The following is a 54,707-nucleotide window of genomic DNA, read 5'->3' as shown; positions in this document are numbered from 1 at the left end:
CCCCGCCCACGCCCGCAACACCGGCCGAGCTCAAGGTGACAATCGCGACCAGCGTGGCGATCCACAACGGGTCCAGCGGGTTGATGCCCACGGTCGGCGCCACCATCACTGCCAACATCGCGGGGTAAAGCCCGGCGCAGCCGTTCTGGCCAATGGTTGCGCCAAACGAGGCGGCAAAGCCTGCGATGGACTGGGGGATGCCCAGGCGGCGGGTTTGCGCCTCGATGCTCAGCGGGATGCTGGCGGCGCTGGAGCGGCTGGTGAAGGCAAAGGTCAGCACCGGCCACACCTTGCGGAAAAACCGCAGCGGGTTGATCCCGGCCAGCGACAACAGCAGGCCATGCACCATGAACATCAGGCCCAGGGCGATGTAAGACACCACCACAAAACTGCCGAGCTTGATGATGTCTTGCAGGTTGGAGCTGGCGACCACCTTGGTCATCAACGCCAGCACGCCATACGGCGTCAGCTTCATCACCAGGCGCACCAGGCGCATCACCCAGGCTTGCAGGGTGTCGATGGCGTTGAGCACTTTCTGGCCTTTTTCCACATCGTCCTTGAGCAGTTGCAGTGCGGCCCCCCCCAGGAACGCGGCGAAGATCACCACGCTGATGATCGAGGTCGGTTTGGCCCGCGCCAGGTCGGCGAACGGGTTTTGCGGGATGAACGACAGCAGCAACTGCGGGATATTCAGGTCGGTGACCTTGCCCGCGTAATCACTCTGGATCACTTGCAGGCGCGCCATTTCCTGGCTGCCGGCTACCAGGCCTTCGGCGGTGAGGCCGAACAGGTTGGTGAGGCCGATGCCGATCAGCGCGGCGATGGCGGTGGTGAACAGCAGCGTGCCAATGGTCAGAAAGCTGATCTTGCCCAGGGACGAGGCATTGTGCAAGCGCGCCACGGCGCTGAGGATCGAGGCAAAGACCAGCGGGATCACGATCATTTGCAGCAACTGCACGTAACCGTTGCCGACCAGGTCGAACCAGCCGATGGAGGCCTTGAGTACCGGGTGACCGGCGCCGTAGACCGTGTGCAGCGCGACGCCGAATACCACGCCGAGCACCAGGGCGAACAACACCTTTTTGGCCAGGCTCCATGAGGTACGGCGGGTTTGTGCCAGGCCCAGCAGTAACGCGAGGAACACCAGCAGGTTGAGAACCAGGGGCAGATTCATTGAAGCTCCATGTCGAGGGCAGCCAATCGCGTGAGCCTGCGATTGCGAACCGGTAAGCCTAACAGCTTGAAATATATTGATTTAATACCTAAATGGAATGGCGACTGTCGTTTTTGGCATAAGCCGTTGACGCTCAGGCGCATGTCGGTGACGGGATTTGGACGAAAGCGGTCGTGCTCGGGCGGTATCTGTCACATGGATTTGTTAGCGTCGACGTCTTTCACTCAGGGAGAAAACGCCGATGAAGCTCGCACCGAGACTGTTTGCCGCCGCGCTGTGCCTGGGCCTTGCCAGCCAGGCCATGGCCGCTACCGAGTTGAAACACTGGCCGGCGCCTGCCGCCCAGCAATTGAATGCGATGATCGCCGCCAACGCCCACAAGGGTAACTTCGCGGTGTTCGACATGGACAACACCAGCTACCGCTATGACCTGGAAGAGTCGTTGCTGCCGTACCTGGAAAACAAAGGCCTGATTACCCGCGACACCATGGACCCGTCGCTCAAACTTATCCCGTTTAAAGACACGGCCGACCATAAGGAAAGTCTGTTCAGTTACTACTATCGCCTTTGCGAGGTGGACGACATGGTCTGCTACCCGTGGGTGGCGCAGATTTTTTCCGGCTTCACCCTCAAGGAACTCAAGGGCTACGTCGACGAGCTGATGGCCTCCGGCAAGCCAGTGCCGGTCACGTATTACGAAGGCGACGTGGTGAAAACGTCCGAGGTGCAGCCGCCCAAAGTCTTCACCGGCCAGGCCGAGCTGTACAACAAGTTGATGGAAAACGGCATCGAGGTGTACGTGATGACCGCGGCGTCCGAGGAGTTGGTGCGCATGGTCGCGGCCGATCCCAAGTACGGCTACAACGTCAAGCCCGAGAATGTCATCGGCGTGACGACCTTGCTCAAAGACCGCAAGACCGGCGAGCTGACCACCGCCCGCAAGCAGATTGCGGCGGGCAAGTATGACGAAAAAGCCAACCTGGGCCTGGAACTCACCCCCTACCTGTGGGCCCCGGCCACCTGGATGGCGGGCAAACACGCGGCGATCCTCACTTACATCGACGAATGGAAAAAACCGGTGATTGTGGGCGGCGACACCCCGACCAGTGATGGCTACATGCTGTTCCACGACGTGGACGTGGCCAAGGGCGGCATCCACCTGTGGGTCAACCGCAAGGACAAATACATGACGCAGTTGAACGGCATGATGGCCAAGCACGCGGCAGCCCAGGCCAAGGAAGGGCTGCCGGTGACGGCGGACAAGAACTGGGTGATCGTCAAGCCGGACGAGATCCAGTAACCACACCGCGGTCAGTGCGGGTGCTGCACTGTCTGCAAGGGGTGTGAACAGGCAAAAAAATGCCCCGCACTTGGCGGGGCATTTTTTATGGGAGCCGGTTACAGGCCGTCCAGCAACGCCTTGTCCCGCACCGCACCCTTGTCGGCACTGGTGGCCAGCAGGGCGTAGGCCTTCAACGCGGTGGTGACTTTGCGTGGGCGTTTCTCGACCGGTTTCCAGCCTTTCTTGTCTTGCTCGACGCGGCGGGCGGCCAGCTCTTGATCGCTGATCAACAGGTTGATCGAGCGGTTCGGAATGTCGATCAGTACCTTGTCGCCATCTTGTACCAAGCCAATCGCGCCGCCCGCTGCCGCTTCCGGCGAGGCGTGGCCGATGGACAGGCCCGAGGTGCCGCCGGAGAAGCGGCCGTCGGTGAGCAGGGCGCACGCTTTGCCCAGGCCTTTGGATTTGAGGTACGAGGTGGGGTAGAGCATCTCTTGCATACCCGGGCCGCCTTTGGGGCCTTCGTAGCGGATGATCACGATGTCGCCTGCCTGCACTTCGTCGGCGAGGATGCCGCGTACGGCGCTGTCCTGGCTTTCGAAGATCTTGGCGTTGCCTTCGAACACGTGGATGGACTCATCCACACCGGCGGTTTTCACCACGCAGCCGTCCAGCGCGATGTTGCCGTACAGCACGGCCAGGCCGCCTTCTTTGGAGTAGGCGTGCTCGACGCTGCGGATGCAGCCGTTTTCACGGTCGTCGTCCAGGGTTTCCCAACGGGTCGACTGGCTGAACGCGGTTTGCGTGGGGATGCCCGCCGGGCCTGCCTTGAAGAAGGTGTGCACGGCTTCGTCGCTGGTCTGGGTGATGTCCCACCGGGCGATGCCTTCGGCAATGCTCTTGCTGTGCACGGTCGGCAGGTCGGTGTGCAACAGGCCGCCACGGGCCAGGGAGCCCAGGATGGAGAAGATCCCGCCAGCGCGGTGCACGTCTTCCATGTGGTACTTCTGGATGTTCGGCGCGACCTTGCACAACTGCGGCACGTGACGGGACAGACGGTCGATGTCGCGCAGGTCGAAGTCGATCTCGGCCTCCTGGGCCGCGGCCAGCAAGTGCAGGATGGTGTTGGTGGAACCGCCCATGGCGATGTCCAGCGTCATGGCGTTCTCGAACGCCTTGAAGTTGGCGATGTTGCGCGGCAACACCGACTCGTCATTGTCGTGGTAGTAGCGCTTGCACAGCTCGACGATGGTGCGGCCAGCCTGCAGGAACAACTGCTCGCGGTCGCTGTGGGTGGCCAGGGTGGAACCGTTGCCCGGCAAGGCCAGACCCAGGGCTTCCACCAGGCAGTTCATCGAGTTGGCGGTGAACATGCCGGAGCACGAACCGCAGGTCGGGCAGGCGCTGCGCTCGTATTCCGCGACTTTCTCGTCAGACGCGCTGGAATCGGCGGCGATGACCATGGCATCCACCAGGTCCAGGCCGTGGCTGGCGAGCTTGGTCTTGCCCGCTTCCATCGGACCGCCAGAGACGAAGATCACCGGGATGTTCAGGCGCAAGGAGGCCATGAGCATGCCGGGGGTGATCTTGTCGCAGTTGGAAATGCACACAATGGCGTCGGCGCAGTGGGCGTTGACCATGTATTCGACGGAGTCGGCGATGATCTCGCGGCTCGGCAGGGAATACAGCATGCCGTCATGGCCCATGGCGATGCCATCGTCCACGGCGATGGTGTTGAACTCTTTGGCCACGCCGCCCGCGCGTTCGATTTCGCGGGCGACCAGTTGGCCCAGGTCCTTGAGGTGCACGTGACCGGGTACAAACTGGGTGAACGAGTTGGCAATCGCGATGATCGGCTTTTTGAAGTCGTCATCTTTCATCCCCGTGGCACGCCACAGTGCGCGGGCGCCGGCCATATTGCGGCCATGGGTGGATGTTTTCGAGCGGTAATCGGGCATGGAACACTCCGGGCGGCTAATCAGGTGCTAAAGGGGAAGTGAGCTTCTATTGACGGCTGGAGCACCCGAAAAATGGCCGTGTGTCCAAACGTTGCCTCAAACGTTGCGGGATCGCCGCACGCAGTGGCCTTGAGCTCATAAACCCGCCGGGGGATGACTGGCGATGAATAGGGCCGATTCTACACCGCTGGCGGCGCGAGGGAATGGCCGGGAGCGTGAAGTTAGCGGCTACGGGACGTGTGGCTGGCGCCTTAGCTGCGCGTTGAGCCCCATGCCGATGGCGCTCATGAGCAGAAAGCTGACCGCCAGCACGGTTGCCACCTGCTCGCCCGTTTGGCTGACGAGCCCGCTGATCACGCCGCCCGAGATAAAAATGATCATGTTCCCGGCCGACGCGCTGGCCCCGGCGTTTTCAGGAAACAGCCCCATGGCGCGTGACGAGGAGATGGGCCGGGAGATCGTCGTACCGGCGGTGCAGAGGATCATCGGTACGATCACGCTGGCGACGCTCAGGCCAAACAGCCCCTGAAGCAGCAGCATCAACAGCGCCGACACCACGATCAACCATTGCCCGGTGGCAATTTGCGTGTGGCCTTCCATCCAGCGGTTCATCCATCCCGCACCCATGCCCCCCAGCACATAGGCGGCGCCGTAGAGCAGCAGGACCAGGGAAAACTGATAGGGCGTGAGGGCCAGTTGCTCCATCAAAATGATGGGCGACACCACCATAAAGGCGAAATGGCAGGCGAAGGCCAGCGCTGAAATCAGCCAATAGCTGACAAAACGCCGGTCGGAGAACACCCGCCCGTAGGCCCGCACGATCGAGGTGTGGGCGGCCGTCGCCTTGCGGGGCGCGGTGTCCAGCAGGCGCCAGGCCATGACCATCAGCACCAGCCCGATGGCCACAAACACCTGGAAGCTGGCGCGCCAGCCCAGCCAGGTTTGCAGCCAACTGCCCACCAGCGGCGATACCGAGATACAGACCCCGCCCGCCGTGACAATCGCAATGCGCAGCCGCTCCTGTTCCTTGCCCACGAACAAGTCCTGCACCAGCGCCTGGGACAGCACAAAACTGCCGCAGCCCACCGCCTGGACCAGCCGGCAAAACAGAAAGCCTGCATAACTCTGCGCCACCGCACAGCCCACCGACCCCGCGACGGCGATGCCCATGCCGACGATCAACACCTTTTTTCGTCCCAGGTTGTCGGACAGCGGCCCCACAAACAGCAGGGAACAGGAAAAACCCACGGAGAACAGGCTGATGGACAAGGCAATATCGGCCACCGACGTGCCGAAATGCGCTGCCATGGCCGGGAACGCAGGCAGTACCACATCCAAGGGAAATACGCCGAGCACCGTCATGGTCATGAGCAACACGATGGCAGCGGTCTTGCGGGCGGGGGTGATGAGGGCGGGCATCAATCGGCAACCGATCCTTGAAGGAGTGGGGAGGATTGATTTGGTGCAGGAGAAAGTCAATCGATGGCGCAGCACAAAACCGGCAGGGGAGGGACAAGCCACTCCCCTGTTGGCGCTGCGTATCAGCTGTTAGGCAACAACCGGCAGGTAATGCTCTTGATGTAGCGCGTCTCGACAATCGCCGGGTGCACCGGGTGGTCCGGGCCCTGGCCGCCGCGCTCGAGTATCTGGATGTTGCGGTCCAGGTGGCGGGCGCTGGTCAGCAGGATGTTTTGCAGGTCGTCTTCGGGCAGGTGCATGGAGCACGAGGCGCTGACCAGGATGCCGTCTTTGCTGAGCAGGCGCATGGCTTGCTCGTTGAGGCGGCGGTAGGCGCCTTCGCCGTTTTTCATGTCTTTTTTGCGTTTGATGAAGGCGGGCGGGTCGGCGACGATCACGTCAAAACGTTCTTCGGCGGCCTTGAGCTCCTTGAGCGCCTCGAACACGTCGCCTTCGATGCAGGTCATTTTCTCGGCAAAGCCGTTGAGGCTGGCGTTGCGCTCCACGCCGTCGAGGGCGAAGCCTGAGGCGTCGACGCAGAACACTTCGCTGGCGCCAAAGGCCGCAGCCTGCACACCCCAGCCGCCGATGTAGCTGTACAGGTCCAGCACGCGCTTGCCCTTGGCATACGGGGCCAGGCGGGCGCGGTTCATGCGGTGGTCGTAGAACCAGCCGGTCTTCTGGCCTTCGATCACCGGGGCTTCGAATTTCACGCCGTTCTCTTCAAGGGCCACCCACTCCGGCACCAGGCCAAAGACGGTTTCGACATAACGGCCAAGGCCTTCGGCGTCACGGGCGGCGGAGTCGTTCTTGAACAGGATGCCGCTGGGTTTGAGCACCTGGGTCAGGGCGGCGATCACGTCGCTCTTGTGGGCTTCCATGGTCGCCGAGGCGATCTGCACCACCAGGATGTCGCCGAAACGGTCCACCACCAGGCCCGGCAGCAGGTCGGAGTCGCCGTACACCAGGCGGTAGAACGGCTTGTCGAACAAGCGCTCGCGCAGGGACAGGGCCACGTTGAGGCGGTGCACCAACAGGGACTTGTCCAACGGCAACTTAATGTCGCGCGACAGCACGCGGGCGCAGATCAGGTTGTTGGGGCTCATGGCCACGATGCCCAGCGGCTTACCGCCGGCCGCTTCCAGAATGGCCTGGTCGCCTGCCTGGAAGCCGTGGAGTGGGGTGGCGGCCACGTCGATTTCGTTGCTGTAGACCCACAGGTGGCCGTTGCGCAAACGACGATCGGCGTTGGCTTTGAGACGCAGGCTTGGCAGGGACATGACGTCGCTCCGGGAAAAAAGAGCGGGAGTATACCGTGTTGCGCAAGCATTGGCCGCGCCGCCGGACACGCGGGGCTTGGTCGTCGGTGCGCGTATCGGTCGGCGTTGGCGCTGTCGGCCCTGGCGGCATAAAGGGTAGAATCGCCGCCTAGTCCAGAGTGTGTCCTTATGCCCCAAGAGCTTTCACCCGAACAGATCCAGCAGGCCTTGCAAGGCATCAGCGTGCCGCCTCAACCGCAAATCATGGTGGATTTGCAGATGGAGCAGTACATGCCCGACCCGGACCTGGAAGTGATCGCCCGGCTGATCGCCCAGGACCCGGGCCTGTCCGGTGCGCTGTTGAAAATCGTCAACTCGCCGTATTACGGCCTGAGCAACAAAATCGCCTCGATCCAGCGAGCGGTGAACCTGCTGGGCAGCCGCTCCATCGTCAACCTGATCAACGCCCAGTCGATCAAGGGCGAAATGAGCGACGACACCATCGTCACCCTCAACCGTTTCTGGGACACCGCCCAGGATGTGGCGATGACCTGCCTGACCCTGGCCAAGCGCACCGGCACCCAGGCGGTGGATGAAGCCTACGCCCTGGGCCTGTTCCACGATTGCGGCGTGCCGTTGATGCTCAAGCGGTTCCCCAATTACATGGCGGTGCTCGAAGAAGCCTACGCCAGCGCCGGCCCCGGCTGCCGGGTGGTGGACACCGAAAACCGCGTGTTCAACACCAACCACGCGGTGGTGGGCTACTACACCGCCAAGTCCTGGCGCCTGCCCGAGCATGTGACCGACGCCATTGCCAACCACCACAACGCCCTGGCGATTTTCAGCGATGAGTCACCGCGCAACCCGCAGCTGAAAAACCTGCTGGCGATCCTGAAAATGGCCGAGCACATCTGTGCTTCCTACCGGGTGCTGGGCAACCAGGTGGACGACCACGAGTGGCAGGCCGTCGGCCCGCTGGTGCTGGACCACATCGGCCTGTCGGAGTACGACTTCGAGAGCCTGAAGTTGTCGATTCGCGAGCTGGGCGCGCACTAATCCTACATTTCAGAGGTAGACATGCCTGAGTTGCCTGAAGTCGAAACCACCCGGCGCGGGATCGCGCCGCACCTGGAAGGCCAGCGGGTCAGCCGCGTGATCGTGCGTGAGCGGCGCCTGCGCTGGCCGATCCCCGAAGACCTGGACGTGCGCCTGTCCGGGCAACGCATCGTGCAGGTGGAGCGGCGGGCCAAGTACCTGCTGATCAACGCCGAGGTCGGCACCTTGATCAGCCACCTGGGCATGTCGGGCAACCTGCGGCTGGTGGAGGCCGGGTTGCCGGCGGCCAAGCATGAGCACGTGGACATCGAGCTGGAGTCGGGCCTGGCCCTGCGCTATACCGACCCGCGGCGTTTTGGCGCGATGCTGTGGAGCACCGACGCGCTGAACCACGAGTTGCTGATTCGCCTGGGGCCCGAGCCGTTGACCGACCTGTTTGACGGCGAGCGCTTGTTTGCGCTGTCTCGCGGGCGGTCGATGGCGGTCAAGCCGTTCATCATGGACAACGCAGTGGTGGTGGGCGTGGGCAATATCTACGCGACCGAAGCGCTGTTTGCCGCCGGGATTGACCCCCGCCGCGAGGCCGGCGGGATTTCCCGGGCGCGTTACCTCAAGCTTGCGATCGAGATCAAGCGGGTGCTGGCGGCGGCGATCGAGCGCGGCGGGACCACGCTTCGCGACTTTATCGGCGGGGACGGGCAGCCGGGGTATTTCCAGCAGGAACTGTTCGTGTATGGCCGCGGCGGCGAGGGCTGCAAGGTGTGCGGGACCGAACTGCGCAATGTGGTGCTGGGGCAGCGGGCGAGTGTGTTTTGCCCCAAGTGTCAGCGCTGACGGCTGACCGCCTCACCCCTTCGGCAAGGCCTCAGGCCTTGCCGGTGATCTTGCGGTACTTGTCCATCAGCTGTTCTTCGGTTTCCGGGTGCGTTTCATCCAGTGGGATGCAATCCACCGGGCACACTTGCTGGCACTGAGGCTCGTCGTAGTGGCCCACGCACTGGGTGCACAGGTTCGGGTCGATCACGTAGATCTCTTCACCCTGGGAGATGGCAGCGTTCGGGCACTCGGGTTCGCAGACGTCGCAATTGATGCAATCGTCGGTGATGATCAAAGACATGGAAACTCCTGCCAGGGCCGTCAGCCAAGGCATTTTGAAAACGAATGCGCGCAATTGTGCCGCATTGGCGCCCGCAGTGCACGCGGGCGCAGGGTTCGCAGGTTTACTTCTTGAACCGCAGGGTCAGCGCTTCGGCGACGGCCGGGTGCACGAACTTGCTGATATCTCCGCCCAGCGCGGCGATTTCCCGCACCAACGTCGAGGAAATGAACGAATAACGTTCCGACGGCGTAAGAAACAGGCTTTCGACGTCCGGCGCCAGTTGGCGGTTCATGTTGGCCAGCTGGAATTCGTACTCGAAGTCCGACACCGCCCGCAGCCCACGCAGAAACACGTTGGCGTTCTGTTCCTTGGCGAAATGTGCCAGCAGCGTCGAGAAACCGACCACTTCCACATTCGGCAGGTGCCGGGTGACCTCACGGGCCAGCTCCACGCGTTGTTCCAGGGCAAACAAGGGGTTTTTCTTGGGGCTGGCTGCGACCGCAATGATGACGTGGTCGAACAGTCGCGAGGCACGTTCGACCAGATCGCCATGGCCTTTGGTAATCGGGTCGAAGGTCCCTGGGTACAACACTCGGTTCATCGCGTCGTCCTGGCGGAGTCCGTTGGGGAACCGGATGGTATCGCAGCCATCCCGGTCGGCCAAGTCAACTTATTCGCAACACGGCACGATAAACGTCGCCGATACGCGGTTTTTCAGGCGTTTTTCAGGCGTTCGGCCAACGCCGTGGCCAGTTGCGCGGTCAGCCCGTACACCGACAGTTGGGGGTTTGCGCCAATGCTGGTGGGAAACAGCGAGCCGTCGTGGATCGACAGGTTGCGCACCTGATGATGGCGCCCGAGGCTGTCGGTCACTGCGTTTGTGGGGTCTTCGCCCATGGCGCAACCGCCCATCACATGGGCACTGCCCAGGCGCGTGCGGTGCAGCTCGAGGTTGAGGCCGTCGATCAGTTGGCGGGCCTCGGCCAGGGTTTTCACCGGGCGCGCGTCGCTGTGCAATGGCATGACGGACCGTGCGCCGCCCGCGAACTGGATCTCGGCCATGCTGTGGAAGGCCCGGCGCAGGCCGTTCCAGGCGTAGGACGACACGGGGTAGTCGAGCACCGGCGTGCCGTCGCCGCGCAACGACACCTCGCCACCCGGGCTTTGCGGGTGAAAACCGTCGCGCAGCAGGGCGAGCATGGCGTGGGTGTGAGGCAGTTGGGCCATGTCCAGCGCATTCTGCGGGCCATAACCGCCCAGCAAGGTGCTGGCGAGCGCGGGGTGCAGGGGCGGCACTTCCAGCTTGTAGGACATTTTGCCGGTGATGCCGTCCTGCCACTGAAAATGGTCGGAATAGATCGACTGCGGGGCGCCGTAGAACGGGTTGATCACCTCGTCGAACAGCGCGGCAGAGAAGTTCACCAGGTGCAGGAACGTCCGTTTGCCCAGGCGCGAGTGCGGGTCGGGCGTGCCCGAGCGCATCAGCAGCGCGGGGCTATTGATACCGCCGCCCGCCAGCACGTAATGCCGGGCGTTGACCGTGATCGTGCGCCCGGTGGGGGCCACGCAGCGGGCGTCCATGGCCACGCATTCAAGGGTTGCGATGGCGTCGCCGCGGTAAGTGAAGCGCTCGGCGCGGGCCAGGTACAGCAACTCGCCGCCCTTATCCAGGGTGGCCGGCAGGGTGGTCACCAGCATCGATTGCTTGGCGTTGACCGGGCAACCCATGCCGCAATAGCCCAGGTTGAAACAGCCGCGCACGTTGCGCGGGATAACGTGCCAGCGGTAACCGAGCTTTTCGCAGCCCCTGCGCAGCACATCGTTATTGGCATTGGGCGGCACGGCCCAGGGTGCGATGCCCAGGCGCTGTTCCATCCTGTCGAACCAGGGCGCCATCTCGGCGCTGCTGTGGCCCTTCACCGCGTATTCGCTGGCCCAGTGGGAAAGCGTCTGGTCGGGTGTGCGAAAACTCGACGTCCAGTTGATTAACGTGGTGCCGCCCACCGCCCGGCCTTGCAGGATGGTGATGGCGCCGTCCTTGCTCATGCGGCCAATGCCCTCTTGGTAGAGGCTGGCGTAGGCCTCGTCTTCGAGCAGCTTGAAGTCGCTGCTGGTCTTGAGCGGGCCTTCTTCAATCAACAGCACCTTGTAGCCTGCGGCGCTGAGGATTTCGGCGGTGGTGCCGCCGCCCGCGCCGCTGCCGATGATCGCAACGTCGGCTTGCAGGCTCAGGTCCTGGTCCAGGGCGGCGCCGTTGTAGGTTTTCCAGCCACGGGCGAGGCCGTCGCGGAACAGGTCGGGTACGGGCATCAGCAGGCTCTCGGGTTTTAAGGGGCTGGCGTGTCGTCAGATGTTTGGTGGGCCGGGATAGCCGCAATGAGCCCAGGACGCAGGCCGGAAATACCAGGCCATCATCACCAGCTTGAGCAGCGAGCCCTGGCCCATGCGCAACAGGTTCAGGGCACTGTTTTCCCAGCGGTGCAGGAAGTGGCGGACCTGCTGGGGACTGGCGTTTTCCCAGCGGCCCCAGATACCGGTCAGCGGGCCGCGGGTGATGGCCATGCCCAGAACGTCGAACAACTGCCGGGTGAGCTTGAGCATTTCCGGCGACAGGTGCTTCAGGCTGTAATCCAGGGCGTGCAGCGTGTCGTCAACGCTGGCGGCTACCCCTTCGGCGGTGTCGGCACCTTCCATCAGCACCGGGATCAGCGCTCGCAAAAACGGCAGGTCGGTGCTGCGCAACAGCGCAAAGCCGCTGGCCGGGGCACTGCTGGAGCAGCCACTGAGGCTGGCGCCCAGCCCGGCGGTGGCCAGGAAGGCGCTGGCGCACAGGCCGATTTTCAGGACGCCGCGCCGCGACAGCGCGGTTGAGTCAGGCAGGCGGGTGGGCATTTTTGGTGTTATCCCAAGGTCGGTTGGTCAGCGCACGAACAACGCCTGGATCAGTTTCTGCAAGGGCTTGCCATACGGCGGGTAAATCAGCCGCGACGCGTTAAAGCGCTGCTTGACCAGCACGCCCTTGGCCTTGCTGAAGGTCAGGAAGCCTTCGTGGCCGTGGTAATGGCCCATGCCCGAGGGGCCGACGCCGCCAAACGGTAGGTCGTCCTGGGCCACGTGCAGCAGGGTGTCGTTCAGGCAAACGCCGCCGGAATGAGTGTGGTGGAGCACGCGATCCTGCTCGGCCTTGTTGTAGCCGAAGTAATACAGGGCCAGTGGGCGAGGGCGTGCGTTGATGTAGGCGAGGGCCTGGTCCAGGTCGCGGTACGGCACCACCGGCAGCACCGGGCCGAATATTTCGTCCTGCATCACGATCATCTCGTCGCTGACATTTAATAACAGGCTGTGGCCCATGCGCCGGTCCTGACCTTGTGCGTACAGCGGGATCAGGGTGGCGCCTTTGTCGGTGGCATCCTTGAGGTAATGGTTAAGGCGTGCCAGGTGTCGGTCGTTGATGATGGCGGTGTAGTCGGGGTTGTCGGCCAGTGTGGGATAAAACCTGCGGACTGCCTGGGTGTAGGCCTCCACGAACGCTTCGACGCGTTCTTGCGGCACCAGCACGTAGTCGGGGGCCACACAGGTTTGCCCCGCGTTGAGCGTCTTGCCAAAGGCGATGCGTTCGGCGGCGTGTTGCAACGGCACATCGGCAGACACAATGGCCGGTGACTTGCCGCCCAATTCCAGGGTGACCGGCGTGAGGTGCTCGGCCGCCGCGCGCATCACCTGCTTGCCGATGCTGGTGGCGCCGGTGAACAACACGTGATCAAAGGGCAACCCGGAGAAGGCGATGCCCACCTGCGCGTCGCCCAGCACCACGCACACCAGGTCTTCGGGGAAGATCTTCGCCAGCAGGGTCTTGAGCAATTGCCCGGTGGCGGGGGTGGACTCGCTGAGTTTGAGCATCACCCGATTGCCCGCCGCCAAGGCGCCCACCAGCGGGCCGATGGCCAGGTACAGCGGGTAGTTCCAGGGCACGATCACGCCAACCACCCCCAGCGGTTGGTAGATGACGTTGGCCGAGGCGGGCTGGAAGGCAATGCCGACCGTGCGGCGGGACGGTTTCATCCAGCGCTTGAGGTGTTTGCTGGCGTAGTGAATGCCGTGCAGGCTGGGCATCAATTCAGCGAACAGGGTTTCATCGGCGCTGCGATGGCTGAAATCACGGCTGATGGCGTCAATCAAGGCCTGGCGTTCCTGGCTGAGCAGGTCGTGCAAGGCCTTGAGCCAGGCCTGGCGTTGGGCCGCCGGTGGCATGGGGTTGGCGGCGTAGGCGCGGCGTTGCGTGTCGAGCAGCTGCGCAAGCGGGTTAGACACCGGGGAATCTTGCAGGTAGGCAACGTTGGCAGGCATGGCGAAGCTCCCTGTTTTTATAGGTCTTCCATCGTTTTAGAGTTGTTGCTCTATATTGTCAAACGACATTGCACGTTCGTGCAGGTTTCTCGGGGTCAGGATAGGCCGTAAGATGCGTGGACTTCTGGTAAGCGAAGCTGATTCCCCTATGGCCCCACGAGTAAAGACCAGCGAACGCATTGTGCAAACCAGCCTGGAGCTGTTTAACCAGCAGGGCGAGCGCAGTGTCAGCACCAACCACATCGCCGCCCACATGGAAATTTCCCCGGGCAATTTGTACTACCACTTCCCCAACAAGCAGGCGATCATCGCCGTGCTGTTTCGCGAGTACGAAGCCTTGGTCGACAGTTTTTTGCGCCCGCCCCAGGGGCGTGCTGTGACCGTTGAAGACAAGCGTTTCTACCTGCAGGCCGTGTTGGCCGGTATGTGGCGCTACCGTTTTTTGCACCGCGACCTTGAACACCTGCTGGAGAGCGACCCGGAGCTGGCCACCAGTTACCGGCGTTTTTCCCAGCGTTGCCTGATCCAGGGCGCGGCGATTTACCAGGGGTTTGTCGATGCTGGCATCCTCAACATGGACCCGGTGCAAACCGAGGCCCTGACCCTCAATGCCTGGATCATCCTGACCTCGTGGGTGCGTTTTTTGTGCACCACCAACGAGAAGTCCACCCACTTGAGCGCCGAGGCGATCAAGCGCGGGGTGTACCAGGTGCTGGTGCTGGAAGCCGGGTTTATCACCCCGCAGGCCAAGGACGCAGTAAACGCACTGTTCAAAGAGTTCTATGTGCCGTTGAATCAGGCGCTGGAAGAAGTGAAGTAGGTTATTTCCCGACTGTTGTCACAGGAGTCCGTCATGCCGCTTGCCCAACTGATCAGCCCCCCACAACTGGCCGAGCGCCTTGCGCTGGGTGGGCTGGTGGTCCTCGATTGCCGTTTTGCCCTGGAAGACCCGGATTACGGGCTGTGCAGCTATGCCGAAGGGCATATCGACGGCGCGCAGTACGCAGACCTGGAGCGGCATTTGAGCGGGCCGGTGACTAAAGGCGTGACCGGCCGCCACCCGCTGCCGGCGCCTGAGGTGTTGGCCGAGCAACTGCGCGCCTGGGGCATTAGTGCCAGCAGTGACATCGTGCTGTACGACGACGGTCCTGGCGCCTTTGCCGCGCGGGCCTGGTGGTTGCTGGCTTGGCTGGGCAAGCGCGACGGCGTGTTTATCCTCGATGGCGGCCTGAAAGCCTGGCACGCGGCCGGGTTCCCGCTGACCCTGGATACGCCGGTGGTGGCGCGCGGGCAGTTTGAGGGCGCGCCGGACGGCCGCTTGCTGGTGGATGCCGACCATTTGCAACAGCGCCTGGGTGAACCAGGGCTGACCTTGATCGACGCCCGCGCCTTGCCGCGTTTTCGCGGGGAGGTCGAGCCGATCGATCCGGTTGCCGGGCACATTCCCGGCGCGTCCTGCGCCGCGTTCAACGAAAACCTGGGCAGCGACGGGCGGTTTTTGCCGGTTGCTGCGCTTAAACAGCGCTTTGCGGCGGCACTGCAGGACCGTTCGCCGGATGACCTGGTGGCCTACTGTGGCTCGGGCGTGACGGCGTGCCATAACCTGTTCGCGCTGTGCCTGGCCGGGTATCCGTTGGGTAAGTTGTATGCGGGGTCGTGGAGTGAGTGGATCACCGACCCTCGGCGTACGATTGCTACCGGCGACTGATCGCCGCCCGCGGCGTCAGCCGTGTTGCGCCAGCAGCCACTGCGGGATGCGGCGCTCCAGGTAGTAGCCCGGTTGCTTCAGGCTGCCATCGACAAAACCTACGTGCCCACCCTTGGCCAGCAACTCGAACTCGGTGCAGTCCGACAGCTCGCTGGTCTCGGGCAGGCTGTGGGCAAACACAAAGGGGTCGTCCGCCGCTTGGATCATCAGCGTTGGCGTGCGGATGCCGCCCAGGTAGTAACGGCTTGAGGCCCGCCGGTAATAATCCTCGGCACTGAGAAACCCGTGCAGCGGCGCGGTGACGCGGCCATCGAAGTCCCAGAACGTACGCATTTTTTCCAGCGACCCCAGTGCAGTCAGGGTGTTCAAGGCGTCTTCACGCCCGTCCTTGAAAAACTGGCGCTGTTTGACCTGGATGTACGCGACCATTTCGCGCATGAAGTGCCGCTGATAAATGCGTGACAGGCCCAGCCCGATGCGGTCGGCGCACTGGTCCAGGCGAAACGGCACCGACACCGCCGCCGCCCCGTGCAAACCGCTGGCGTGCCCGGTTTCCCCCAGGTGCTTGAGCAGCACATTGCCCCCCAGTGAATACCCCACGGCGTACAGCGGTGCCAAAGGGCGCAGAGTGCGCAGGTGGGCAATGGCTTCGGCGAGGTCTTCGCTGGCCCCAGAGTGATAACTGCGCGCCAGCAGGTTCGGCTCGCCGGAACAGCCGCGCCAGTTCAACGCCACGCTGGCCCAACCTTGCGCCGCCAGGGCTTTTTGCAAACCGGCCACGTAAGGTGAGTTGGACGACCCGGTGAGCCCGTGCAACACCAGCACCAGCGGTGCGCGCGCATCGTGCGGGCCGTGCCAGTCGAGGTCGAGAAAATCGCCATCGGCCAGCCACAGTCGTTCGCGCTGGCGCTCCAGGTGCGTGGTGTTGCGCCACAGCGGCCCCCACAACGTTTGCAGGTGCGGGTTGCCAAGGCCAAAGGCGGGGGTGAAACGGTCGCAGGTCGTTGCCACGGGGGTTCTCGCAACGGGGGCCAGGCCCCCTTGCTACAGGGTTTGGCGCGATTTATTCGGCGTTCGCGGCGGTGCGCTGCCACAGCGCGTAGTACACCTGGCCAGACTTCTGTTCGCGGTGCAGGCGCCAGGTGCCCGGCAGGCCGAGGGTCGAAGGCGCGGTTTCGCTTTCGGTATACACCCAGGCGTCATCGGCCAGCCACTGGCGCTGCTCCAGCAGCGCACAGACTGCGGGCAGCAGGTTGTGGTTGAACGGCGGGTCGAGGAAGACCACGTCAAACGCCCGGGCTTCCTGGGTCTCCAGGTAGCGCAGGGCGTCGGCGGTCTGCACCTGGCCGGTGGTGCAGCGCAGCGTGCCCAGGTGTTCCTTGAGGCTGGAGACGGCCACATTGCTGGCGTCCAGTGCCTGGCCCATGGCGGCGCCACGGGACAGCGCTTCTAGAAACAGCGCGCCACTGCCGGTGAACGCATCCAGCACTTTGGCACCCGCGATGTAGGGGGCGAGCCAGTTGAACAGGGTTTCACGCACGCGGTCCGGCGTGGGGCGCAGGCCCACGACGTCGGGGAAACTCAGCTTACGGCTGCGCCACTCGCCACCGATGATGCGCAATTGGCCCACACCGTTATGGACGTTGTGCACAGGTTTTTTGGGACGCGATGGGCTGGCCATTAATGCTCCGGAACCCCGAGCGGCTGCTCGGTGGGTTTGTCTGTAGGGGGCGGCAACGGCTTTTGTGCAACGGTTGGGCCCGCTGTCACAATGACCAGTTTGTCGGCGCTCAGGTGTTTGTTCATGGCGGCCTTGACCTGCTCGACGGTCAGGGCCTGGGATTGTTTCATGAAGTCTTCAAGGTAGTTCAGCGGCAGGTTATAGAACCCCATGGCGCCCAACTGCCCGACGATATCGGCGTTGCTGGCGGTGGACAGCGGAAAGCTGCCCGCCAGTTCGCGCTTGGCGTCATCCAGCTCCTTTTGGGTCGGGCCGGCCTTGAGGTAGTCGCTGAGCACGTCCTGCACCAACTGCAGCGTGCCGGCGCTCATTTCGGCGCGGGTCTGCAGGTTGATCATGAACGGGCCGCGCACTTGCATCGGCGAGAAGCCTGAGTACACGCCGTAGGTCAGGCCGCGTTTTTCGCGTACTTCACTCATCAGGCGGGTGCCGAAACCACCGCCGCCGAGGATCTGGTTGCCCATCGACAGTGCGGCGTAGTCGGGGTCGGCACGGTCGATGCCCAGTTCTGCCACCAACAAATGGGTTTGCTTGGACGGGAACTCAATGTGGCTCAGCCCCGGCTTGGGCTCCACAGGTTGGGCGATTTTCGCCAGCGCCGGGCCCTTGGGCAGGGCGGCGGACACCTTGGCCGCCATGGCCTGGGCCTCGGCGCGGGACAGGTCGCCCACCATCGCGATCACCGCATTACCGGCGGCGTAGGCCTTGGCGTGGAACGCGCGCAGCTGTGCAAGCGTCAGGCCCGGAACGGTCTTGGCGGTGCCTTCGCTGGAATGGCCATAAGGGTGGTCGCCATACAAGCGCTTGAACAGCTCCAGGCTCGCCAGTTTGCCGGGGTTCTGCTTCTGGTACTCGAAGCCTGCCAGCAGTTGGTTCTTGGTGCGGGCCAGGGAGTCGGCGGGGAAGGTCGGTTTGCCGATCACCTGGTTGAACAGGGCCAGGGCCGCGTCGCGTTTATCGCTGGCACTCAGGGCGCGCAGGGACACCAGGGCCATGTCGCGATAGGCACCGTTGCCAAAATCTGCGCCCAAGCCCTCGAAACCGGCGGCAATCTGGCCGACATCCTTGCCCGGTACACCTTCATTGAGCATGGCGTTGGTCATCAGCGCCAGGCCCGGGGTGTTGCCGTCCTGGCTGCTGCCCGCGGCGAACAGGATGCGCAGGTCGAACATGGGCAGCTCATGGGCTTCAACGAACAGCACCTTGGCGCCTTCGGCGGTGGTCCAGGTTTGCACGTCCAGCGTGCGATTGGTGGGCGCCTTGCCGTCCAGCTCGGCCAGCGATTGCAGGGCGCTGTTGGGCTTGGCCTGTTCCGGCGCGGGGCTGGCGAGGGCATCGCCCGGGCGCAGGCAATAGGCGGCGCTGGCGACGGCCAGGGTCATGGCGATCAGGCCGGGCAATGCCAGGCGGGCGGGTTTACGGTCACTCATGAGCGTTCTCCTCAGGCAGGACATGGGCGACGCTGAGGCGTTCGCGGGTGAAATAGGTGCGCGCGGCCTTCTGGATGTCTTGCGGGGTCACGCTTTGCAGCTCGGCGAGTTCGCTGTCCATGAGTTTCCATGACAGCCCGACGGTTTCCAGGGAGCCGATGGCCGTGGCCTGGCTGGTGATGGAGTCGCGCTGGTAGACCACGCCTGCGATGACCTGGGCGCGGATGCGTTCCAGTTCGTCAGCGGTCGGCGGCTTGGCCTTGAGCTGGTCCAGCAAGCGCCACAGACCGGCTTCGGCCTGGGCGATGGTTTTCTTCTTTTGCTGGTTGGGCGTGGCGGTGAGGGTGAACAGGCTGTCGCCACGGGTGTAGGCGTCGTAGTTCGACGAGCCCCCCGACACCAGCTCTTCGCCGCGCTCCAGTTGCGTGGGGATGCGTGCGCTGTAGCCGCCGTCCAGCAGCGCCGAGATCAGGCGCAGCGCATTGACCGAGCGTTTGTCTTCAGCGGTGGCCAGGCCCGGCACGTTGAAACCCAGGATCACGCTGGGCAATTGGGTTTGCACATGCAGGGTGATCTGGCGTTCGCCAGGCTCGGCGAGCTCCATCGGGACTTTGGCAGGCGGCACGTCGCGTTTGGGGATCGGGCCGAAATAGCGCTGGGCCAGGGTTTTCACTTCGTCGGGGGTGACGTCGCCGACCACCACCAGGGTGGCGTTGTTGGGCACATACCAGGACTGATACCAGTGGCGCAGTTCCTCAACCTTCATGCGGTCCAGGTCCGCCATCCAGCCGATGGTCGGCGTGTGGTATCCGCTGGCCGGGTACGCCATGGCCTTGAAACGCTCAAAAGCCTTGGACATCGGGTTGTCGTCGGTGCGCAGGCGCCGCTCTTCCTTGATGACCTCGATCTCGCGGCTGAACTCGTCGGCCGGCAGGCGCAGGCTGGCCATGCGGTCGGCTTCCAGCTCAAAGGCCACGCCCAGGCGGTCGCGGGCCAGTACCTGGTAATAGGCGGTGTAGTCGTCGCTGGTGAAGGCGTTTTCCTCGGCGCCCAGGTCACGCAGGATCAGCGAGGCTTCGCCCGGGCCGACCTTGGCGCTGCCCTTGAACATCATGTGTTCCAGGGCGTGGGACAAACCGGTCTGGCCCGGGGTTTCGTAGCTGGAACCGACCTTGTACCAGACCTGCGACACCACCACCGGCGCGCGATGGTCTTCGCGCACGACCACTTTCAGGCCGTTGTCCAGGGTGAATTCGTGGGTGGGTTGCGGGTCGGCGGCCAAGGCCGAAAGGGGCAGACAAACTGTGCTGAGCAGCAGGCCAGCGGCGCGGCGGGCTAGAGCATTCATTCGTGTTTTAACCTGTTGGGCTGCCCGCGTGGTCTTAGCGTCGGCGGGCGAGGAGGTGCTAGGATACTGATCCGATTTAGCGGCGGCCACTGCGGCAGTCGTATCGTTTGGGCGGCAAGTGCACAAAGACCGCGTCTTGCTCGGGGTTTTCTCGACGATGTTGCGCTTTTCGCCGATTTTGTCGCTTCAGTCCTATATTGAATCGATTTGTTGAGGCTCACTTTTCGCCTTGCAAAATGTTGCGCATGAACAAGCTGGCTAAAAAACAGTCTGTTGTGCATCGAATTTATTCACCGATGCGCCCCCGGGCGCGTCGCTTTTTTGAGATAGCCGTCCTCCATGTTTGGTTCCAACGACGACAAGAAGAACCCAGCCGCGGCTGGCGAGAAGAAAGGCCTGTTCGGATGGCTGCGCAAAAAGCCGCAGGAAACCGTCGTCGAGCCGCCGCAGGTCGAGCCCGAGCCCACGCCCACGCCTGAGCCCGCCCCGGAAGCCCAGGCGCCTGCGCCCGTAGTGTTGCCGATTGCCGAGCCGGTGTTGCAGCCAGTGCTCGAACCTGAACCCGTTGTGGAGCACGCGCCCTGGCCGCCGTTGCCGGTGCCCGAAGAGCCGGTGGCGCTGGTCGAGGACGTACAGGCCGAGCACGTGACGCCGCCCATTCCGGTGATTGCGCCTGCGCCCGTTGCGCCCGTTGTGGCCCCGGCCCCTGCGCCGGTGGTTGCCGAGCCTGCGCCCGTGGTTGCTGAGCCTGTCGCCGCCGTTGTTGAGCCCATTGCGGAGCCTGCGCCCACCAAGACCGGCTTTTTCGCCCGCCTCAAGCAAGGCCTGAGCAAGACCAGCGCCAGCATTGGCGAAGGCATGGCCAGCCTGTTTCTCGGCAAGAAAGTCATCGACGACGAGTTGCTGGAAGACATCGAAACCCGCCTGCTCACCGCCGATGTGGGCGTTGAGGCCACCGGCGTGATCATTCAGAGCCTGACCCAGAAGGTCGCGCGCAAACAACTGACCGACGCGGACGCCCTTTATAAAGCCTTGCAGGCCGAGCTGGCTGCCATGCTCAAGCCGGTGGAAGCGCCGCTGGTGGTGACGCCGCAGAGCAAGCCGTTCGTGATTCTGGTGGTGGGCGTCAACGGCGCCGGCAAGACCACCACCATTGGCAAGCTGGCCAAGAAGCTGCAACTGGAAGGCAAAAAAGTCATGCTCGCCGCCGGTGACACTTTCCGCGCCGCGGCCGTTGAACAGCTGCAAGTGTGGGGCGAGCGCAACAGCATCCAGGTGATCGCCCAGCACACTGGCGCCGACTCTGCCTCGGTGATTTTCGATGCGGTGCAGGCTGCCAAGGCGCGCAACGTTGATGTGCTGATCGCCGATACCGCCGGTCGCCTGCACACCAAAGACAATTTGATGGAAGAGCTGAAGAAGGTCCGCCGCGTCATCGGCAAGCTCGATGCCGACGCGCCGCACGAGGTGCTGCTGGTGCTGGACGCCGGTACGGGCCAGAACGCCATCAACCAGGCCAAACAATTCAACCAGACGGTGCAGCTCACCGGCCTTGCGTTGACTAAGCTCGACGGCACGGCCAAAGGCGGGGTGATCTTCGCGCTGGCCAAACAGTTCGGGTTGCCGATTCGTTATATCGGGGTCGGTGAAGGCATCGACGACCTGCGCACTTTTGAAGCCGAACCCTTTGTACAGGCACTGTTTGCCGAGCGGGAGCGCTCATGATTCGATTTGAGCAGGTCGGTAAGCGCTATGCCAATGGGCATGTGGGCTTGCATGAGCTGAGTTTCCGGGTGCGTCGTGGCGAATTCCTGTTTGTCACCGGCCACTCGGGGGCGGGCAAAAGTACGCTGTTGCGCCTGCTGCTGGCCATGGAACGCCCGACCACCGGCAAACTGCTGCTGGCCGGGCAAGACCTGGCCACCATCAGCAATGCGCAGATTCCGTACCTGCGCCGCCAGATCGGCGTGGTGTTCCAGAACCACCAGTTGCTGTTTGATCGCACCGTCTTCAATAACGTCGCCTTGCCGTTGCAGATCCTCGGGCTGTCCAAAATGGAAATCGCCAAGCGCGTGGATTCGGCCCTGGAGCGCGTGGCGCTGTCGGACAAGACCGACCTGTACCCGGGTGATCTGTCCACCGGCCAGCAACAACGCGTCGGCATCGCCCGCGCTATCGTCCATCGCCCGGCCTTGCTGTTGGCGGACGAACCCACCGGTAACCTCGATCCGCGCCTGGCCGCAGAAATCATGGGGGTATTCGAGGACATCAACCGCCTGGGCACCAGCGTACTCATCGCCAGCCACGACCTGGCGCTGATCGCCCGCATGCGCCACCGCATGCTCACCTTGCAACGCGGCCGCTTGATCGGCGACGGGGAGGCTGGCGTATGAGTGCCACACGCAGCCCTAAAGTGTCCGAGCGCGTCGCGCCGAAACCGGCCGAGCCGCCGCCGCAGAAGAAAAAGCGCGATGAGGATGACGGCCCGGACTTCAGCACCCAACTGCATGCCTGGATCGAAAGCCACCGTGCCAGCCTGGTGGACAGCCTGCGCCGACTGGGCAAGCAGCCCATCGGCAGCTTTTTTACCTGCCTGGTGATGGCTGTGGCCTTGAGCCTGCCGATGGGCTTGTCGCTGCTGCTTAATAATGTGGAGCGCCTGGGCGGGTCCTGGCAGCGGGCGGCGCAGATCTCCTTGTACTTGAACCTGGAGGCCAGCGTTCAGGACGGCGAAGCCCTGAGTGAGCAGATCAAGGGCATGGCGGGTGTGGCGGACGCGGAGTACATCAGCCGCGATCAGGCGCTTGCAGAGTTCCAGCAACAGTCCGGCCTGGGCGAGGCGCTCAAAGAACTGCCGCAAAACCCGCTGCCGGGTGTGGTGCTGGTCACGCCCAATGAAGTCGACAAGCCCACCCTGGAAGCCCTGCGCCAGAAACTGGCCGAGCTGCCCAAAGTGCAACAGGCCCAGCTGGACCTGGTGTGGGTGGAGCGCCTGGCGGCGATTCTCAAGCTGGGCGACCGGTTTGTGTTCGGCCTGACGGTGTTGTTGGTGTCTGCATTACTTTTGGTGATAGGCAATACCATTCGTCTTCATATTGAAAACCGTCGCATCGAGATAGAAGTGATTAAACTCGTCGGCGGCACGGACAGCTATGTGCGTCGTCCGTTTCTGTACATGGGCGCGTTATATGGCCTGGGGGCAGGGGTTTTGTCTTGGGGCGTGCTGGCATTTGGCCTGAACTGGCTGAATGACGCGGTGGTGGGGCTCGCCGGCCTGTACGGCAGCGACTTTGCCCTGGCGGGCGTGCCGGTAGCCGATGGTCTGTCACTCTTGCTTGGCGCGGTGTTGTTGGGGTATATCGGTGCCTGGATTGCGGTCGCCCGACATTTACGTGAGCTGGCGCCCAAGTAGTTAATGCCAGATTAATGTGGTTCCGTTTGTATTGACCGTATCGGTGGTTTAGGGAACTTGTCCTACGGTTCCCGGTCAATTTTCGCAGTGCTTGACTGCACGAGTTATGTGAGTCGGAGGTTTTTTCGTATGACCACTTCTTTGCAACCTGCTTATGCCTTGGTCCCGGGTGCGAACCTGGAGGCCTACGTGCACACGGTGAACAGCATTCCTTTGCTGACGCCCGAGCAGGAGCGTGAACTGGCCGAGAGTCTCTACTATGAGCAGGATTTGGGGGCGGCTCGGCAGATGGTGCTCGCCCACCTGCGTTTTGTCGTACATATCGCCCGTAGCTACAGCGGCTACGGCTTGGCCCAGGCCGACCTGATCCAGGAAGGCAACGTAGGCCTGATGAAGGCTGTGAAGCGTTTCAACCCTGAGATGGGCGTGCGCCTGGTGTCGTTTGCCGTGCACTGGATCAAGGCGGAAATCCACGAGTTCATCCTGCGCAACTGGCGCATCGTGAAAGTGGCCACCACCAAGGCCCAGCGCAAGCTGTTCTTCAACCTGCGCAGCCAGAAAAAACGCCTGGCGTGGCTGAACAACGAAGAAGTACACCGCGTGGCCGAAAGCCTGGGTGTTGAGCCGCGCGAAGTGCGCGAGATGGAAAGTCGCCTGACCGGCCAGGACATGGCCTTTGACCCGGCCGCCGAAGCGGACGACGACAGCGCCTTCCAATCGCCGGCCAACTACCTGGAAGACCACCGCTACGACCCGGCGCGCCAGCTGGAGGATGCGGACTGGAGCGACAACTCCAACCACAACCTGCACGAAGCGCTGGAAGTGCTGGACGACCGCAGCCGCGACATCCTCTACCAGCGCTGGCTGGCGGAAGAGAAAGCCACGCTGCACGACCTGGCGCAGAAGTACAACGTGTCGGCCGAACGTATTCGTCAGCTTGAAAAAAGCGCGATGAACAAGCTAAAACTGTCGATTGCCGCGTAACCCCGGCAAACGTACAAAAATGTCCCGCTCCAAAGAGCGGGGCATTTTTTTTTGCGCCTCAGTCATCAGTCCGCCCAGGGTGCCTTGCGTGACTGGCCCAGCTCATTCAAATAACCGACGCCGCCCAACTGCCCCATCTGCTGGCGGATCCACGCCGCCCGCCGCGCCACATAAGCGGTCGGGTGACTGGCACTCCACACCCGCGGGTTCGGCAGCACCGCCGCGAGGTAACTGGCCTGCTGCCCCGTCAGCGCCTTGGCGCTCACTCCAAAGTGATGCCGCGCCGCCGCTTCGGCGCCAAACACGCCGTCGTCCCATTCCACGCTGTTGAGGTACACCTCGAGAATCCGCTGCTTGGGCCACAGGATCTCGATCAACCCGGTAAACCAGGCCTCCAGCCCCTTGCGCAAATAACTGCGCCCGGCCCACAGGAACAGGTTTTTCGACACCTGCTGGCTCAACGTACTCGCCCCGCGAATCGAACCGCCGCGCTCGTTGTGCAGGAACGCGGCCTGGATGGCGTCGAAGTCAAAGCCCCAATGCTGCGGAAAGCGCTGGTCTTCGCCCGCCATCACCGCCACTTTGAGCTCGTCGGAGATCTGCTCCCACGGCACCCAGGTGCGCTGCAGGTCGATGGGCTCGCCGTCGACCCAGGATTGCACCTTGCGTTCCACCATCAGCGCGGTGCCCGGCGGCGGCACGACACGAAACAGCAGCACCAGCAACACGCTGGCGATGGCAAACCATTTCAGGACCTTGAGAAACCGCTTGAAGAGAAAATGCAGCATAGAGATGGCTTGGCCCAAACCCGTTGAACGGGCCATTATACAGACCCCGCTCAACGAGACTGACTGGAGTTCCTCATGCTGCGTGGCTTTCTGATGCTGGCTGCCTTTTTCGGATTCACCGGCGTCGCCCTGGGCGCGTTCGCGGCCCACGGCCTGAAAAACCGCCTGAGCGCCGACTACCTGGCGATTTTCCACACTGGCGTGACCTACCAGTTGGTGCACGCCCTGGCGCTGTTCGGCGTCGCCCTGTTGGCCACGCACATCCCCGGGCGCCTGGTGACGTGGGCCGGGGTGTCGTTTGCCGTCGGCATCCTGCTGTTCTCCGGCAGCCTGTACGTGCTGACCCTCACCGGCATCAGCAAACTGGGCATCGTCACCCCGTTCGGCGGCCTGGCCTTCCTGCTCGGCTGGTTTTTCCTGGGGCTGGCGGCCTGGCGCCTGCAACTGACCGCTTGACGCTTGGAGCTGACCTTTAGGCCCCAAACGGGCTAGAATGCCGACCCCTAAAAACGATGGCGGCCCGTGGCATGCGCATTCAGTTGAACGGCGAATCCTTTGAACTGCCCCACGGTGAAACCGTGGCGGCCCTGCTGACCCGCCTGGACCTGACCGGGCGTCGCGTCGCAGTGGAGCTCAACCTGGAGATCGTGCCGCGTAGCCAGCATGCCGACACCGCGCTCAACGAGGGCGACCAGGTCGAAGTGGTCCACGCCATCGGCGGCGGCTAACCCGCCTGGCGCCTGCGGGCGCCCATTCGCATTCTGCAGAACCTCACCCCAACTCGAGGATTTCCCATGAGCATCGTTCGTAGCGACAAGCCCTTCGTCCTGGCCGGTCGTACCTACCAGTCCCGTCTGCTGGTCGGCACCGGCAAGTACCGCGACATGGAAGAAACCCGCCTGGCCATCGAGGCCTCGGGTGCCGAGATCGTCACCTTTGCCGTGCGCCGCACCAACCTGGGCCAGATCGAAGGCGAGCCGAACCTGCTCCAAGTGCTGTCGCCGGATCGCTACACCTTCCTGCCGAACACCGCCGGTTGCTACGACGCCATCGAAGCCGTGCGCACCTGCCGCCTGGCCCGCGAACTGCTCGACGGCCACAACCTGGTGAAGCTCGAAGTACTGGCCGACCAGAAAACCCTGTTCCCCAACGTGATCGAAACCCTCAAGGCCGCACAAACCCTGGTCAAGGAAGGTTTCGACGTGATGGTCTACACCAGCGACGACCCGATCATCGCCCGCCAACTGGCTGACATCGGCTGCATCGCGGTGATGCCGCTGGCCGGTCTGATCGGTTCCGGCCTGGGGATCTGCAACCCGTACAACCTGCAGATCATCCTGGAAGAAGCCACCATCCCGGTGCTGGTGGACGCAGGTGTAGGCACGGCCTCCGACGCCACCATCGCCATGGAACTGGGCTGCGACGCGGTGCTGATGAACTCGGCCATCGCCCATGCCCAGCAACCGATCATGATGGCCCAAGCCATGCAACACGCCATCGTTGCAGGCCGCCTGGCCTACCTCGCCGGCCGCATGCCGAAAAAACTCTACGCCAGCGCCTCTTCGCCGCTGGATGGTCTGATCAAGTAAGAGCTATTGATGACTGAATCAAACGAAACACCGGACACCCTGGACGCCACTGACGAGTCCAAGCACCGCCGTATCAAGAGTTTTGTGATGCGCGCCGGGCGCATGACCGAAGGCCAGCAAAAAGGCCTGGAGCAAGGCACGCCGCTGTTCGTACTGCCGCTGGCCGATGCGCCGGTGGATTATGACCAGGTGTTCGGTCGCTCGGCCCCGCGTTCGCTGGAGATCGGCTTTGGCATGGGCCACTCCCTGCTGGAAATGGCCGCCGCGGCGCCCGAGCAGGACTTCATCGGCGTGGAAGTGCACCGCCCGGGTGTGGGCGCGTTGCTCAACGGCGTGCTCACCCAAGGCCTGACCAACCTGCGCGTGTACGACTGCGACGCGATCGAAGTGCTCAACCGCTGCATCGCCGACAACAGCCTCGACCGCCTGATGCTGTTTTTCCCCGATCCCTGGCACAAAGCCCGCCACCACAAGCGCCGCATCGTCCAGGCCTCGTTTGCCGAACTGGTGCGCAGCAAGCTGAAAGTGGGCGGCATCCTGCACATGGCCACCGACTGGGAACCGTACGCCGAATACATGCTGGAAGTGATGAACGTGGCCCCGGGCTACCGCAACCTGGCCGAAGACGGCCAATGCGTGCCGCGCCCGGCCGAACGGCCGATCACCAAGTTCGAACGCCGTGGCGAGCGCCTGGGGCATGGTGTGTGGGACTTGAAGTTCGAAAAACTGGCGTAACCCGCTCAAACACTGTGGGAGCGCCGCTCCCACCGTCTGTTTTACCGTGTTAGCGGCGGTCGGCAACCACGCCAATCAACACCAGCACCACCAACAACACCGGCGCCAGGCTGTAGTTGTTGAACTGGCTCAGCCCGCGAACGATCCACGGGGTGGCGTAGATCAACGCTGCGCCGCTGCCGATCATGCACACCAGCGCCATCAGCGGCACGCGCAAGGCGCCTGCGATGCTGCCCAGGCGGGCTTCGACCCAGCCCTTGATGTCGGCGCCGAACAGCACCAGCAAGCAGCCCACAAGGGCCAGGGATATTTCCGACAGGTTGCTGCGGCTCCAGCGGGACACGGTGGCGAGCAGGTCGAGTACCAGATCCATTTGATTTCCTTAAGAGCGATCAGCTCAAAAATTTCTGCAACAGGTCATTGAGAAAGAGTTGGCCGCGGGCGGTGGCCGCCAAGCGTGACGGTTCGACCTGCATCAGGCCGCTTTGTTCGGCGTCCCGGCGGGCTTCGTCCAGGCTTTGCAGTTCAAGGCCGGTGCGCCCGGCGTACAGCGTGGCGTCGACGCCGTCGGTGAGGCGCAGGGCGTTCATCAGGAACTCGAAAGGCAGTTCTTCGCAGGTCAGCGTTTTGGCGCCTGCCTGGAAGTTTTTGGCCGGGTTGAGGTAGTCCTTTGGCAGGCGGGTTTTCCAGGTGCGTACGATACGCCCGTCCGGGTGGCTGAGCTTGCCGTGGGCGCCTGCGCCGATGCCGATGAAGTCGCCAAAACTCCAGTAATTGAGGTTATGCCGCGCCGGGCGACCCGGTTGGGCGTAGGCCGAGACTTCGTACTGGGCGTAGCCGTGTTCGGCGAGCAGCGCCTGCCCGGCTTCCTGGATGTCCCACAGGGTGTCGTCTTCCGGCAGCTCCGGTGGCTGGTTCCAGAACACGGTGTTGGGCTCCAGGGTGAGCTGATACCAGGACAGGTGCGTCGGCTTGAGGGCGATGGCCTGGCGCAGGTCGTCCAGGGCGTCTTCCAGGGACTGGTCGGGCAGGCCGTGCATCAGGTCCAGGTTGAAATTATCAAACCCGGCCTGGCGTGCCATGCCCGCTGCCCGCACGGCCTCGTCACCGTTGTGGATGCGCCCCAGCGCCTCGAGTTTTTCCTGCTGGAAGCTCTGGATACCAATGGACAACCGGTTGATCCCCAGCTTGCGGTACGCCACGAACTTCTCTTGCTCGAACGTGCCGGGGTTGGCTTCCAGGGTGATCTCGATGTCGTCGGCAAACGGGATGCGTGCTTGCACACCGTCCAGCAAGCGGCCCAAGGCCTGCGCACTGAAGAGGCTCGGGGTGCCGCCGCCAAAGAAGATCGAACTCAAGCGGCGCCCGTAGACCGCATGCAGGTCCTGGTCCAGGTCGGCGAGCAGCGCGTCCACGTAGTCCTGTTCGGGCAGCACGGCGCTGGCCGAATGGGAGTTGAAGTCGCAATAAGGGCATTTGCGCACGCACCACGGGATGTGGATGTACAGCGCCAGGGGCGGCAGGTGGGGCAGGGCCGCCCGGGGTGTTTGCGCGCCACCGTGGATCAGTGGCTGCGCAGAGGTGTTCTGGGTCATTGCAGGCCCAGGCGCTGGCGCAGCAGGGTCATGGCGCGGGCGCGATGGCTGATCTGGTTTTTGTCGGCCGGGCTCAGCTCGGCGCTGGACACGTTGCGCTCGGGCACCCAGAACAACGGGTCGTAGCCAAAGCCATGCTCGCCACTGGCGGCGTGCAGGATGCGCCCGTGCCACAGGCCTTCGCACAGAATAGGCAACGGGTCGTCGGCGTGACGCACCAGGGCCAGCACGCACACAAACTGCGCGCCGCGCTCGGCGTCCGGCACGTCTTTGAGCGCCTCCAGCAGCTTGGCGTTGTTGGCCGCATCGCCTTTGCCGTCGGCATAGCGCGCCGAGTAGATGCCCGGCGCGCCGCCGAGAAAGTCCACGGCCAGGCCCGAGTCGTCCGCCAGCGCCGGCAGGCCGCAAATGCGCGAGGCATTGCGGGCCTTGAGGATGGCGTTCTCGACAAACGACAGCCCGGTTTCGTCCGGTTCCACCTGGCTGAACTCGCCGATGGAGCGCAGTTGCACCGAGTCGCCAAGCATGGCCTGGAGTTCTTTGAGCTTGCCGGCGTTATGGCTGGCCAGCACCAGTTGGGTCAGGTTCATCATGGGGCCGGGAACAGTTCCTGGTTAAAGCTGAAGCCGTGGGCCTTGCCGCCGGTTTCAACGTTGATGGTGAAAATCTTCACTTCCCGCTGCGGCACCGGGTATTGGGCCACGTAATTGGTGGTGCCCTTCTCGGTGATTTTCTTGAAGGTCAGTATCTGGCTCTTGCCGCCCAGGTCCTTGATGGAACCGGTGACGGTCGCCTCGATGGGCGCGATGCCCTTGTTGACGAAGACGTTGAGCATGCCCACGTTCTTGTCGCGCACGATACCGGCGGCCTGGGCCGTCTCTTCGGGCAAAAAGCTGGTGGTGAGGGTGTTGTAGTGCACGGTGATATCACCGAAGGCCCGCTGGCGATTGCTGTCGATGGCATCGGCGGCAACGGCGCTGACGCTCAGGCATGCAGTCAGTAGAAATGTGGCAAGGCGACTCATGATCGTCCTCCTTGTAAATGATTAGACGGCAACGTGATGGTCCGTCAGGCCCGGACTGCTGACCCGGTAGATACCGATTTCGCCCAACAGGTTGGGCCATAGCTTACTCGCCCAGCCATGGCGGTGTTGTTGATCGACGGCCAGGCGGTTGATGACTTTGGCTTCACGCTCGCGCACCAGCTCTTCGAAGTCTTCAAAGGTGCAAAAGTGAATGTTCGGCGTGTTGTACCAGGTGTACGGCAAGAATTCCGACACCGGCATGCGGCCTTTGCTCGCCAAGTACCAGCGGCAGCGCCAGTGGCCGAAGTTGGGAAAGGTGATGATGCACTGGCGGCCCACGCGCAGCATTTCGTCGAGGATCTTGTCCGGGTAGTGCACCGCTTGCAGCGCCTGGGTCATGACCACGATGTCAAAGCTGTTGCTGGCAAAGTTGCCCAGGCCCTTGTCCAGGTCCTGCTCGATCACGTTCACGCCCTTGGCCACGCATTGGGCGATGTTGTCCGCGTCGTTTTCCAGGCCGTAGCCGGTCACTTGTTTGTTGGCCGCCAGCCAGCTCAGCAGTTCGCCATCGCCGCAACCGAGGTCGAGTACGCGGCTACCGGCGGGGATCCAGTGTTGGATGATTTCCAGGTCGGCTCTCATGGCGTTCTCACAGTTCGATGCGGTTCATGTAATGGCTGAAAGCCTGCAAGTAGCGCGGGATCGGGATCAGAAAGGCGTCGTGGCCTTGCGGGGCGTCGATCTCCAGGTAGCTGACGTCCTTGCGCGCCGCCATCAGGGCGTCCACCAGCTCACGGGAGCGGGCTGGCGAGAAGCGCCAGTCGGTGGTGAACGACATCACACAGAACTTGGCCGTGGCGGCCTCGAAGGTTTTCGCCAGGTCGTCGTCGAAGTTGGCCGCCGGGTCGAAGTAGTCCAGGGCCTTGGTCATCAGCAGGTAGGTGTTGGCGTCAAAGCGCCCGGAAAACTCCTCGCCCTGATAACGCAGGTAGCTTTCCACCTGGAACTCGACGCTGTGGAAGTCGTAGTTGAGCTTTTCGCTCTTGAGGCCGCGGCCGAATTTCTCGCCCATGGAGTCATCCGACAGGTAGGTGATGTGCCCGACCATGCGGGCCAGCATCAGGCCACGCTTGGGGATCACGCCTTGTTCCTGGAACGAGCCGCCGTGGAACTCGGGGTCGGTGAGGATCGCCTGGCGCGCCACTTCGTTGAAGGCGATGTTTTGCGCCGACAACTTGGGGGCCGAGGCGATGGCCAGGCAGTGACGCACGCGGTCCGGGTAGCTGATGGTCCATTGCAGCGCCTGCATGCCGCCCAGGCTGCCGCCGATCACCGCCGCCCATTGGCGGACGCCCAGCACGTCGGCCAGGCGGGCCTGGCTGTGTACCCAGTCTTCCACCGTGACCACCGGGAACTCGGCGCCGAACGGCTTGCCGGTGTCCGGGTTGAGGCTGCTGGGGCCGGTGGAGCCGTTGCAACCGCCGAGGTTGTTGAGGCTGACCACAAAGAACCGGCGGGTATCGATCGGCTTGCCCGGGCCGATGCAGCTGTCCCACCAGCCGGGCTTGCGCTCCTCGGGGCTGTGGAAACCGGCGGCATGGTGATGGCCCGACAGCGCGTGACAGATCAGCACGGCATTGCTGCCGGTGGCGTTCAGTTGGCCGTAGGTTTCATAGACCAGGTCGTAGGCGGGCAGCGACCGGCCGCAGGCCAGGGCCAGCGGTTCGCTGAAGTGCGCCACTTGGGGCACGACCAGTCCAACAGAATCGGGGGGAAAGGCAGCTGACATCGACCCTGCTCTCGTTTAAATGAGGCGTAAGTCTAAAGAGCGCGGCACGTAGCGGCAAGCAAAGGCAGGCGGGGATTTGCATCCAGGGGGCGGGACAAAAAATGCGGGAGCGGGCGCGCCGCTCCCACAGGGGGGCAGGTTAGATCAGCAGTCGCAGGATTTCCGGCATCCCGGTCATGGCGGCCAGGTTGTTGATCACCAACATGTCCAGCAACTTGAGCACCATAAACGCCAGGATCGGCGAAATATCCAGGCCGCCCAGGTTGGGCAGCAGGCGGCGGAACGGCGCCAGGGCCGGTTCGCAGATCTGGTTGACCAGCTCCGCACCCGGGTTACGGCTGCCCGGCGCGACCCACGAGAGAATCACGCTGATGATCAGGGCAAAGAAGAAGATCTTCAGGAACAGCGCGGTCACGCCGATGATCGCCCAGACCAACAGCTGTACGAAGTTGCCGGTGGTGCCGTAGGTCAGCAGTAAGGTCAACGCCATCAACACCAACTGCACCAGAATCGCCAGCACCAGCGAGGACATGTCCAGGCCGAACAGGCTCGGGATAATCCGGCGCAGCGGCTTGAGCAGCGGCTGGGTGGCCTTGACCACGAACTGGCAGAGCGGGTTGTAGAAGTTGGCACGCACCAGTTGCAGCACGAAGCGCATCAGCACGACCAGCAGGTACAGGCTGCCCAGTGTTTGCAGGACGTAAACGGCGGCGGTGTTCAAACCAATCATATTGGCTCCTTATTTACCCAATTGTTCGGCCATTTCGGCCGAGCGGTGCGCGGCAGCGCCCAATGCGGTTTGCACCAACGCCTCAAAACCACCCGCCTGGAACGACTCGATGGCGGCCTGCGTGGTGCCGCCTGGCGAGGTGACGCGGCGGCGCAGTTCGGCAGCGTCCACGTCACTGCTCACGGCCATGTGCGCGGCGCCCAGGGCGGTTTGCAGGGTCAGTTGCGCGGCGGTTTCCGGCGGCAGGCCCAGTTTCACGCCTGCGGCGGTCATGGCTTCGATCAGCAGGAAAAAGTACGCAGGTCCGCTGCCCGACACCGCGGTGACGGCGTCCAGTTGCTGCTCCTGCTCCAGCCACAGTGCGATGCCCACGGCAGACAGCAGCGTTTGCGCCTGATCGCGTTGGGCCGCGCTCACCTGGGCGGTGGCGTACAGGCCGCTCACGCCCTGGCGCAGCAGCGACGGGGTGTTGGGCATGCAGCGCACGATCGGCTGCTCGCCCAGCCACGCCTTCATGCTGGCGCAGGTGATACCCGCGGCGATCGACACCACCAGTTGCGTGGGCGCAAGGTGTGGGCGCAGGCCTTCGCACACGGCTTTCATGGCCTGCGGCTTGACCGCCAGCACGATCACATCCACACCCTGGATGGCCTCGCCGTTGTCGGCAAAGGTTTCAATCCCCAGCTCGGCGCTGAGGCGGGCGCGGGTGTCGGCGCCCGGGTCGCTGGCGCGGATCTGCTCGGCTTCGAGGCCCTTGGCCCGCAGGCCGCCGATCAGGCTGGCCGCCATGTTCCCGGCGCCGATAAAGGCAATACGCGTGTTGCTCATGACAGGTCCTTACTCAGTTGGAGGTCAGCCATTTGATGGCTGGCTGTAGTCGCGGGCGCCAAACAGGGCAGTACCGATCCGCACCCAGGTAGCGCCTTGGGCAATGGCCGACTCAAGGTCGTGGCTCATGCCCATGGAAAGTGTGTCCAGCCCCAGGTTCAGGCGGTGTTGCAGGTCGCGCACACGGGCGAATGCGGCGTCTTGTGCGGCGCGGTCGTCGGTCGGCTCGGGAATGGCCATCAGGCCACGCAGCGCCAGACGCGGCAGGGCGCTGATGGCATGGGCCAGGGCGGGCAGGTCGGCCGGGGTGCAGCCGGACTTGCTGGCTTCGCCGCTGACGTTGACCTGAATGCAGATGTTCAGCGGCGGCAGGTCAGCCGGGCGTTGTTCGGACAAGCGTTGTGCAATTTTCAGGCGGTCCACGGAATGCACCCAGGCGAAGTGCTCGGCGATCGCGCGAGTCTTGTTCGATTGAATGGGGCCGATGAAGTGCCAACTCAAGGGTAAGTCGCACAATTGCGCCTGCTTGCTCAGGGCTTCTTGCAGGTAGTTCTCGCCAAAGTCCCGCATCCCGGCGGCGTAGGCCTCGCGCACGGCTTGCGCGGGTTTGGTCTTGCTGACGGCCAGCAAGTGCACGCTGCTTTCGTCGCGCTGAGCGGCGAGGGCGGCGGCGCGGATCCGCTCGCTAACCTGGCCGATGTTGTCTGCTATGGTCGACATTCAAGTTGCGCCCGTGGATATGGAGTCCGCGGCATTCTACTGGAAATGGAAAGCCCTATGGATATCACTGAATTACTGGTGCAAAGCGTGCGCCGGGGCGCTTCAGACCTGCACCTGTCGGCTGGGTTGGCGCCGATGTTGCGGATCGATGGTGAGGTGTGGCCCCTGGACTGGCCGGTGCTGGCACCGGCGCAAATACACGACTTGCTCAGCCCTTTGCTGACCCTGCACCAGCAAAACGATTTCGAAACATCTCTGGAAACGGATTTTTCGTTTGAACTGGCGGACGTTGCGCGCTTTCGCGTGAACGTGTTCCAGCATCACCGGGGCATGGGGGCGGTATTTCGTACCGTGCCGACTGCGGTACAGAGCCTGGAAAGCCTGGGCTTGGGCGAGGTGTTCCGACGTATCGCCGAGCTGCCCCGGGGCCTGGTGCTGGTGACCGGGCCCACCGGCTCCGGCAAGTCCACCACGCTGGCGGCCATGATCGATTACCTCAATACCCACCGCCGCCAGCACATCCTCACGCTGGAAGACCCCATCGAGTTTATCCACCACCCCAAGAACGCCCTGATCAACCAACGCCAGGTGCACCGTGACACCCACAGCTTTTCAAACGCCCTGCGCTCGGCCCTGCGCGAAGACCCGGACGTGATTCTGGTGGGCGAACTGCGTGACCTGGAAACCATCCGCCTGGCGCTCACGGCGGCAGAAACCGGGCACCTGGTGTTTGGCACCTTGCACACCGCCTCGGCGGTAAAAACCGTGGACCGCCTGGTGGACGTGTTCCCTGCGGGCGAAAAATCCGTGGTGCGCTCGATGCTCGCCGAGTCGTTGCAGGCGGTGGTGTCCCAGGTGCTGGTGAAAAAAATCGGCGGTGGCCGGGCGGCCGCGCACGAAATCATGCTGGGCACGCCAGCCATTCGTAACCTGATCCGCGAGGACAAGGTGGCGCAAATGATGTCGGCGATTCAAACGGGCGGGGCGTTGGGGATGAAGACGTTGGACATGAGCTTGCGGGCGCTGGTCAACCAGAGGGTGGTCAGCCGTGAGCAGGCGCGGGAGAAGGCGAGGGTTCCGGAGGCGATCTAGGGCGTAGCCAACGGTGGGCGCTGGTTAACCAGCCCCCACCTTCTATACGGAATCAGCGTTGCACGACCCGCAGGTTGTTCTGGTCTTTAGGCAGAACCCGCTTGGCGATCACGTAGTTCTTGTCCCAGAACGGCTTTTTCAGCGTGTCGATGGTCACCGACTTGCCACGCCGTGGTGCGTGTATGAACCGGTCGTTGCCCAGGTAGATGGCAACGTGGTTCACCTGGCGGCTCTTGAGCTTGAAGAACAACAGGTCACCCGGCTTCAGGTCCTTGCGCTCCACTTTCAAGCCGTGGCCAGCGGCCATGGCGTTGGACGTGCGCGGCAAATCCACCGCTTTCACGTCGTTGAACGCATATTTCACCAAACCGCTGCAGTCGAACCCTTTACTTGGGCTGCTACCGCCCCAACGATAAGGTGTACCCAGCACATTAACGGCGCGGCTCAACACGTTGCTGCTCTGTTTAGCGTTGACCGCCAATTGTGTGTGGCTGGCTTTACCGTGGGCCTTGCTCACTTGAGTCGGGCGCTGGACGGTCAGCTTGACCGACTTGGCCGTGCTGGTGGCCGCATGCACTTTAGGGGTGAAGCCGTTAACGTTTGGAAGTCTTTGCTCACGATTGGTGGCGTGGGCGGCCAATGGCATTAAAAGGCAAATGGTTAGCCATGTCTTAAAAAATGATCGCATCAGGCGTGGCTCATATAGGTTTGCGCGCAACTTTATAACAGCTTTTTGGGTCTTTCTCAGGCCGTTTATCGACTTGACTTCGGGGTCAAGGGCAGGAAAATCAGGCTGCATTGGTGCGATTGTCCTACACACGTCAAGCGGTACAAGGCTTTGAGGGAAGGGAAGATACCATTTACCGCTCGTCGGGCGCCCGTAAAAAAGTCACAAAGAAACCAGAAATATTTATCTATCGAGGCAAAAGGGGTCGTTAATGAACACCTATCAACAGGCAGACTACCCGCAAGACACCCACAGCAAACTGATCGGCTACCTGTTGTGGATCTTCGGTTTTACCGGCGCTCACCGGTTTTACTACGGCAAGCCGATCACCGGCACGCTGTGGTTTTTCACCTTCGGGTTGTTCGGGATCGGCTGGCTGATCGACCTGTTCCTGATCCCCGCCATGGACCGCGAAGCCGACCTGCGTTTTACTGCAGGCCCCATCGAATACAGCGTGGCGTGGATCCTGCTGACCTTCCTGGGCACCCTTGGCCTGCACCGTATGTACCAGGGCAAGTGGATCTCGGGGATCCTCTACCTGCTCACCGGTGGCCTGTTCCTGCTGGGCGTGCTGTATGACTTCTGGACACTCAACACGCAGGTGTCAGAGGGCAATGCCAACCGGCGCTAGGGCCGGGCACGGTCAATGGGTGAGGCTCGCCCGCCCATTGACCGCCTGACGCCTCAGGCCTGGTAGCTGATCCGGCCGTCCATCAAGGTGTAGCGCACGCTCGCCGGCAGGCTGTGGCCGATGAACGGGCAGTTTTCACCTTTGGACAGCCACTGCTCCCCGGCGACGGTGGAGCGGCTCGGGTCGAACAACACCAGGTCTGCCGCCGAGCCCACCGCCAAGGTGCCTGCGGGCAGGCGCAATGCCTGCGCAGGCCCGGCGCTCAAGCGCGCCAGCAGCGTGGGCAAGTCCAGCAGGCCGTCCTCCACCAGCGTCATTGCCAGGGGCAGCAACAGCTCCACGCTGCTGATGCCTGGCTCGGTCGCGCCAAAGGGTGCCAGCTTGGCATCGCGCTCGTGGGGCTGGTGGTGGCTGGAAATCGCCGACACCACCCCGGACTTGACCGCCGCGCGCAAGCCGTCGCGGTCGGCGCGGGTGCGCAGCGGCGGTTGCACGTGGTACAGGCTGGAGAAGTCGATCAGCGCTTCGTCGGTCAAGATCAACTGGTACAGCGCCACATCGGCGGTCACCTTCAAGCCACGGGCCTGGGCCTGGGCGATCAGGGCCACGCCCCGGGCGCTGGTCAGCTGGCTGAAGTGCGCGCGTACGCCGCTTTGTTCCACCAACAGCAGGTCGCGGGCCAGGGCCACGGTTTCGGCGGTTTCTGGAATGCCTGGCAAGCCGAGGAAGCTCGCGGTGGCGCCTTCGTGGGCCAGGCCGCCTTCGGCCAGGTCGCGGTCCTGGGAGTGGAAAATCACCGTCAGGTCAAACGTGGCCGCATATTCCAGCGCGCGGCACAGGGTGCGGGTATTGCCAAAACTGTCCAGGCCGTTGCCGAACGCCACGCAGCCGGCGTCGCGCAGGGCCACCAGCTCTGCCAGTCGCTCGCCTTCCAGGCCTTTGCTCAGGGCGCCGATGGGGAACACCTTGCAGTTGCCGGCCTCACGGGCGCGGTCCAGGATCAGCTCGGTCACGGCCGAAGTGTCCAGGATCGGTTTGGTGTGCGGCGGGCAGCACAGACTGGTCACGCCACCGGCCGCGGCGGCGCGGGTTTCGCTGGCGATGCTGCCTTTGCGGCTGTAGCCCGGCTCGCGCAGGGCCACATTCAAGTCCACCAGGCCGGGCGCGGCCACCAGGCCTTTGGCGTCCAGGGTTTGCGTGGCGCTGAAACCGGCTGGCGCGGCGCCGAGGGCGATGACTTTGCCTGCGTCCAGATGCAGGTCGGTAACCTGGTCCAGTCCGCTGGCCGGATCGATGACGCGGGCGCCGAGAATGCTGAGCTTCACTGGGCGTTCTCCTGCTCGAATTGACGTTGCGCGGTTTGCCCGCTCATGGCCATGGACAGCACGGCCATGCGCACGGCGATGCCGTAGGTCACCTGGTTGAGGATCACCGACTGGGCGCCGTCGGCCACCGCCGACTCAATCTCCACCCCACGGTTGATGGGCCCCGGGTGCATCACGATCGCGTCCGGCTTGGCCCCGGCCAGGCGGGCCGTGGTCAGGCCGAACAGGCGGTAGAACTCGCCCTCGCTTGGCAACAGGCCACCGGCCATGCGCTCGCGTTGCAGGCGCAGCATGATCACCACGTCCACATCCTTCAGGCCTTCGGCCATGTCGGTGTAGACCTTGACGCCGTACTGCTCGATGCCGATGGGCAGCAGGGTTTTGGGCGCGATCACGCGGATGTCCGGGCACCCCAGGGTTTTGAGCGCGAGCATGTTCGAACGCGCCACCCGCGAGTGCAGGATGTCGCCGACGATGGCCACCGAGAGGTTTTCAAAGCTGCCCTTGTGCCGGCGAATGGTGAGCATGTCGAGCATGCCCTGGGTCGGGTGGGCGTGGCGGCCATCGCCGCCGTTGATGATGGCCACGTTCGGGCACACGTGCTCGGCGATAAAGTGTGCAGCGCCGGAGTCGCCGTGGCGCACCACGAACATGTCGGCGGCCATGGCTTCCAGGTTGCGCAGGGTGTCGAGCAGGGTTTCGCCTTTGCTGGCCGACGAGGTGGACACGTTCAGGGTGATCACGTCTGCCGACAGCCGCTGGGCCGCCAGTTCAAAGGTGGTGCGGGTGCGGGTGGAGTTCTCGAAGAACACGTTGCACACGGTCTTGCCGCGCAGCAACGGGACTTTTTTCACCGCCCGGGCGCCGACTTCAAGGAACGAGTCGGCGGTGTCGAGGATTTCGGTGAGCAGTTCGCGGGGCAAACCGTCAAGCGACAGGAAGTGTTGCAACTGGCCCTGAGCATTGAGCTGCAGCGGGCGCTTGGCATCTAGAGGCGTCATCGCGGGGACTCTTTACAAGGCGGTTTAAGGGGCAAGGTCTTGCAGTTCGAGTTCGAGCGGCGTGGGACCGGACAATTTTACCCGCTGGTGGGGCTCAAGTGACAGGGTGGCGCCGACCACGTCCGGGCTGATCGGCAATTCGCCGGCGTCCAGGTCCAGCAGGCACACCAGGGTCACGCTGGCCGGGCGGCCGTAGTCGAACAATTCGTTCATGGCAGCGCGAATGGTCCGACCGCTCATCAGCACATCGTCGATCAACACCAGGTGCTGGCCTTCGATTTCAAACGGCAGGGCCGACGGGCGTACCTGCGGGTGCAGGCCGTTCTGGCTGAAGTCATCACGGTAGAAGGACACGTCCAGCGTCCCCAGCGGTGCGTCGCTGCCCAGCGCTTGCAATAACGCCTGGGCCACCCAGACGCCGCCGGTGCGAATGCCGATGAAGCGCGGCTCGCTGATGGCACGGTGCTGCAGATGGGCGTTGAGACTTGTCGCCATCTGACTGATCAGGTGGGCGGGGTTTGGCAGGCTCATGGTGGCTCCTTCAAGGCCTTGGCGTGGGCAAGGTCCGGGCTCAAACGTAAAAAGACGCGGCAAGCCGCGTCAGTCAGGATTCAAATAAAGCGGTGTTTTCATCCAGCCAACCCTGCAGCAACAGGGCGGCGGCGATGGCGTCGACCGGGTTGTCGCGGTAGCTGCCTTTTTGCCCGCCTCGGGTGAGGCGCTCGCCTTTGGCTTCAAAGGTGGTGAGGCGCTCGTCATGGGTATAAAAAGGCAGGTTGTAACGGCCATTGAGGCGGCGGGCGAACTTTTCGGCGCGCAGGCACATCTCGCTGGGGGTGCCGTCCATGTTCAAGGGCAGGCCGACCACCACGGCGTCGGGTTTCCATTCCTTTATAAGGGCTTCGACCTGGTTCCAGTCCGGCACGCCGTTCTGGGCCTTGAGGGTGCACAACTCGCGGGCCTGGCCGGTGATCACCTGGCCCACGGCCACGCCGATCTGCTTGGTGCCGTAGTCAAAACCCAGGATCAGACGCAAAGCCATCAGGCGTGCCCTGCCTGGCTGGTCAGCAGGCTGAGGTTGACGTGCAACTTGGCGGCGGCCGCTTCCAGGCGCAACTCGCTGGGGGTGTTGAACAGAATGTCGGCGTCAAACGCGCAGCTCAGCCAGGCGTTGCTCGCCAGTTCCGCTTCCAGTTGCCCCGCGTCCCAACCGGCGTAGCCCAGGGTGATCAGGCTGTGCGCCGGGCCTGCGCCATCGGCGATGGCGAACAGCACATCCTGGGAGGTGGACAAGGACAGCCCGTCCAGGTCGACGGTGGCCTGGAATTTCGGCCCGGTGGGGTGCAACACAAAACCCCGGTCGGTCTGCACCGGCCCGCCGACGTAGATCGGCACCGCCTTGCACCGGGCGGGCGGGTCGATGTCGGGGCGCAATTGCTCCAGGATATCGGCCAGGTTCAAGTCCTGCGGGCGGTTGACCACCAGCCCCATGGCACCATTGGCCGTGTGCTCGACGATGTAGGTCAAGGTCTGCGCAAAGTTCGGGTCGGCCATGTGGGGCATGGCGATCAGGAATTGGTGCTTGAGGTAAGTCGGGCTGACGTTTTTCATGCGCGCTAGTGTGGCGGCGCAGGGCACAACTGACAAGCCGGGGATGTACGGGAAGTGACCATGTCCCTCAATTGCTGGACAGCCGATCGCCCTTGGCGAAGCGCCAGGTGCGGATGATTTCCAGGCGGTCGATGTCGTTCAGGTCGCCGGTAAACGGCGCGAAGGGCGCGGCCAGGCGCACGATGCGTTGCGCGGCCTGGTCGAGCAACGGCTGGCCGGAAGACTCCAGCACCTGCACTTCATACAAGGAGCCGTCGCGGTTGATCGACACCAGCAGTCGCAAATTGCCGTAGATCTGCTGGCGGCGCGCTTCGTCGGGGTAGTTCAGGTTGCCGATGCGCTCCACCTTCTTGCGCCACTCGTCTTTGTACCAGGCGCCCTTGTCGCGCATGGTCGAGGCGGCGTTGAGGCGGTAGATGCGCGGGCGTTTGGCGTACAGCTGTTGCTCGTGGGCCAGTTCGGCTTCCAGGCTGGAGATCTCGCTGGATAGCTGCGAGCTGTCAAAGGACGGCGCAGGCGGTGTGGGCGCAGGTTGCGTGTGGGTCTTCTCGCGCTGGGTCGCGGCTTTTTGCGGCTTGGGCGCGACGGTGGTCACGGCGGCCTTGGGCGCAGCCTGCCTCACCTCGGGCTTGGGTGTGGGCGGCGGGGTGACTTTATTGACCTTGTTGTCCTGGAAAGGCGCCACTTCGGTGGTCTTGGGCACGGCTTTTTTATCCAGCGTGCCGCTGCCTTGCTGGTTGTCCTGGGCGAGAAAGTCGGCTTTTTCCGGCTTTTTTTCACTTTTGAAGGTGGAAAGGGTGATTTCCAGGGTTTTGCTGATCTGCTTGGGTTCGGCAAAGGTGAAACCCAGGCCGAGAATCAGTGCCAGGTGGATCAGCGCCGCCATGAACAGGGTGAAGCCGAGCCGATCAGCCGGGCGCACGCCGCTGTGGGAGAGTTCGGGGGGCAGGTCGGACGGCAGGGGCATAAAAACCAACATCGCGTGTATCGAGGTTCGGCATGATAACGCAATGTTGGTTTTTAGCTTCAAGCGACAAGTTACAAGCTGCAAGCTTTGTGGGGTGGGCTTCAGGCCGGTTGCTTGGCGCCTGCGGCTTGAAGCTTTTGCTCGATCGCCTTCATGAGCAGTTCGCCGATGTTGGTGCCGAAGGCATTATCAATTTCACGAATGCAGGTGGGGCTGGTGACGTTGATTTCGGTGAGGTTTTCACCGATTACGTCCAAGCCTACGAACAACAGGCCTTTTTCCCGCAGGGTTGGGCCGACTTGCTCTGCAATCCAACGGTCTTTTTCTGTCAGAGGGCGTGCTTCACCCCGACCACCGGCTGCCAGGTTGCCGCGGGTTTCGCCCGCTGCCGGAATGCGGGCCAGGCAGTAAGGCACCGGCTCGCCGTCGATCATCAGGATGCGCTTGTCGCCGTCCTTGATCGCCGGGATATAGGCCTGGCCCATGATCTGCTGCGTGCCCAGTGCGGTCAGGGTTTCCAGGATCACCGACAGGTTCGGGTCGCCAGCGCGGTGACGGAAGATCGACGTGCCGCCCATGCCGTCCAGCGGCTTGAGGATGACGTCGCCGTGCTTGGCGGCAAATTCACGCAGTACATCGGCGCGGCGGCTGACAACCGTTGGCGGCGTGCACTGTGGGAAAAGGGTGGCGAACAGCTTTTCATTGCAGTCGCGCAGGCTCTGCGGCTTGTTGACGATCAACACACCGGCGGTTTCGGCCTGCTCCAGCAGGTAGGTGGTGTAGACGAATTCCATGTCGAACGGCGGATCCTTGCGCATCAGGATCACGTCCAGGTCGGCCAGCGGGCGATCGACCTCGTCTTGCAGCTCAAACCACTTGTCCGGGTTGGCGAACACCTGCAGCGGGCGCATCCGCGCGCGCGCCTGGCCGTCGCCCTGGTACAGGTCGCGCTGCTCCATGTAGAACAACGTCCAGCCACGGGCCTGGGCGGCGAGCAACATGGCCAGCGAGCTGTCCTTTTTGTAGGAGATGTGGGCGATGGGGTCCATGACAATGCCGACACGAACGCTCATGGGGGATTTCCTCTGGCAAATGGGGGCGCGTAAAAGTGGCGTCAGAGTGGCGCTGGTGGGGGTTGGGGTCAAGGGGGAAAGCGTTGTCGGGTGGGGGCGGGTGCCAGGTCGGCGGCTGACCTGTCGTGTTTTTTCATTTTACATGCAGGACGAATTCGAACCCGATACCTACTGCTTCCAGTGCTTGTGTCACCTGATTAACAAAGCGCTCACCTTGTTCCGGTAACTCGTGCAAACCAAAGACCCGGATGATGGGCTGCTTATCCAAGGCTGCGGGAATTTTGGTGAGCATTTCACCGCTTTCAACAAACGCGATGTATAAATTGATTTTTTCCTGAAGCATCAATAAATGCTCGCCCTGTTCGACCGCGTTGCCCCATTCAAGGTGGTCGGTGATCGCGAGGATTATGTTTTCGGGCTCCCAGTGGGGAATCGCCCAGAAATCAATTGCTTTCGGATTTGTGATAGGCATTTTTACCTCTTTTAAGGCTTGGGCCGCACTATTTGGACTTTAGTGGGCGCAATGACAGTGCCACCGGGGAAGCTGGGTTTTCCTTTGCCGACCACGACGGCGCCACTTTCTTCGGTTTCCGGGAACGCCATTTTCTGGTTTCGAGTGAGCGGTGCGGTGCCTGATGATTTGCATTCAACGCACGAGAGAGTGCGGTTTTTCAAACATTACGGCGTGTCGTACTTTTTCCGGTCGCCTTTGAAGATGAACTCCAGCCCAATATCAATTTGCTCAAGCACTTTTGCAGCGCGATCAATAAAAAGCTCGCCCTGTTCTGATAGCTCATGAAGCCCCAGCACTTGGATGACTGGACTTTTACCAAGGGCCTCTGGAATTTCAGTACCCATTTCGCCGCTTTCAATAAATGCAACGTAAGCATTGATTTTTGCTTGGAGCATCAACAGGTGCTCGCCTTGCTCTGTCGCGTCGTGCCACCCGAGATGGTCAGAGATGGCCAGAACAATGGTGTTGTCATCCCACGTTGGGATGCCCCACATATCAATCACGTTGGGATCGGTTACCGACATGATGTGCTCCCTTTCAGTTGGTTACGATGTCGCCATCTGAGGTTTTGCCGATCATATCCAGCCGGACTTTAACGCCGCTTCTGGTCTTGAGTGTGACCTGTTGGGCTGAAACTTTTTTATCCTCTGAAAACTCTGGATAGTTATCCTCCTCAAACGCCGCTCCCGCGGCCTTGTTCTTCTCCAACTGCGTACTCAGCACCACATAAATCGGCTCAATCCCCGCATCCGCCGGGAACCACACGATCGCGTCCTGAAACTCAGGCGGGTGCGCAGGGTTCTCAAGCGCGGTCTGCGCCTGCGGCGTCGGCGGGTACACCCACACGGTGCGCAATGGCTGCGCCCCTTCCAGCGCCGGGATACCCAGTACACCCTCCGGGTTTTGCGCGGGTGTCCAGACCAGGCCGATCCCATGGCCGATGTCGGCAACATAGCGTTCACCGTCTTTCGCGGCCTTGATGACCGGGACGTTTTCCCACTCCCGTTTGCTGCCGGTGTAGAACCCGTACGCATCGACTGCGCCGCCGGGCAGGCTTTTTACGTTGACCCGTACACGCGTGCGGCCCAGTTGCAGCGCCGCGTATTGGTCGTGGGTGTAAAAGGCGCTGTCGGGCGTCAGGGCGGGGTTAGGCATGACCAGCGCCACCGTGCCCACCGCGGCGCCTGCCGCCATCACGGCGTTCGCGCCCACCAGGCGCAACGCCAGCGAACCGCCGAGGCAACTGCCCAGTGCGCGTGCCGTCGTCGACCCGCCGACCCATTGCAGCCCGGTGCCTTCGGCGGTAATGGCGCCGCCTGTGCCCAGCACGGCCCACGCCCCGTAGGCATCAAGTTGTTCAACGGGTACGAAACCGCCCGGGTTGTTGTGGTTGATCACGCCATCGGGCAGCGCGCAACTTTTGGCGAACACGCAGCCCGGCGTTGCGGCGCGTGTTGGCGCGGGCCCGGCCAGCGTGGGGTATTGCGCCCAATGCAGGGCATGCAGGTCCACAGGCTCGGCGGCGTTTTCATGCCGGTTACGGTTCAAGTTGGGTAACGCCGGTTTGGGGACTTGGCCACTCATGCAGCTCCCTTGCTCGTGCCTTCGCGAATGCACGGACGCTACCGGGGGAGTGCCTTTGTTATCTGTAGGAAAAGTTGCTAAATGAGTTAGGAAAGTTCTTGGTTTTTCTCGGGCATCGAGCCGGCCGTGCACTTATCCCACGATGAATTTTGCGCAGACTGTGCTAAAAAGGCTCCCATGACGCTTCGGCCCTTGCCCGTCAGGGCTTTTGCCGTACACCGGGCAACACACACCGCAAACCGATTCGCTGTGGCGATGGCAGAGCAGACATGGAACAGCATTCCAACGCCTTGAAAGTGATGGTGATCGACGACTCGAAAACGATCCGCCGCACCGCCGAAACACTGCTCAAGCACACCGGTTGCGAGGTCATCACGGCCCTCGACGGTTTTGATGCGCTGGCCAGGATCGTGGACCATCACCCGCAGATCATTTTTGTCGACATCATGATGCCGCGCCTGGATGGCTACCAGACCTGCGCCCTGATCAAGAACAACCCGGCGTTCAAGGCGATTCCGGTGATCATGCTGTCCTCAAGGGACGGCCTGTTCGACAAGGCCAAGGGGCGCATCGTCGGTGTTGATCAATTTTTGACCAAGCCGTTCAGCAAGGAAGAACTGCTGAGTGCGATCAAGGCCTGTGTACCGGGCTTCGCCACAGTAGAACAAGCACTCTGACAGCGCCTCACGAGGGCGCGTCTACCAACACCAGTGGGGAAAACCATGGCACGTGTTTTGATCGTCGACGATTCGCCGACTGAAATGTACAAACTGACCGAGATGCTCGAAAAGCACGGTCACCAGGTTCTCAAGGCCGTCAACGGCGGTGATGGCGTGGCCCTGGCCCGCCAGGAAAAACCCGACGCGGTGCTGATGGACATCGTCATGCCCGGCCTCAACGGCTTCCAGGCCACGCGCCAGTTGACCAAAGACGCCGAAACCAGCCACATCCCGGTGATCATCATCACCACCAAAGACCAGGAAACCGACAAGGTCTGGGGCACCCGCCAGGGCGCGCGTGACTACCTGACCAAGCCTGTGGACGAAGAAACCCTGATCAAGACCCTCGACTCGGTGCTGGCCGGCTAAAGGCGCGTTGCCATGACCGAGTCGTTAACCGCGTTCGAACTGCTGCTGGACATCGACCGCCGCTGCCGCCTGCTGGCCGCTGATCTGCCGTCCCAGGAAACCCGGCAACAGGGCTGGAGCGGCATCGGCTTTCGCCTGGGCGAGCACTGGTACGTGGCGCCCATGGGCGAAGTCGCCGAAGTGCTGCACGAGCCGCGTTGCACCCTGATGCCCGGCGTCAAGCCGTGGGTCAAAGGCGTGGCCAACCTGCGCGGCCGCCTGCTGCCGGTGATGGACCTGGGCGGGTTTCTGGGCTACCCGCTGTTTTCGGCCGTGTACCGCCAGCGCCGGGTGCTGGTGGTGGAGGTCGACGATATCTTTATCGGCCTGCTGGTGGATGAGGTGGTGGGCATGCAGCACTTCGCACAAGACGCCTTGATGACGCCCCCCGCCGACGGCACGCCGTTTATTCAGGGCCGCTTCGACGGCGCCCAGCCGTGGCAGGTCTTCAGCCCCTTCGCCCTGGCCCAGGCGCCAGGGTTCATGGATGTCACCGCATGAGCACCGTCACGCCGCCCAAACCCCAGGAAGCTTCCCGCAGCCGCGCACAGATCATCGTGCTGTTTATTGCACTGATCGTGTTCATCATGCTGCTGTTCGCCAACTTCGCGTACCTGAACACCCAGTCCACCTACGACAAACAGTACATCGGCCATGCCGGTGAGCTGCGCGTGCTGTCCCAGCGCATCGCCAAGAACGCCACCGAAGCCGCCGCGGGCAAGGCTGCCGCGTTCAAGTTGCTGGCCGATGCGCGCAACGACTTCGCCCTGCGCTGGGGCTACCTGAAAAAAGGCGACACGGCCACCGGCCTGCCCGCAGCGCCCGTGACCGTGCACGCCGAAATGCGCGCCGTACAGACCGACTGGGAAGCGCTGCTGAAAAACACCGACGCGATCCTGGCCAGCGAGCAGACGGTACTGTCGCTGCACCAGGTGGCCGCGACCCTGGCCGAAACCGTGCCGCAATTGCAGATGGAGTCGGAAAAAGTCGTCGACATCCTGCTGCAACGCGGCGCCCCCGCCAGCCAAGTGGCGTTGGCCCAGCGCCAGTCGCTGTTGGCCGAGCGCATTCTGGGCGCGGTCAACACGGTGCTGGCGGGCGACGAAAGCGCCGCCCAGGCCGCCGATGCCTTTGGCCGCGACGCTAACCGCTTTGGCCAGGTGCTCAATGGCATGCTCCAGGGCAACGCCGGGCTGCGCATCACCCAGGTCGAAGACCGCGACGCCCGGGCGCGGCTGGCAGACATCGCCGAGTTGTTCGAGTTTGTGTCTGGCTCCGTGGATGAAATCCTCGAAACCTCCCCGCAACTGTTCCAGGTGCGGGCCTCGGCGGGCAATATTTTCAGCCTGTCGCAGACCCTGCTGGACGAAGCCTCGCACCTGGCCACCGGCTTTGAAAACCTGGCGGGCGAGCGCAATTTCGACACCATCGGCGGCTACGTCCTGGGCCTGCTGGCGCTGGCCTCGATCATCCTGATTGGCCTGGTGATGGTGCGCGAAACCAACCGCCAGCTGCGCGAAACCGCCGAAAAAAACGAGCGCAACCAGAACGCGATCATGCGCCTGCTGGACGAAATCGAAGACCTGGCCGACGGCGACCTGACCGTCACCGCCTCGGTCACCGAAGACTTCACCGGCACCATCGCCGACTCCATCAACTATTCGGTGGACCAACTGCGCGACCTGGTGGCCACCATCAACCTCACCGCGGGCCAAGTGGCGGGCGCGGTGCAAGACACCCAGGCCACCGCCATGCATCTGGCGCAGGCCTCCGAGCATCAGGCCCAGCAAATCGCCGAAGCGTCCACCGCCATCAACCAGATGGCCCAGTCCATCGACCAGGTGTCGGCCAACGCCGCCGAGTCCACGGCCGTGGCCGAGCGTTCGGTGGCCATTGCCAACAAGGGCAACGAGGTGGTGCACAACACCATCCACGGCATGGACAACATTCGCGAACAGATCCAGGACACCGCCAAGCGCATCAAACGCCTGGGCGAGTCGTCGCAAGAGATCGGCGACATTGTCAGCCTGATCGACGACATCGCTGACCAGACCAACATCCTGGCCCTCAACGCGGCCATCCAGGCCAGCATGGCGGGTGACGCCGGGCGCGGTTTTGCGGTGGTGGCGGACGAAGTGCAGCGCCTGGCCGAACGCTCGTCGGCGGCCACCCGGCAGATCGAAAACCTGGTGCGCGCCATTCAGACCGACACCAACGAAGCGGTCATTTCCATGGAGCAGACCACCACCGAAGTGGTGCGCGGCGCGCGCCTGGCGCACGACGCCGGGGTGGCGCTCGAAGAGATCGAAGGCGTGTCGCAGACCCTGGCCGACCTGATTCAGCGCATCTCCAATGCGGCGCAGGAACAGACCTTATCGGCAGGGCAGATTTCCCTGACCATGAACGTGATCCAGCAGATCACCAGCCAGACCTCGTCGGGCTCCACCGCCACGGCGGACAGCATCGGCAACCTGGCGAAAATGGCCAGCCAGCTGCGCCGCTCCGTTTCCGGTTTCACCCTGCCGCCCGCCGCGCAGGCCGAGGATTGACGTGTCTTTGCAACCCCATCCACACGTGATCGCCAGTGTGTTTAGCACCACCGCAACGCAAGAATTCTGACGGGAGCAGTTATGGTTGACCGGCACGACTACGTGGCCCTCGAATGGGTCAAGGGCGAGATTGCCGAAACCCTGAAGCAGGCCCGTTCGGCGCTGGACGCCTATACCCATGCGGCAGGCGAGGAGGCCATCGCCGCGTGCCTGGAGGGTATCCACCAGGTGCACGGCAGCCTGCAAATGATCGAGTTCTACGGCGCCGCCCTGTTCGCCGAAGAGATGGAGGCACTTGCCCAGGCCCTGCAAGCGGGCCGCGTGAGCGGGCGTGACGAAGGGATCCGCCTGCTGCAACAGGCGCTGGTGCAATTGCCGCTGTACCTGGACCGCGTGCGCAGCGCCCGGCGCGACCTGCCGTTGGTGGTGTTGCCGCTGCTCAACGATTTGCGCAGCGTGCGCGGCGACAGCCTGCTCTCGGAAACCAGCCTGTTCAGCCCGCAACTGCTGGTGATTGCGCCGCTGCCCGAGGCGGTCCTGGCGCAACGGGCACCCGCCGACCTGCCCGGCCAACTGCGTGAGTGGCGGCTTATGTTGCAACAGGCCCTGGCGGGCTTGCTGCGCGAAGACCATGGCCCCACAAACCTCGACGACCTGGCCCGTGTGTTCGCCCGTCTCGAAGCCCTGTGCCAGGGCGCGCCGCTGCTGCCGTTGTGGCAAGTCACCTCGGCGCTGGTCGAGGGCATGCTCACCGGCGTGGTCGCCAACAGCCCGGCGCTGCGCAGCCTGCTCAAGGCCTGCGACAAGGTCCTCAAGCGCCTGCTCGCCCAGGGCATCGAGGGTATCAACAGCCCGGCGCCCGACCAACTGCTCAAGAGCCTGTTGTTCTACATCGCCAAAGTCACCCGGCCTACGCCGCGCATGCAAAGCCTCAAGGAGCGTTACGGCCTCGACGAAGCCCTGCCGGACAGCGCGGTGGTGGACGCCGAACGGGCCCACCTGACCAGCCCCGGGCGTGACGCGATGGGCTCGGTGCTGGGCGCGCTGTGCGAAGAGTTGGTGCGGGTCAAGGAACGCCTGGACCTGTTCGTGCGCAGCGACCGCCAACACACCCAGGACCTCGACGCCCTGCTGGCGCCCCTGCGGCAAATCGCCGACACCCTGGCGGTGTTGGGGTTTGGCCAGCCGCGCAAAGTCATCATCGACCAACTGGCGGTGGTGCTGAGCCTGGTGCAAGGCCAGCGTGCGCCCGACGACGCCGTATTGATGGACGTGGCCGGGGCGCTGCTGTACGTCGAGTCCACGCTGGCCGGGATGGTCGGCCCCGTGGAGCCGGAAGGCCGCGAAGAAAGCCGCCTGCCCACCACCGACCTGACGCAGATCCACCAGTTGGTCATCCGCGAGTCCTGTCAGTGCCTGGCCCAGGCCAAAGAGCTGGTGATCGACTGCCTGGAAGCCGATTGGGACCGCCAGCGCCTGGAATCGCTGCCCGAATTGCTGACCCAGGTGCGCGGCGCACTGGCGATGATCCCGCTGCCGCGCGCGGCCCGGCTGATGCGCGGCTGCACCGATTACGTCGATGAAACCCTGATGGCCAGCGAAACCGCGCCCGACGAGGCGCAGTTGGGGCATTTTGCCGACGTGCTGATGAGCCTCGAGTACTACTTGGAGCGCATGCTGCAAGACCCCGACGCCCCCGGCGAACGCGTGCTGGACGTGGCCGCCCGCGGGCTGGCGGCGCTGGGGTATCTGCCAACAGAAAAACCGTGGCGCCAGGCGCTGTCCATCAGCGAGGCCCCGCAGCCCGCCCTGGCACAGGTGCTGGCCGATCCCACTCCGCGCCTGAACCCGCCCGCGCAACAGCGCCCCGGCAGCCTGCTGCCGCCTGCGGCCGACCAGGCGCCGGTGGACGACGAACTGCGTGACGTGTTCCTTGAAGAAACCGCCGAAGTCCTCGACGTGCTGCACCGCTACCTGCCCGGTGGCGCGGCGAGCCTGGAAGACAAGGCCGCCCTGGGCGAGCTGCGCCGCGCCTTTCATACCCTAAAAGGCAGCGGGCGCATGGTGCGTGCGCAGGTGCTGGCGGAGCTGGCGTGGGCGGTCGAAAACCTGCTCAACCGCGTGCTGGAGCGCAGCGTCAAACCCGGGCCCGATGGGCTCGCCGTGCTGGATGAGGCGGTGGCGTTGCTGCCCGACCTGATCGCCGATTTTGCCGCCAATGCCCAACGCCAGCGCGACGACGTCGACGCCCTTGCCGCCCGCGCCCACGCCCTGGCCAGCGGCACCGTTGCAGACCCCGTGGCCCTCGACCCGCAGTTGCTGGAGATCTTCCGTAACGAAGCGCAAAGCCACCTCGACAGCCTCAACCATTTTCTGGTGCAGGCCGCCGAACACTTGCCGCTGCACGTCAGCGACGAGTTGCAACGCGCCGTGCACACGCTCAAGGGCAGCGCCTTTATGGCCGGCGTGCTGCCCATTGCCGAACTGGCGCGCGCGCTGGACCAGCTCACCCGCGAATACAAAGCCCACTGCCTGGCGCTGGACCTGGACGAAATCGAATTGCTGCTGGAAGCCGAAGCGCTGTTCCAGCAGGGCGTGCGCCAACTCGGCACGGACCCGCACGCCAGCATCCCTGGCGCAGCGGCGCTGATCGAGCGCACGCACAGCGTGTTGCAACGCCAGCTCGAAGCACTGCTCAGCGCCCCCAGCGGCCTGCACGTAAAGCGGGACCCGCAACTGATCACCAATTTCCTGGCCCAGGGCATGGACATCCTGCTCGACGCCGAAAACCTGCTGCGCCGCTGGCAACACCACCCCGGCGAGCGTCAGGAACTGACGGCGCTGCTGGACGAATTGACCACCCTGGGCGAAGGCGCGCACCTGGCCGACCTGTACGCGATGGACGCCTTGTGCGAAGCCTTGCTCGACCTCTACGGCGCCGTCGAAGAAAGCAGCCTGGCGGTCAGCGAGCGGTTTTTTCACGAGGCCGAGCAGGCCCACGAAGCGCTGATCAACATGCTCGACCAACTGGCCGCCGGTCAGGAGGTCAGCGCTGCCCCGGCGCGGGTGCAGGCGCTGCGTGAACTGCTCGATGAAAGCCTCGATCCGTCCGCCACCGGCCTGATCAAAAGCGACGGCAGCCGGGCGCTGAGCATCGCCGAACTGGGCGCCGCCACGGCGCAGTTGGAGCAGGGCGTGGCGATGGACGACGAGATCGTCGAAATCTTTCTGGAAGAGGCCGTGGACCTCCTCGACAGCGCCGGGCAGTCCCTCAAGCGCTGGCTGCTGGAGCCCGAAAGCGTGGCGCCGCTGACCTCGTTGCAGCGCGACCTGCACACCCTCAAGGGCGGCGCGCGCATGGCTGAAATCGGCCCGGTGGGCGACCTCGCGTTGGAGCTCGAAAACCTTTACGAAGGCCTGGTAGACCGGCGCTACAGCTACTCCGTCGAGCTGGCTCAGTTGCTGATGGCCAGCCATGAGCACCTGTCGCTGCAACTGGAGCAATTGCAACAGCAACAGGCACTGGGCGATGCCAGCCCCTGGGTCGGCAAACTGCGCGCGTGGCGCCAGCACAGCGGGCCCGTGGCGCCGGCGGCGGTGCCCGAGCCGTCGGGCAACGACCCGGAGTTGTTGGACATCTTCCTCGAGGAAGCCGCCGACATCCTCGACAGCTCCGGCGCTGCGCTCTCGCGCTGGCAGGCCGAGCCGAAAAGTCGCCAGGAAGTCGAAACCCTGCTGCGCGACTTGCACACCCTCAAGGGCGGTGCGCGCATGGTCGAGATCGGGCCCATTGGGGACTTGGCCCATGAGCTGGAGTTTCTGTACGAAGGCTTGTCGGCAGGTTTGCTGGCGCCGTCTGCCGAGTTGTTCGCCTTGCTGCAAGGCTGCCACGACCGCCTGGCGCAGATGATCGACGCGGTCGCGGCGGGGCAGCCGGTGGGGTCGGTGGAACGGCTGATCGAGCGCATCAAAAGCCTGGTGCGCCCGGCTGAAACCCAGGCGGCACCGGTGGCGCCCACTGGCAAGACCGATGCGGCGCCGGTGAACGACCCGGCGGCCGACATGGTGAAAATTTCTGCTGAACTGCTCGATGACCTGGTCAATTTGGCCGGTGAAACCTCGATCTTCCGGGGGCGCATCGAGCAGCAGGTCAACGATGCCCAAGTGGCCTTGAACGAAGTGGAAACCACCATCGAGCGCATGCGCGACCAACTGCGCCGTCTCGACACCGAAACCCAGGGCCGCATCCTCAGCCGCCAGGCCGAAGCCGAGCGCCTGGGCTACGAAGAATTCGACCCACTGGAAATGGACCGCCATTCCCAACTGCAACAGCTGTCCCGAGCCTTGTCCGAGTCGGCCTCCGACTTGCTCGACCTCAAGGAAACCCTCGATCAGCGCAACGCCGACGCCCATCGCCTGTTGCAGCAACAGGCGCGCATCAACACCGAATTGCAAGAAGGCCTGATGCGCACGCGCATGGTGCCGTTCGAGCGCATGCTGCCGCGCCTCAAACGCATCGTGCGCCAGGTGGCGGGCGAGTTGGGCAAGGACGTGGAATTCGTGGTCGGCAACGCCGAAGGCGAGATGGACCGCAACGTGCTGGAACGCATGGTGGCGCCGCTGGAGCACATGCTGCGCAACGCTGTCGACCACGGCCTGGAAGCCCGCGATGTGCGCCTGCTGGCAGGCAAGCCGGAAAAGGGCCGCATCACGCTGGACCTGACCCACGAAGGCGGCGACATCGTTTTCGATATGCGCGACGACGGTGCCGGTGTGCCACTTGAAGCCGTGCGACGCAAGGCGATCAAGCGCGGTTTGCTCGACCCTGCGTCCGACATCAGCGACCGCGACGTGCTGCAGTTCATCCTGCAACCGGGGTTTTCCACCGCCGAGAAAATCACCCAGATCTCCGGGCGAGGCGTAGGCATGGACGTGGTGCACGAAGAAGTGCGCCAGCTCGGCGGGTCGATGGTCATCGACTCCAAGCCGGGGGAGGGCGTGCACTTTCGCATCCGCTTGCCGTTCACCGTGTCGGTCAACCGTGCCTTGATGGTGCAGTGCGCGGACGAGCAATACGCGATCCCGCTCAACACCATCGAGGGCCTGGTGCGGGTGCTGCCCACCGAGCTGGAAAACTACTACCAGCAAGACCCGCCGCATTATGTCTATGCCGGTCAGCGTTATGAGCTGTATTACCTGGGCGAACTGCTGCGTACCGTGGCGCGGCCCACGCTGCTCGGCCAGGTCCAGCCGGTGCCGGTGTTGCTGGTGCAGTGCAACGAGCGCAGCGTGGCCATCCAGGTGGACGGCATGGACGGCACCCGTGAAATCGTGGTGAAAGGCCTGGGGCCGCAATTTGCAGCGGTGCAGGGGTTGTCGGGCGCGACCATCCTGGGCGATGGCCGGGTGGTGCTGATCATCGACGTGCTGGCGCCTATCCGGGCGCTGCCACCGGCGCTGCCGAAGGCGGCGAGCGACACGCACATCGCCGTCAACGAACCGCGCAAAAAGCGCCCGTTGCTGGTGTTGGTGGTGGACGATTCGGTCACCGTGCGCAAAGTCACCAGCCGCTTGCTGGAGCGCAACGGCATGAATGTGCTCACGGCCAAAGATGGCATCGACGCGTTGAGCGTGCTTGAAGAACACACCCCGGACCTGATGCTGCTGGACATCGAAATGCCGCGCATGGACGGTTTTGAAGTGGCCATCCATATCCGTAACGACCCGCGGCTGCGGCGGCTGCCGATCATCATGATCACCTCGCGCACCGGGCAAAAACACCGCGACCGGGCGATGGCCATTGGGGTCAACGACTACCTCGGCAAGCCGTATCAGGAGTCGGTGCTGCTCGACAGCATCGCCTATTGGAGCAAGCCCCATGTTTGACCACCGAGCCAGCCAACTCACCGGCTTGATGTTGCCGCTGTCCGACCGCCAACTGCTGCTGCCCAACGTGGCCGTGGCTGAACTGATCGACTTTCAACGCGGCGAACCGGCCAGCGATGCGCCGTCGTGGTACTTGCGGCAAGTGACCTGGCGGGACCGGCAACTGCCGCTGATCAGCTTTGAGGCTGTGTGCGGCGGGCCAAGCGTGGTGGGCGAGCGGGCCAGGATCGTGGTGCTGAACGCCCTGGGCGGGCGACCGACCTTGAAGTTCATCGCCCTGGTGATCCAGGGCATTCCGCGCTCCTACAAACTCGATAACCAACTGAGTTACGTGGACGTACCGCTGTGCGCACTGGAACTGGCGGCGGTGCAGGTGGGCGAACACGTGGCGAAAGTCCCCGACCTGCTGGGCCTGGAGGCCCTGCTGGTGGAGTGTGGGTTGGCCTGAGTAGCTAGAATCCTGAGTGCTCGCGTGAGCTGAGCCTCGCACCCGATCAAGTGGTTATCTGAATCTCCTACTCGTTCCCACGCTCCGCGTGGGAATGCCTCCGGTGACGCTCCGCGTC

At 63.4% G+C, this 54,707-nt stretch carries 55 protein-coding genes and 1 pseudogene (1 of these 56 running past the window's edge); 21 read left to right on the top strand and 35 right to left on the bottom strand.

The window, feature by feature from the left end; genetic code table 11:
• Window positions 1-1,174 carry the 5' portion of an L-cystine transporter gene (locus ACW9H9_RS05120; protein ID WP_457342071.1) on the bottom strand. The gene continues 215 nt to the left of window position 1, outside the view, so the window shows 1,174 of its 1,389 coding nt (coding positions 1-1,174); the start codon lies at window positions 1,172-1,174; its stop codon lies beyond the left edge, outside the window.
• A 241-nt stretch (window positions 1,175-1,415) separates the two neighbouring features.
• Between ACW9H9_RS05120 and ACW9H9_RS05115 the strand changes: the two genes are divergently transcribed.
• Window positions 1,416-2,474, top strand: a complete 1,059-nt coding sequence (locus tag ACW9H9_RS05115) for a haloacid dehalogenase-like hydrolase (RefSeq protein WP_457342070.1) — start codon at window positions 1,416-1,418, stop codon at window positions 2,472-2,474.
• Window positions 2,475-2,572: 98 nt separating this feature from the next.
• Here the strand turns inward: ACW9H9_RS05115 and ilvD are convergent, their stop codons facing one another.
• From ilvD to ACW9H9_RS05100, 3 genes are all read right to left on the bottom strand, one after another.
• On the bottom strand, window positions 2,573-4,414 hold the full coding sequence (gene ilvD / locus ACW9H9_RS05110) for a dihydroxy-acid dehydratase (protein WP_457342069.1): 1,842 nt from the start codon (window positions 4,412-4,414) through the stop codon (window positions 2,573-2,575).
• 228 nt (window positions 4,415-4,642) lie between these two features.
• Complete coding sequence (locus tag ACW9H9_RS05105) at window positions 4,643-5,833, bottom strand: multidrug effflux MFS transporter (RefSeq protein WP_457342068.1); 1,191 nt, start codon at window positions 5,831-5,833, stop codon at window positions 4,643-4,645.
• A 122-nt stretch (window positions 5,834-5,955) separates the two neighbouring features.
• Window positions 5,956-7,152, bottom strand: coding sequence for a class I SAM-dependent rRNA methyltransferase (locus ACW9H9_RS05100; protein ID WP_457342067.1), 1,197 nt, complete (start codon window positions 7,150-7,152; stop codon window positions 5,956-5,958).
• Between the two features lie 222 nt (window positions 7,153-7,374).
• Here ACW9H9_RS05100 and ACW9H9_RS05095 point away from each other — a divergent pair, with 222 nt between their 5' ends.
• Window positions 7,375-8,187, top strand: coding sequence for an HDOD domain-containing protein (locus tag ACW9H9_RS05095; protein ID WP_457342166.1), 813 nt, complete (start codon window positions 7,375-7,377; stop codon window positions 8,185-8,187).
• 21 nt (window positions 8,188-8,208) lie between these two features.
• Window positions 8,209-9,021: a bifunctional DNA-formamidopyrimidine glycosylase/DNA-(apurinic or apyrimidinic site) lyase gene (gene mutM / locus ACW9H9_RS05090; RefSeq protein WP_457342066.1), complete on the top strand. Its 813-nt coding sequence runs from the start codon at window positions 8,209-8,211 to the stop codon at window positions 9,019-9,021.
• 31 nt (window positions 9,022-9,052) lie between these two features.
• Here mutM and ACW9H9_RS05085 read toward each other — a convergent pair whose 3' ends face one another.
• The 5 genes from ACW9H9_RS05085 to ACW9H9_RS05065 form a co-directional block, all read right to left on the bottom strand.
• Window positions 9,053-9,304 carry a YfhL family 4Fe-4S dicluster ferredoxin gene (locus tag ACW9H9_RS05085; RefSeq protein WP_457342065.1) on the bottom strand — a complete coding sequence of 84 codons (252 nt, stop codon included), beginning with the start codon at window positions 9,302-9,304 and terminating at the stop codon, window positions 9,053-9,055.
• A 103-nt stretch (window positions 9,305-9,407) separates the two neighbouring features.
• Window positions 9,408-9,887, bottom strand: a complete 480-nt coding sequence (coaD, locus tag ACW9H9_RS05080; RefSeq protein WP_457342064.1) for a pantetheine-phosphate adenylyltransferase — start codon at window positions 9,885-9,887, stop codon at window positions 9,408-9,410.
• 113 nt (window positions 9,888-10,000) lie between these two features.
• A complete protein-coding gene (locus tag ACW9H9_RS05075; RefSeq protein WP_457342063.1) occupies window positions 10,001-11,596 on the bottom strand; it encodes a GMC family oxidoreductase N-terminal domain-containing protein in 1,596 nt (531 codons plus the stop codon).
• Between the two features lie 36 nt (window positions 11,597-11,632).
• Window positions 11,633-12,178, bottom strand: coding sequence for a twin-arginine translocation pathway signal protein (locus ACW9H9_RS05070; RefSeq protein ID WP_457342062.1), 546 nt, complete (start codon window positions 12,176-12,178; stop codon window positions 11,633-11,635).
• Between the two features lie 27 nt (window positions 12,179-12,205).
• On the bottom strand, window positions 12,206-13,633 hold the full coding sequence (locus ACW9H9_RS05065) for a coniferyl aldehyde dehydrogenase (RefSeq protein WP_457342061.1): 1,428 nt from the start codon (window positions 13,631-13,633) through the stop codon (window positions 12,206-12,208).
• A gap of 148 nt (window positions 13,634-13,781) precedes the next feature.
• On the opposite strand from ACW9H9_RS05065, the gene ACW9H9_RS05060 reads away from it, so the two are divergent.
• Both ACW9H9_RS05060 and ACW9H9_RS05055 read left to right on the top strand, forming a co-directional pair.
• Complete coding sequence (locus ACW9H9_RS05060) at window positions 13,782-14,453, top strand: TetR/AcrR family transcriptional regulator (RefSeq protein ID WP_457342060.1); 672 nt, start codon at window positions 13,782-13,784, stop codon at window positions 14,451-14,453.
• A 33-nt stretch (window positions 14,454-14,486) separates the two neighbouring features.
• Window positions 14,487-15,341 carry a sulfurtransferase gene (locus tag ACW9H9_RS05055; protein ID WP_457342059.1) on the top strand — a complete coding sequence of 285 codons (855 nt, stop codon included), beginning with the start codon at window positions 14,487-14,489 and terminating at the stop codon, window positions 15,339-15,341.
• 15 nt (window positions 15,342-15,356) lie between these two features.
• On the opposite strand, the gene ACW9H9_RS05050 is transcribed toward ACW9H9_RS05055, so the two are convergent.
• Genes ACW9H9_RS05050 through ACW9H9_RS05035 form a run of 4 tightly spaced genes read right to left on the bottom strand, consistent with a single transcriptional unit; the run spans window position 15,357 to window position 19,860 of the window.
• On the bottom strand, window positions 15,357-16,352 hold the full coding sequence (locus tag ACW9H9_RS05050; RefSeq protein ID WP_457342058.1) for a hydrolase: 996 nt from the start codon (window positions 16,350-16,352) through the stop codon (window positions 15,357-15,359).
• A 52-nt stretch (window positions 16,353-16,404) separates the two neighbouring features.
• A complete protein-coding gene (gene rsmD / locus ACW9H9_RS05045) occupies window positions 16,405-17,022 on the bottom strand; it encodes a 16S rRNA (guanine(966)-N(2))-methyltransferase RsmD (RefSeq protein ID WP_457342057.1) in 618 nt (205 codons plus the stop codon).
• The gene (locus ACW9H9_RS05040) at window positions 17,022-18,512 is read right to left on the bottom strand and encodes a M16 family metallopeptidase (RefSeq protein ID WP_457342056.1); all 1,491 of its coding nucleotides are present in this window, start codon (window positions 18,510-18,512) and stop codon (window positions 17,022-17,024) included. Before ACW9H9_RS05040 ends, rsmD begins: the two co-directional genes overlap by 1 nt.
• The gene (locus tag ACW9H9_RS05035) at window positions 18,505-19,860 is read right to left on the bottom strand and encodes a M16 family metallopeptidase (RefSeq protein WP_457342055.1); all 1,356 of its coding nucleotides are present in this window, start codon (window positions 19,858-19,860) and stop codon (window positions 18,505-18,507) included. The genes ACW9H9_RS05040 and ACW9H9_RS05035 overlap by 8 nt, the downstream gene beginning before the upstream one ends.
• Before the next feature lie 339 nt (window positions 19,861-20,199).
• Between ACW9H9_RS05035 and ftsY the strand changes: the two genes are divergently transcribed.
• From ftsY to rpoH, 4 genes are all read left to right on the top strand, one after another.
• A complete protein-coding gene (ftsY, locus tag ACW9H9_RS05030; RefSeq protein ID WP_457342054.1) occupies window positions 20,200-21,585 on the top strand; it encodes a signal recognition particle-docking protein FtsY in 1,386 nt (461 codons plus the stop codon).
• Window positions 21,582-22,253 (top strand): cell division ATP-binding protein FtsE, encoded by a 672-nt coding sequence (gene ftsE / locus ACW9H9_RS05025; protein WP_457342053.1) that lies wholly within the window; start codon window positions 21,582-21,584, stop codon window positions 22,251-22,253. Before ftsY ends, ftsE begins: the two co-directional genes overlap by 4 nt.
• The gene (gene ftsX / locus ACW9H9_RS05020; protein ID WP_457342052.1) at window positions 22,250-23,272 is read left to right on the top strand and encodes a permease-like cell division protein FtsX; all 1,023 of its coding nucleotides are present in this window, start codon (window positions 22,250-22,252) and stop codon (window positions 23,270-23,272) included. Before ftsE ends, ftsX begins: the two co-directional genes overlap by 4 nt.
• Window positions 23,273-23,401: 129 nt before the next feature.
• Window positions 23,402-24,256: an RNA polymerase sigma factor RpoH gene (rpoH, locus tag ACW9H9_RS05015; protein WP_020295823.1), complete on the top strand. Its 855-nt coding sequence runs from the start codon at window positions 23,402-23,404 to the stop codon at window positions 24,254-24,256.
• Between the two features lie 65 nt (window positions 24,257-24,321).
• Here the strand turns inward: rpoH and mtgA are convergent, their stop codons facing one another.
• The gene (gene mtgA, locus ACW9H9_RS05010) at window positions 24,322-25,044 is read right to left on the bottom strand and encodes a monofunctional biosynthetic peptidoglycan transglycosylase (RefSeq protein WP_457342051.1); all 723 of its coding nucleotides are present in this window, start codon (window positions 25,042-25,044) and stop codon (window positions 24,322-24,324) included.
• 75 nt (window positions 25,045-25,119) lie between these two features.
• Between mtgA and ACW9H9_RS05005 the strand changes: the two genes are divergently transcribed.
• The 4 genes from ACW9H9_RS05005 (at window position 25,120) to trmB (ending at window position 27,368) form a co-directional block, all read left to right on the top strand.
• Window positions 25,120-25,500, top strand: coding sequence for a DUF423 domain-containing protein (locus ACW9H9_RS05005; RefSeq protein WP_457342050.1), 381 nt, complete (start codon window positions 25,120-25,122; stop codon window positions 25,498-25,500).
• A gap of 71 nt (window positions 25,501-25,571) precedes the next feature.
• A complete protein-coding gene (gene thiS, locus ACW9H9_RS05000; protein WP_457342049.1) occupies window positions 25,572-25,772 on the top strand; it encodes a sulfur carrier protein ThiS in 201 nt (66 codons plus the stop codon).
• Between the two features lie 66 nt (window positions 25,773-25,838).
• Window positions 25,839-26,633, top strand: a complete 795-nt coding sequence (locus tag ACW9H9_RS04995; RefSeq protein WP_457342048.1) for a thiazole synthase — start codon at window positions 25,839-25,841, stop codon at window positions 26,631-26,633.
• Between the two features lie 9 nt (window positions 26,634-26,642).
• Window positions 26,643-27,368, top strand: coding sequence for a tRNA (guanosine(46)-N7)-methyltransferase TrmB (trmB, locus tag ACW9H9_RS04990; RefSeq protein WP_457342047.1), 726 nt, complete (start codon window positions 26,643-26,645; stop codon window positions 27,366-27,368).
• A 49-nt stretch (window positions 27,369-27,417) separates the two neighbouring features.
• Here trmB and ACW9H9_RS04985 read toward each other — a convergent pair whose 3' ends face one another.
• The 9 genes from ACW9H9_RS04985 to ACW9H9_RS04945 all read right to left on the bottom strand — a co-directional run bounded on the left by ACW9H9_RS04985 (window position 27,418) and on the right by ACW9H9_RS04945 (window position 34,054).
• Window positions 27,418-27,741, bottom strand: a complete 324-nt coding sequence (locus ACW9H9_RS04985; RefSeq protein WP_003213776.1) for a DUF3392 domain-containing protein — start codon at window positions 27,739-27,741, stop codon at window positions 27,418-27,420.
• A gap of 19 nt (window positions 27,742-27,760) precedes the next feature.
• Entirely contained in the window at window positions 27,761-28,963 is a 1,203-nt protein-coding gene (gene hemW / locus ACW9H9_RS04980) for a radical SAM family heme chaperone HemW (RefSeq protein ID WP_457342046.1), read from the bottom strand.
• On the bottom strand, window positions 28,960-29,556 hold the full coding sequence (gene rdgB, locus ACW9H9_RS04975; protein WP_457342045.1) for an RdgB/HAM1 family non-canonical purine NTP pyrophosphatase: 597 nt from the start codon (window positions 29,554-29,556) through the stop codon (window positions 28,960-28,962). The genes hemW and rdgB overlap by 4 nt, the downstream gene beginning before the upstream one ends.
• Window positions 29,553-29,987 carry a DUF4426 domain-containing protein gene (locus tag ACW9H9_RS04970; RefSeq protein ID WP_457342044.1) on the bottom strand — a complete coding sequence of 145 codons (435 nt, stop codon included), beginning with the start codon at window positions 29,985-29,987 and terminating at the stop codon, window positions 29,553-29,555. Before ACW9H9_RS04970 ends, rdgB begins: the two co-directional genes overlap by 4 nt.
• Before the next feature lie 21 nt (window positions 29,988-30,008).
• Entirely contained in the window at window positions 30,009-30,629 is a 621-nt protein-coding gene (gene metW, locus ACW9H9_RS04965; RefSeq protein ID WP_457342043.1) for a methionine biosynthesis protein MetW, read from the bottom strand.
• A gap of 7 nt (window positions 30,630-30,636) precedes the next feature.
• Window positions 30,637-31,776 carry a homoserine O-succinyltransferase MetX gene (gene metX / locus ACW9H9_RS04960; protein ID WP_457342042.1) on the bottom strand — a complete coding sequence of 380 codons (1,140 nt, stop codon included), beginning with the start codon at window positions 31,774-31,776 and terminating at the stop codon, window positions 30,637-30,639.
• 139 nt (window positions 31,777-31,915) lie between these two features.
• Window positions 31,916-32,506, bottom strand: a complete 591-nt coding sequence (locus tag ACW9H9_RS04955; protein ID WP_457342041.1) for a YggT family protein — start codon at window positions 32,504-32,506, stop codon at window positions 31,916-31,918.
• Window positions 32,507-32,515: 9 nt separating this feature from the next.
• The gene (gene proC, locus ACW9H9_RS04950; protein WP_457342040.1) at window positions 32,516-33,334 is read right to left on the bottom strand and encodes a pyrroline-5-carboxylate reductase; all 819 of its coding nucleotides are present in this window, start codon (window positions 33,332-33,334) and stop codon (window positions 32,516-32,518) included.
• Between the two features lie 24 nt (window positions 33,335-33,358).
• Entirely contained in the window at window positions 33,359-34,054 is a 696-nt protein-coding gene (locus tag ACW9H9_RS04945) for a YggS family pyridoxal phosphate-dependent enzyme (protein ID WP_457342039.1), read from the bottom strand.
• 57 nt (window positions 34,055-34,111) lie between these two features.
• On the opposite strand from ACW9H9_RS04945, the gene ACW9H9_RS04940 reads away from it, so the two are divergent.
• Window positions 34,112-35,146, top strand: a complete 1,035-nt coding sequence (locus tag ACW9H9_RS04940) for a type IV pilus twitching motility protein PilT (protein ID WP_457342038.1) — start codon at window positions 34,112-34,114, stop codon at window positions 35,144-35,146.
• A 52-nt stretch (window positions 35,147-35,198) separates the two neighbouring features.
• On the opposite strand, the gene ACW9H9_RS04935 is transcribed toward ACW9H9_RS04940, so the two are convergent.
• Window positions 35,199-35,834 carry a C40 family peptidase gene (locus ACW9H9_RS04935; protein ID WP_457342165.1) on the bottom strand — a complete coding sequence of 212 codons (636 nt, stop codon included), beginning with the start codon at window positions 35,832-35,834 and terminating at the stop codon, window positions 35,199-35,201.
• A gap of 250 nt (window positions 35,835-36,084) precedes the next feature.
• Here ACW9H9_RS04935 and ACW9H9_RS04930 point away from each other — a divergent pair, with 250 nt between their 5' ends.
• Complete coding sequence (locus tag ACW9H9_RS04930) at window positions 36,085-36,504, top strand: TM2 domain-containing protein (RefSeq protein ID WP_457342037.1); 420 nt, start codon at window positions 36,085-36,087, stop codon at window positions 36,502-36,504.
• Window positions 36,505-36,557: 53 nt separating this feature from the next.
• Here the strand turns inward: ACW9H9_RS04930 and ACW9H9_RS04925 are convergent, their stop codons facing one another.
• From ACW9H9_RS04925 to ACW9H9_RS04875, 11 genes and pseudogenes are all read right to left on the bottom strand, one after another.
• Window positions 36,558-37,829 (bottom strand): dihydroorotase, encoded by a 1,272-nt coding sequence (locus ACW9H9_RS04925; RefSeq protein ID WP_457342036.1) that lies wholly within the window; start codon window positions 37,827-37,829, stop codon window positions 36,558-36,560.
• Entirely contained in the window at window positions 37,826-38,830 is a 1,005-nt protein-coding gene (locus tag ACW9H9_RS04920; RefSeq protein ID WP_457342035.1) for an aspartate carbamoyltransferase catalytic subunit, read from the bottom strand. Before ACW9H9_RS04920 ends, ACW9H9_RS04925 begins: the two co-directional genes overlap by 4 nt.
• Before the next feature lie 24 nt (window positions 38,831-38,854).
• A complete protein-coding gene (gene pyrR, locus ACW9H9_RS04915; RefSeq protein ID WP_457342034.1) occupies window positions 38,855-39,361 on the bottom strand; it encodes a bifunctional pyr operon transcriptional regulator/uracil phosphoribosyltransferase PyrR in 507 nt (168 codons plus the stop codon).
• Between the two features lie 73 nt (window positions 39,362-39,434).
• Window positions 39,435-39,872, bottom strand: coding sequence for a Holliday junction resolvase RuvX (gene ruvX, locus ACW9H9_RS04910; RefSeq protein WP_457342033.1), 438 nt, complete (start codon window positions 39,870-39,872; stop codon window positions 39,435-39,437).
• Entirely contained in the window at window positions 39,872-40,441 is a 570-nt protein-coding gene (locus ACW9H9_RS04905) for a YqgE/AlgH family protein (RefSeq protein ID WP_457342032.1), read from the bottom strand. Before ACW9H9_RS04905 ends, ruvX begins: the two co-directional genes overlap by 1 nt.
• A 67-nt stretch (window positions 40,442-40,508) precedes the next feature.
• Entirely contained in the window at window positions 40,509-41,408 is a 900-nt protein-coding gene (locus ACW9H9_RS04900; protein WP_457342031.1) for an energy transducer TonB, read from the bottom strand.
• A gap of 101 nt (window positions 41,409-41,509) precedes the next feature.
• Window positions 41,510-42,481, bottom strand: a complete 972-nt coding sequence (gene gshB, locus ACW9H9_RS04895; protein WP_457342030.1) for a glutathione synthase — start codon at window positions 42,479-42,481, stop codon at window positions 41,510-41,512.
• 133 nt (window positions 42,482-42,614) lie between these two features.
• Window positions 42,615-42,953: a DUF6572 domain-containing protein gene (locus tag ACW9H9_RS04890; RefSeq protein ID WP_457342029.1), complete on the bottom strand. Its 339-nt coding sequence runs from the start codon at window positions 42,951-42,953 to the stop codon at window positions 42,615-42,617.
• An 11-nt stretch (window positions 42,954-42,964) separates the two neighbouring features.
• Window positions 42,965-43,141: pseudogene (locus ACW9H9_RS04885) on the bottom strand (S-type pyocin domain-containing protein); the annotation flags it as partial.
• A gap of 18 nt (window positions 43,142-43,159) precedes the next feature.
• Window positions 43,160-43,519, bottom strand: coding sequence for a DUF6572 domain-containing protein (locus ACW9H9_RS04880; RefSeq protein WP_457342028.1), 360 nt, complete (start codon window positions 43,517-43,519; stop codon window positions 43,160-43,162).
• A gap of 13 nt (window positions 43,520-43,532) precedes the next feature.
• A complete protein-coding gene (locus ACW9H9_RS04875; RefSeq protein ID WP_457342027.1) occupies window positions 43,533-44,579 on the bottom strand; it encodes an S-type pyocin domain-containing protein in 1,047 nt (348 codons plus the stop codon).
• 269 nt (window positions 44,580-44,848) lie between these two features.
• On the opposite strand from ACW9H9_RS04875, the gene pilG reads away from it, so the two are divergent.
• The 6 genes from pilG to ACW9H9_RS04845 all read left to right on the top strand — a co-directional run bounded on the left by pilG (window position 44,849) and on the right by ACW9H9_RS04845 (window position 54,589).
• Window positions 44,849-45,256, top strand: a complete 408-nt coding sequence (pilG, locus tag ACW9H9_RS04870) for a twitching motility response regulator PilG (RefSeq protein WP_457342026.1) — start codon at window positions 44,849-44,851, stop codon at window positions 45,254-45,256.
• Window positions 45,257-45,301: 45 nt separating this feature from the next.
• Entirely contained in the window at window positions 45,302-45,667 is a 366-nt protein-coding gene (gene pilH, locus ACW9H9_RS04865; RefSeq protein ID WP_457342025.1) for a twitching motility response regulator PilH, read from the top strand.
• A gap of 12 nt (window positions 45,668-45,679) precedes the next feature.
• Window positions 45,680-46,207, top strand: a complete 528-nt coding sequence (locus tag ACW9H9_RS04860) for a chemotaxis protein CheW (protein WP_457342024.1) — start codon at window positions 45,680-45,682, stop codon at window positions 46,205-46,207.
• Window positions 46,204-48,255: a methyl-accepting chemotaxis protein gene (locus ACW9H9_RS04855; RefSeq protein ID WP_457342023.1), complete on the top strand. Its 2,052-nt coding sequence runs from the start codon at window positions 46,204-46,206 to the stop codon at window positions 48,253-48,255. The genes ACW9H9_RS04860 and ACW9H9_RS04855 overlap by 4 nt, the downstream gene beginning before the upstream one ends.
• A gap of 81 nt (window positions 48,256-48,336) precedes the next feature.
• A complete protein-coding gene (locus ACW9H9_RS04850) occupies window positions 48,337-54,141 on the top strand; it encodes an Hpt domain-containing protein (protein ID WP_457342022.1) in 5,805 nt (1,934 codons plus the stop codon).
• Window positions 54,134-54,589: a chemotaxis protein CheW gene (locus ACW9H9_RS04845; protein ID WP_457342021.1), complete on the top strand. Its 456-nt coding sequence runs from the start codon at window positions 54,134-54,136 to the stop codon at window positions 54,587-54,589. The genes ACW9H9_RS04850 and ACW9H9_RS04845 overlap by 8 nt, the downstream gene beginning before the upstream one ends.
• Window positions 54,590-54,707 lie beyond the last annotated feature (118 nt).

The sequence above is a fragment of the Pseudomonas sp. SDO5215_S409 genome, from assembly GCF_054071325.1.
The sequence above is the reverse complement of the archived record's forward strand: the minus strand, read 5'-3'. Positions and strand labels throughout refer to the sequence as shown.

Excerpts from the sequence above, each read along its gene's own strand:
- ACW9H9_RS05115 (WP_457342070.1), top strand. The coding sequence starts at position 1,416 with ATGAAGCTCGCACCGAGACTGTTTGCCGCCGCGCTGTGCCTGGGCCTT.
- ilvD (WP_457342069.1), bottom strand. The coding sequence starts at position 4,414 with ATGCCCGATTACCGCTCGAAAACATCCACCCATGGCCGCAATATGGCC.
- ACW9H9_RS05105 (WP_457342068.1), bottom strand. The coding sequence starts at position 5,833 with ATGCCCGCCCTCATCACCCCCGCCCGCAAGACCGCTGCCATCGTGTTG.
- ACW9H9_RS05100 (WP_457342067.1), bottom strand. The coding sequence starts at position 7,152 with ATGTCCCTGCCAAGCCTGCGTCTCAAAGCCAACGCCGATCGTCGTTTG.
- mutM (WP_457342066.1), top strand. The coding sequence starts at position 8,209 with ATGCCTGAGTTGCCTGAAGTCGAAACCACCCGGCGCGGGATCGCGCCG.
- ACW9H9_RS05085 (WP_457342065.1), bottom strand. The coding sequence starts at position 9,304 with ATGTCTTTGATCATCACCGACGATTGCATCAATTGCGACGTCTGCGAA.
- coaD (WP_457342064.1), bottom strand. The coding sequence starts at position 9,887 with ATGAACCGAGTGTTGTACCCAGGGACCTTCGACCCGATTACCAAAGGC.
- ACW9H9_RS05075 (WP_457342063.1), bottom strand. The coding sequence starts at position 11,596 with ATGCCCGTACCCGACCTGTTCCGCGACGGCCTCGCCCGTGGCTGGAAA.
- ACW9H9_RS05070 (WP_457342062.1), bottom strand. The coding sequence starts at position 12,178 with ATGCCCACCCGCCTGCCTGACTCAACCGCGCTGTCGCGGCGCGGCGTC.
- ACW9H9_RS05065 (WP_457342061.1), bottom strand. The coding sequence starts at position 13,633 with ATGCCTGCCAACGTTGCCTACCTGCAAGATTCCCCGGTGTCTAACCCG.
- ACW9H9_RS05060 (WP_457342060.1), top strand. The coding sequence starts at position 13,782 with ATGGCCCCACGAGTAAAGACCAGCGAACGCATTGTGCAAACCAGCCTG.
- ACW9H9_RS05055 (WP_457342059.1), top strand. The coding sequence starts at position 14,487 with ATGCCGCTTGCCCAACTGATCAGCCCCCCACAACTGGCCGAGCGCCTT.
- rsmD (WP_457342057.1), bottom strand. The coding sequence starts at position 17,022 with ATGGCCAGCCCATCGCGTCCCAAAAAACCTGTGCACAACGTCCATAAC.
- ACW9H9_RS05040 (WP_457342056.1), bottom strand. The coding sequence starts at position 18,512 with ATGAGTGACCGTAAACCCGCCCGCCTGGCATTGCCCGGCCTGATCGCC.
- ACW9H9_RS05035 (WP_457342055.1), bottom strand. The coding sequence starts at position 19,860 with ATGAATGCTCTAGCCCGCCGCGCCGCTGGCCTGCTGCTCAGCACAGTT.
- ftsY (WP_457342054.1), top strand. The coding sequence starts at position 20,200 with ATGTTTGGTTCCAACGACGACAAGAAGAACCCAGCCGCGGCTGGCGAG.
- ftsE (WP_457342053.1), top strand. The coding sequence starts at position 21,582 with ATGATTCGATTTGAGCAGGTCGGTAAGCGCTATGCCAATGGGCATGTG.
- ftsX (WP_457342052.1), top strand. The coding sequence starts at position 22,250 with ATGAGTGCCACACGCAGCCCTAAAGTGTCCGAGCGCGTCGCGCCGAAA.
- rpoH (WP_020295823.1), top strand. The coding sequence starts at position 23,402 with ATGACCACTTCTTTGCAACCTGCTTATGCCTTGGTCCCGGGTGCGAAC.
- mtgA (WP_457342051.1), bottom strand. The coding sequence starts at position 25,044 with ATGCTGCATTTTCTCTTCAAGCGGTTTCTCAAGGTCCTGAAATGGTTT.
- ACW9H9_RS05005 (WP_457342050.1), top strand. The coding sequence starts at position 25,120 with ATGCTGCGTGGCTTTCTGATGCTGGCTGCCTTTTTCGGATTCACCGGC.
- thiS (WP_457342049.1), top strand. The coding sequence starts at position 25,572 with ATGCGCATTCAGTTGAACGGCGAATCCTTTGAACTGCCCCACGGTGAA.
- ACW9H9_RS04995 (WP_457342048.1), top strand. The coding sequence starts at position 25,839 with ATGAGCATCGTTCGTAGCGACAAGCCCTTCGTCCTGGCCGGTCGTACC.
- trmB (WP_457342047.1), top strand. The coding sequence starts at position 26,643 with ATGACTGAATCAAACGAAACACCGGACACCCTGGACGCCACTGACGAG.
- ACW9H9_RS04985 (WP_003213776.1), bottom strand. The coding sequence starts at position 27,741 with ATGGATCTGGTACTCGACCTGCTCGCCACCGTGTCCCGCTGGAGCCGC.
- hemW (WP_457342046.1), bottom strand. The coding sequence starts at position 28,963 with ATGACCCAGAACACCTCTGCGCAGCCACTGATCCACGGTGGCGCGCAA.
- rdgB (WP_457342045.1), bottom strand. The coding sequence starts at position 29,556 with ATGATGAACCTGACCCAACTGGTGCTGGCCAGCCATAACGCCGGCAAG.
- ACW9H9_RS04970 (WP_457342044.1), bottom strand. The coding sequence starts at position 29,987 with ATGAGTCGCCTTGCCACATTTCTACTGACTGCATGCCTGAGCGTCAGC.
- metW (WP_457342043.1), bottom strand. The coding sequence starts at position 30,629 with ATGAGAGCCGACCTGGAAATCATCCAACACTGGATCCCCGCCGGTAGC.
- metX (WP_457342042.1), bottom strand. The coding sequence starts at position 31,776 with ATGTCAGCTGCCTTTCCCCCCGATTCTGTTGGACTGGTCGTGCCCCAA.
- ACW9H9_RS04955 (WP_457342041.1), bottom strand. The coding sequence starts at position 32,506 with ATGATTGGTTTGAACACCGCCGCCGTTTACGTCCTGCAAACACTGGGC.
- proC (WP_457342040.1), bottom strand. The coding sequence starts at position 33,334 with ATGAGCAACACGCGTATTGCCTTTATCGGCGCCGGGAACATGGCGGCC.
- ACW9H9_RS04945 (WP_457342039.1), bottom strand. The coding sequence starts at position 34,054 with ATGTCGACCATAGCAGACAACATCGGCCAGGTTAGCGAGCGGATCCGC.
- ACW9H9_RS04940 (WP_457342038.1), top strand. The coding sequence starts at position 34,112 with ATGGATATCACTGAATTACTGGTGCAAAGCGTGCGCCGGGGCGCTTCA.
- ACW9H9_RS04935 (WP_457342165.1), bottom strand. The coding sequence starts at position 35,834 with ATGCGATCATTTTTTAAGACATGGCTAACCATTTGCCTTTTAATGCCA.
- ACW9H9_RS04930 (WP_457342037.1), top strand. The coding sequence starts at position 36,085 with ATGAACACCTATCAACAGGCAGACTACCCGCAAGACACCCACAGCAAA.
- ACW9H9_RS04920 (WP_457342035.1), bottom strand. The coding sequence starts at position 38,830 with ATGACGCCTCTAGATGCCAAGCGCCCGCTGCAGCTCAATGCTCAGGGC.
- pyrR (WP_457342034.1), bottom strand. The coding sequence starts at position 39,361 with ATGAGCCTGCCAAACCCCGCCCACCTGATCAGTCAGATGGCGACAAGT.
- ruvX (WP_457342033.1), bottom strand. The coding sequence starts at position 39,872 with ATGGCTTTGCGTCTGATCCTGGGTTTTGACTACGGCACCAAGCAGATC.
- ACW9H9_RS04905 (WP_457342032.1), bottom strand. The coding sequence starts at position 40,441 with ATGAAAAACGTCAGCCCGACTTACCTCAAGCACCAATTCCTGATCGCC.
- ACW9H9_RS04900 (WP_457342031.1), bottom strand. The coding sequence starts at position 41,408 with ATGCCCCTGCCGTCCGACCTGCCCCCCGAACTCTCCCACAGCGGCGTG.
- gshB (WP_457342030.1), bottom strand. The coding sequence starts at position 42,481 with ATGAGCGTTCGTGTCGGCATTGTCATGGACCCCATCGCCCACATCTCC.
- ACW9H9_RS04890 (WP_457342029.1), bottom strand. The coding sequence starts at position 42,953 with ATGCCTATCACAAATCCGAAAGCAATTGATTTCTGGGCGATTCCCCAC.
- ACW9H9_RS04880 (WP_457342028.1), bottom strand. The coding sequence starts at position 43,519 with ATGTCGGTAACCGATCCCAACGTGATTGATATGTGGGGCATCCCAACG.
- ACW9H9_RS04875 (WP_457342027.1), bottom strand. The coding sequence starts at position 44,579 with ATGAGTGGCCAAGTCCCCAAACCGGCGTTACCCAACTTGAACCGTAAC.
- pilG (WP_457342026.1), top strand. The coding sequence starts at position 44,849 with ATGGAACAGCATTCCAACGCCTTGAAAGTGATGGTGATCGACGACTCG.
- pilH (WP_457342025.1), top strand. The coding sequence starts at position 45,302 with ATGGCACGTGTTTTGATCGTCGACGATTCGCCGACTGAAATGTACAAA.
- ACW9H9_RS04860 (WP_457342024.1), top strand. The coding sequence starts at position 45,680 with ATGACCGAGTCGTTAACCGCGTTCGAACTGCTGCTGGACATCGACCGC.
- ACW9H9_RS04855 (WP_457342023.1), top strand. The coding sequence starts at position 46,204 with ATGAGCACCGTCACGCCGCCCAAACCCCAGGAAGCTTCCCGCAGCCGC.
- ACW9H9_RS04850 (WP_457342022.1), top strand. The coding sequence starts at position 48,337 with ATGGTTGACCGGCACGACTACGTGGCCCTCGAATGGGTCAAGGGCGAG.
- ACW9H9_RS04845 (WP_457342021.1), top strand. The coding sequence starts at position 54,134 with ATGTTTGACCACCGAGCCAGCCAACTCACCGGCTTGATGTTGCCGCTG.